This is a genomic window from Pseudomonas sp. BRG-100 (genome assembly GCF_000737955.1).
Lineage (GTDB): Bacteria > Pseudomonadota > Gammaproteobacteria > Pseudomonadales > Pseudomonadaceae > Aquipseudomonas > Aquipseudomonas synxantha_A.
The window spans coordinates 3,684,115-3,739,027 of the sequence record NZ_JPRX01000001.1; the positions used below are offsets into that span (position 1 = coordinate 3,684,115).

The 54,913-nt window shown below is 60.5% G+C and carries 51 protein-coding genes, 2 pseudogenes and 1 riboswitch (1 of these 54 cut by a window edge); of the genes and pseudogenes, 35 read left to right on the forward strand and 18 right to left on the reverse strand.

Annotated features, from left to right (window positions below; translation table 11 throughout):
• From JH25_RS11080 to JH25_RS11065, 4 genes are all read left to right on the forward strand, one after another.
• Positions 1-422: the 3' portion of a chemotaxis protein CheW gene (locus tag JH25_RS11080; protein WP_032878938.1), read on the forward strand. Its footprint begins 103 nt before the window's first position; the window shows 422 of its 525 coding nt (coding positions 104-525); its start codon lies beyond the left edge, outside the window; its stop codon occupies positions 420-422.
• Entirely contained in the window at positions 419-2,470 is a 2,052-nt protein-coding gene (locus JH25_RS11075) for a methyl-accepting chemotaxis protein (protein WP_032878941.1), read from the forward strand. Before JH25_RS11080 ends, JH25_RS11075 begins: the two co-directional genes overlap by 4 nt.
• A gap of 175 nt (positions 2,471-2,645) precedes the next feature.
• On the forward strand, positions 2,646-8,465 hold the full coding sequence (locus tag JH25_RS11070; protein WP_032878943.1) for an Hpt domain-containing protein: 5,820 nt from the start codon (positions 2,646-2,648) through the stop codon (positions 8,463-8,465).
• Positions 8,458-8,913 carry a chemotaxis protein CheW gene (locus JH25_RS11065; protein WP_005792246.1) on the forward strand — a complete coding sequence of 152 codons (456 nt, stop codon included), beginning with the start codon at positions 8,458-8,460 and terminating at the stop codon, positions 8,911-8,913. The genes JH25_RS11070 and JH25_RS11065 overlap by 8 nt, the downstream gene beginning before the upstream one ends.
• 135 nt (positions 8,914-9,048) lie before the next feature.
• On the opposite strand, the gene JH25_RS11060 is transcribed toward JH25_RS11065, so the two are convergent.
• Positions 9,049-9,336: a HigA family addiction module antitoxin gene (locus JH25_RS11060; protein WP_005792245.1), complete on the reverse strand. Its 288-nt coding sequence runs from the start codon at positions 9,334-9,336 to the stop codon at positions 9,049-9,051.
• Between the two features lie 433 nt (positions 9,337-9,769).
• On the opposite strand from JH25_RS11060, the gene JH25_RS11055 reads away from it, so the two are divergent.
• The 12 genes from JH25_RS11055 (at position 9,770) to madM (ending at position 18,503) form a co-directional block, all read left to right on the forward strand.
• Positions 9,770-10,009 (forward strand): DUF6124 family protein, encoded by a 240-nt coding sequence (locus tag JH25_RS11055; protein WP_032878945.1) that lies wholly within the window; start codon positions 9,770-9,772, stop codon positions 10,007-10,009.
• A 61-nt stretch (positions 10,010-10,070) separates the two neighbouring features.
• A complete protein-coding gene (locus tag JH25_RS11050) occupies positions 10,071-10,700 on the forward strand; it encodes a nucleotidyltransferase domain-containing protein (RefSeq protein WP_032878946.1) in 630 nt (209 codons plus the stop codon).
• Positions 10,663-11,097: a hypothetical protein gene (locus tag JH25_RS11045; protein ID WP_032878947.1), complete on the forward strand. Its 435-nt coding sequence runs from the start codon at positions 10,663-10,665 to the stop codon at positions 11,095-11,097. Before JH25_RS11050 ends, JH25_RS11045 begins: the two co-directional genes overlap by 38 nt.
• A gap of 284 nt (positions 11,098-11,381) precedes the next feature.
• A complete protein-coding gene (gene mdcA, locus JH25_RS11040; RefSeq protein WP_032878949.1) occupies positions 11,382-13,052 on the forward strand; it encodes a malonate decarboxylase subunit alpha in 1,671 nt (556 codons plus the stop codon).
• Positions 13,053-13,886 carry a triphosphoribosyl-dephospho-CoA synthase gene (locus tag JH25_RS11035; protein WP_032878950.1) on the forward strand — a complete coding sequence of 278 codons (834 nt, stop codon included), beginning with the start codon at positions 13,053-13,055 and terminating at the stop codon, positions 13,884-13,886.
• Positions 13,886-14,185 (forward strand): malonate decarboxylase subunit delta, encoded by a 300-nt coding sequence (locus tag JH25_RS11030; protein WP_025857695.1) that lies wholly within the window; start codon positions 13,886-13,888, stop codon positions 14,183-14,185. The genes JH25_RS11035 and JH25_RS11030 overlap by 1 nt, the downstream gene beginning before the upstream one ends.
• Positions 14,178-15,020: a biotin-independent malonate decarboxylase subunit beta gene (locus JH25_RS11025; protein WP_032878952.1), complete on the forward strand. Its 843-nt coding sequence runs from the start codon at positions 14,178-14,180 to the stop codon at positions 15,018-15,020. Before JH25_RS11030 ends, JH25_RS11025 begins: the two co-directional genes overlap by 8 nt.
• Complete coding sequence (gene mdcE, locus JH25_RS11020) at positions 15,017-15,787, forward strand: biotin-independent malonate decarboxylase subunit gamma (RefSeq protein ID WP_032878953.1); 771 nt, start codon at positions 15,017-15,019, stop codon at positions 15,785-15,787. Before JH25_RS11025 ends, mdcE begins: the two co-directional genes overlap by 4 nt.
• The gene (locus JH25_RS11015; RefSeq protein ID WP_032878954.1) at positions 15,781-16,377 is read left to right on the forward strand and encodes a malonate decarboxylase holo-ACP synthase; all 597 of its coding nucleotides are present in this window, start codon (positions 15,781-15,783) and stop codon (positions 16,375-16,377) included. Before mdcE ends, JH25_RS11015 begins: the two co-directional genes overlap by 7 nt.
• Complete coding sequence (gene mdcH, locus JH25_RS11010) at positions 16,374-17,273, forward strand: malonate decarboxylase subunit epsilon (RefSeq protein ID WP_032878955.1); 900 nt, start codon at positions 16,374-16,376, stop codon at positions 17,271-17,273. Before JH25_RS11015 ends, mdcH begins: the two co-directional genes overlap by 4 nt.
• Positions 17,274-17,340: 67 nt before the next feature.
• Complete coding sequence (gene madL / locus JH25_RS11005; RefSeq protein ID WP_032878957.1) at positions 17,341-17,733, forward strand: malonate transporter subunit MadL; 393 nt, start codon at positions 17,341-17,343, stop codon at positions 17,731-17,733.
• A gap of 5 nt (positions 17,734-17,738) precedes the next feature.
• Positions 17,739-18,503: a malonate transporter subunit MadM gene (madM, locus tag JH25_RS11000; RefSeq protein ID WP_032881185.1), complete on the forward strand. Its 765-nt coding sequence runs from the start codon at positions 17,739-17,741 to the stop codon at positions 18,501-18,503.
• A gap of 150 nt (positions 18,504-18,653) precedes the next feature.
• Here madM and JH25_RS10995 read toward each other — a convergent pair whose 3' ends face one another.
• Positions 18,654-19,568, reverse strand: coding sequence for a LysR family transcriptional regulator (locus JH25_RS10995; RefSeq protein ID WP_032878959.1), 915 nt, complete (start codon positions 19,566-19,568; stop codon positions 18,654-18,656).
• A gap of 144 nt (positions 19,569-19,712) precedes the next feature.
• On the opposite strand from JH25_RS10995, the gene trhA reads away from it, so the two are divergent.
• On the forward strand, positions 19,713-20,330 hold the full coding sequence (trhA, locus tag JH25_RS10990; protein WP_005792233.1) for a PAQR family membrane homeostasis protein TrhA: 618 nt from the start codon (positions 19,713-19,715) through the stop codon (positions 20,328-20,330).
• Between the two features lie 24 nt (positions 20,331-20,354).
• On the opposite strand, the gene JH25_RS10985 is transcribed toward trhA, so the two are convergent.
• A complete protein-coding gene (locus tag JH25_RS10985; protein WP_032878961.1) occupies positions 20,355-21,257 on the reverse strand; it encodes a LysR family transcriptional regulator in 903 nt (300 codons plus the stop codon).
• Between the two features lie 108 nt (positions 21,258-21,365).
• On the opposite strand from JH25_RS10985, the gene JH25_RS10980 reads away from it, so the two are divergent.
• Genes JH25_RS10980 through JH25_RS10970 form a run of 3 tightly spaced genes read left to right on the forward strand, consistent with a single transcriptional unit; the run spans position 21,366 to position 23,895 of the window.
• On the forward strand, positions 21,366-22,607 hold the full coding sequence (locus tag JH25_RS10980; protein ID WP_032878963.1) for a D-amino acid dehydrogenase: 1,242 nt from the start codon (positions 21,366-21,368) through the stop codon (positions 22,605-22,607).
• A 10-nt stretch (positions 22,608-22,617) separates the two neighbouring features.
• Positions 22,618-22,968, forward strand: coding sequence for a RidA family protein (locus JH25_RS10975; RefSeq protein ID WP_032878965.1), 351 nt, complete (start codon positions 22,618-22,620; stop codon positions 22,966-22,968).
• Positions 22,969-22,992: 24 nt separating this feature from the next.
• Positions 22,993-23,895 carry a transporter substrate-binding domain-containing protein gene (locus tag JH25_RS10970; protein WP_032878967.1) on the forward strand — a complete coding sequence of 301 codons (903 nt, stop codon included), beginning with the start codon at positions 22,993-22,995 and terminating at the stop codon, positions 23,893-23,895.
• 9 nt (positions 23,896-23,904) lie between these two features.
• On the opposite strand, the gene JH25_RS10965 is transcribed toward JH25_RS10970, so the two are convergent.
• Positions 23,905-24,624: a 16S rRNA (uracil(1498)-N(3))-methyltransferase gene (locus tag JH25_RS10965; RefSeq protein ID WP_032878968.1), complete on the reverse strand. Its 720-nt coding sequence runs from the start codon at positions 24,622-24,624 to the stop codon at positions 23,905-23,907.
• A 70-nt stretch (positions 24,625-24,694) separates the two neighbouring features.
• On the reverse strand, positions 24,695-26,101 hold the full coding sequence (locus JH25_RS10960; RefSeq protein ID WP_032878971.1) for an adenosylmethionine--8-amino-7-oxononanoate transaminase: 1,407 nt from the start codon (positions 26,099-26,101) through the stop codon (positions 24,695-24,697).
• A gap of 272 nt (positions 26,102-26,373) precedes the next feature.
• Between JH25_RS10960 and JH25_RS10955 the strand changes: the two genes are divergently transcribed.
• Together JH25_RS10955 and JH25_RS10950 are read left to right on the forward strand one after the other, a co-directional pair.
• Complete coding sequence (locus JH25_RS10955) at positions 26,374-26,925, forward strand: cytochrome b (RefSeq protein WP_032878972.1); 552 nt, start codon at positions 26,374-26,376, stop codon at positions 26,923-26,925.
• 32 nt (positions 26,926-26,957) lie between these two features.
• Positions 26,958-27,557, forward strand: coding sequence for a YceI family protein (locus JH25_RS10950; protein ID WP_014720298.1), 600 nt, complete (start codon positions 26,958-26,960; stop codon positions 27,555-27,557).
• Between the two features lie 186 nt (positions 27,558-27,743).
• Here the strand turns inward: JH25_RS10950 and JH25_RS10945 are convergent, their stop codons facing one another.
• The 5 genes from JH25_RS10945 to ahcY all read right to left on the reverse strand — a co-directional run bounded on the left by JH25_RS10945 (position 27,744) and on the right by ahcY (position 34,309).
• A complete protein-coding gene (locus JH25_RS10945) occupies positions 27,744-29,627 on the reverse strand; it encodes a DEAD/DEAH box helicase (RefSeq protein ID WP_032878973.1) in 1,884 nt (627 codons plus the stop codon).
• 222 nt (positions 29,628-29,849) lie between these two features.
• Positions 29,850-30,653, reverse strand: a complete 804-nt coding sequence (locus JH25_RS10940) for a substrate-binding periplasmic protein (RefSeq protein ID WP_032878974.1) — start codon at positions 30,651-30,653, stop codon at positions 29,850-29,852.
• 63 nt (positions 30,654-30,716) lie between these two features.
• Complete coding sequence (locus JH25_RS10935; RefSeq protein WP_032878976.1) at positions 30,717-31,799, reverse strand: hypothetical protein; 1,083 nt, start codon at positions 31,797-31,799, stop codon at positions 30,717-30,719.
• Between the two features lie 75 nt (positions 31,800-31,874).
• A complete protein-coding gene (metF, locus tag JH25_RS10930; RefSeq protein WP_005792219.1) occupies positions 31,875-32,720 on the reverse strand; it encodes a methylenetetrahydrofolate reductase [NAD(P)H] in 846 nt (281 codons plus the stop codon).
• 179 nt (positions 32,721-32,899) lie between these two features.
• Positions 32,900-34,309 carry an adenosylhomocysteinase gene (gene ahcY / locus JH25_RS10925; RefSeq protein WP_005792218.1) on the reverse strand — a complete coding sequence of 470 codons (1,410 nt, stop codon included), beginning with the start codon at positions 34,307-34,309 and terminating at the stop codon, positions 32,900-32,902.
• Between the two features lie 21 nt (positions 34,310-34,330).
• Positions 34,331-34,437, reverse strand: a riboswitch (S-adenosyl-L-homocysteine riboswitch).
• 198 nt (positions 34,438-34,635) lie between these two features.
• Here ahcY and JH25_RS10920 point away from each other — a divergent pair.
• The 3 genes from JH25_RS10920 to JH25_RS10910 all read left to right on the forward strand — a co-directional run bounded on the left by JH25_RS10920 (position 34,636) and on the right by JH25_RS10910 (position 38,019).
• A complete protein-coding gene (locus tag JH25_RS10920) occupies positions 34,636-35,040 on the forward strand; it encodes an acyl-CoA thioesterase (RefSeq protein ID WP_032878978.1) in 405 nt (134 codons plus the stop codon).
• Positions 35,041-35,140: 100 nt separating this feature from the next.
• Positions 35,141-37,060, forward strand: coding sequence for a patatin-like phospholipase family protein (locus JH25_RS10915; RefSeq protein ID WP_032878980.1), 1,920 nt, complete (start codon positions 35,141-35,143; stop codon positions 37,058-37,060).
• Positions 37,061-37,131: 71 nt separating this feature from the next.
• A complete protein-coding gene (locus tag JH25_RS10910; RefSeq protein ID WP_005792214.1) occupies positions 37,132-38,019 on the forward strand; it encodes a formate/nitrite transporter family protein in 888 nt (295 codons plus the stop codon).
• Here the strand turns inward: JH25_RS10910 and JH25_RS10905 are convergent.
• A complete protein-coding gene (locus JH25_RS10905; RefSeq protein WP_032878983.1) occupies positions 38,013-39,272 on the reverse strand; it encodes a cation:proton antiporter in 1,260 nt (419 codons plus the stop codon). The genes JH25_RS10910 and JH25_RS10905 overlap by 7 nt on opposite strands.
• 125 nt (positions 39,273-39,397) lie before the next feature.
• On the opposite strand from JH25_RS10905, the pseudogene JH25_RS0127220 reads away from it, so the two are divergent.
• Both JH25_RS0127220 and JH25_RS10900 read left to right on the forward strand, forming a co-directional pair.
• Positions 39,398-39,733 (forward strand): annotated as a pseudogene (locus JH25_RS0127220) (EamA family transporter); the annotation flags it as partial.
• A gap of 31 nt (positions 39,734-39,764) precedes the next feature.
• The gene (locus JH25_RS10900; protein ID WP_032878985.1) at positions 39,765-40,151 is read left to right on the forward strand and encodes an MAPEG family protein; all 387 of its coding nucleotides are present in this window, start codon (positions 39,765-39,767) and stop codon (positions 40,149-40,151) included.
• Between the two features lie 79 nt (positions 40,152-40,230).
• Here JH25_RS10900 and mltA read toward each other — a convergent pair whose 3' ends face one another.
• The gene (gene mltA, locus JH25_RS10895; protein WP_032878987.1) at positions 40,231-41,424 is read right to left on the reverse strand and encodes a murein transglycosylase A; all 1,194 of its coding nucleotides are present in this window, start codon (positions 41,422-41,424) and stop codon (positions 40,231-40,233) included.
• 128 nt (positions 41,425-41,552) lie between these two features.
• Here mltA and JH25_RS10890 point away from each other — a divergent pair, with 128 nt between their 5' ends.
• Positions 41,553-42,002 carry a c-type cytochrome gene (locus JH25_RS10890; RefSeq protein ID WP_032878990.1) on the forward strand — a complete coding sequence of 150 codons (450 nt, stop codon included), beginning with the start codon at positions 41,553-41,555 and terminating at the stop codon, positions 42,000-42,002.
• Between the two features lie 6 nt (positions 42,003-42,008).
• Here JH25_RS10890 and JH25_RS10885 read toward each other — a convergent pair whose 3' ends face one another.
• The 4 genes from JH25_RS10885 to JH25_RS10870 all read right to left on the reverse strand — a co-directional run bounded on the left by JH25_RS10885 (position 42,009) and on the right by JH25_RS10870 (position 46,426).
• Positions 42,009-42,404 carry a DUF1090 domain-containing protein gene (locus JH25_RS10885; protein WP_032878992.1) on the reverse strand — a complete coding sequence of 132 codons (396 nt, stop codon included), beginning with the start codon at positions 42,402-42,404 and terminating at the stop codon, positions 42,009-42,011.
• Positions 42,405-42,445: 41 nt separating this feature from the next.
• Positions 42,446-44,110, reverse strand: a complete 1,665-nt coding sequence (ligB, locus tag JH25_RS10880) for an NAD-dependent DNA ligase LigB (RefSeq protein ID WP_032878994.1) — start codon at positions 44,108-44,110, stop codon at positions 42,446-42,448.
• 110 nt (positions 44,111-44,220) lie between these two features.
• Positions 44,221-45,411, reverse strand: a complete 1,191-nt coding sequence (gene metK / locus JH25_RS10875; RefSeq protein ID WP_032878996.1) for a methionine adenosyltransferase — start codon at positions 45,409-45,411, stop codon at positions 44,221-44,223.
• A 19-nt stretch (positions 45,412-45,430) separates the two neighbouring features.
• Positions 45,431-46,426 (reverse strand): ArsR/SmtB family transcription factor, encoded by a 996-nt coding sequence (locus tag JH25_RS10870; protein WP_032878998.1) that lies wholly within the window; start codon positions 46,424-46,426, stop codon positions 45,431-45,433.
• 260 nt (positions 46,427-46,686) lie between these two features.
• Between JH25_RS10870 and tkt the strand changes: the two genes are divergently transcribed.
• The 6 genes from tkt to fba all read left to right on the forward strand — a co-directional run bounded on the left by tkt (position 46,687) and on the right by fba (position 52,903).
• Positions 46,687-48,684, forward strand: a complete 1,998-nt coding sequence (gene tkt / locus JH25_RS10865; RefSeq protein ID WP_032879001.1) for a transketolase — start codon at positions 46,687-46,689, stop codon at positions 48,682-48,684.
• Positions 48,685-48,822: 138 nt separating this feature from the next.
• On the forward strand, positions 48,823-49,878 hold the full coding sequence (gene epd, locus JH25_RS10860; RefSeq protein WP_032879002.1) for an erythrose-4-phosphate dehydrogenase: 1,056 nt from the start codon (positions 48,823-48,825) through the stop codon (positions 49,876-49,878).
• A 17-nt stretch (positions 49,879-49,895) separates the two neighbouring features.
• The gene (locus JH25_RS10855) at positions 49,896-51,059 is read left to right on the forward strand and encodes a phosphoglycerate kinase (RefSeq protein ID WP_032879003.1); all 1,164 of its coding nucleotides are present in this window, start codon (positions 49,896-49,898) and stop codon (positions 51,057-51,059) included.
• Between the two features lie 31 nt (positions 51,060-51,090).
• Complete coding sequence (locus JH25_RS10850; RefSeq protein ID WP_032879005.1) at positions 51,091-51,318, forward strand: hypothetical protein; 228 nt, start codon at positions 51,091-51,093, stop codon at positions 51,316-51,318.
• Positions 51,319-51,378: 60 nt separating this feature from the next.
• Positions 51,379-51,714: an MliC family protein gene (locus tag JH25_RS10845; protein WP_005792196.1), complete on the forward strand. Its 336-nt coding sequence runs from the start codon at positions 51,379-51,381 to the stop codon at positions 51,712-51,714.
• A 124-nt stretch (positions 51,715-51,838) separates the two neighbouring features.
• On the forward strand, positions 51,839-52,903 hold the full coding sequence (gene fba / locus JH25_RS10840) for a class II fructose-bisphosphate aldolase (RefSeq protein ID WP_003177554.1): 1,065 nt from the start codon (positions 51,839-51,841) through the stop codon (positions 52,901-52,903).
• Positions 52,904-53,039: 136 nt separating this feature from the next.
• On the opposite strand, the gene JH25_RS10835 is transcribed toward fba, so the two are convergent.
• Complete coding sequence (locus JH25_RS10835; protein WP_032879006.1) at positions 53,040-53,315, reverse strand: hypothetical protein; 276 nt, start codon at positions 53,313-53,315, stop codon at positions 53,040-53,042.
• A 344-nt stretch (positions 53,316-53,659) separates the two neighbouring features.
• Between JH25_RS10835 and JH25_RS10830 the strand changes: the two genes are divergently transcribed.
• Positions 53,660-54,220, forward strand: a complete 561-nt coding sequence (locus tag JH25_RS10830) for a DUF3757 domain-containing protein (RefSeq protein WP_236648051.1) — start codon at positions 53,660-53,662, stop codon at positions 54,218-54,220.
• 104 nt (positions 54,221-54,324) lie between these two features.
• On the opposite strand, the pseudogene JH25_RS0127225 reads toward JH25_RS10830, so the two are convergent.
• Positions 54,325-54,616, reverse strand: a pseudogene (locus JH25_RS0127225) (fructose-bisphosphate aldolase).
• Positions 54,617-54,913 lie beyond the last annotated feature (297 nt).

Here is a 54,913-nt window from a genome sequence, read left to right on the forward strand (position 1 = left end):
GGAGCGGTATCGGCTTTCGCCTGGGGCCACACTGGTACGTGGCGCCCATGGGCGAGGTCGCCGAGGTGTTGCATGAACCGCGCTGCACCTTGATGCCGGGGGTCAAACCCTGGGTCAAGGGCGTGGCCAACCTGCGCGGGCGCTTGCTGCCGGTGCTGGACCTGGGCGGTTTCCTTGGCCTTGAGTTATCCAAGGCGCGCAAGCAAAGGCGGGTGCTGGTCGTGGAGTTCAATGACGTGTTTGTCGGGCTGCTGGTAGACGAAGTGGTCGGTATGCAGCACTTCCCATTGGATGCCTGGATGGCCAGCACCGCGTCCGGCGCGCCGTTTATCCAGGGCCAGTTCGACGGCGACCCGCAGTGGCAAGTCTTCAGCCCCTTCGCTTTGGCCCAGGCCCCTGGCTTCATGGATGTCGCCGCATGAGCACCGTTACTACGCCCAAACCCCAGGCCGCTTCGCGCAGCCGTTCGCAGATCATTGTGCTGTTTATCGCCTTGATCGTGTTCATCATGTTGCTGTTCGCCAACTTTGCGTACCTCAACACCCAGTCCACCTACGACAAGCAGTACATCGGCCACGCCGGTGAGCTGCGCGTGCTGTCCCAGCGCATTGCCAAGAACGCCACCGAAGCCGCCGCCGGCAAGGCCGCCGCGTTCAAGCTGCTGGGCGAGGCGCGCAACGATTTTGCCCAGCGCTGGGGCTACCTGAAAAAGGGTGATCCGCAAACCGGCTTGCCCGCCGCACCCAGCGCGGTGCGCGCCGAAATGCGTGCCGTGCAGACCGACTGGGAAGCGCTGCTGAAAAACACCGATGCGATCCTCGCCAGCGAGCAGACCGTTCTGTCCCTGCACCAGGTGGCTGCGACCCTGGCCGAAACCGTGCCGCAACTGCAAATGGAGTCGGAAAAAGTCGTCGATATCCTGCTGCAACGCGGCGCCCCGGCCAGCCAGGTGGCGTTGGCCCAGCGCCAGTCGCTGCTGGCCGAACGGATCCTGGGGGCGGTCAACACCGTGCTTGCGGGCGATGAAACCGCCGTGCAGGCCGCCGATGCCTTCGGTCGCGACGCCAACCGTTTTGGCGTGGTGCTCAACGGTATGCTCAACGGCAACCCCGGGCTGCGTATCACTCAGGTCGAAGACCCTGACGCCCGTACGCGGCTGGTGGAGATTGCCGAGCTGTTCGAGTTTGTCTCAGGCTCCGTGGATGAAATCCTCGAAACCTCGCCGCAGTTATTCCAGGTGCGGGCTTCGGCGAGCCATATCTTCAACCTGTCGCAAACCCTGCTCGATGAAGCCTCGCACCTGGCCACCGGTTTTGAAAACCTCGCCGGCGGGCGCAGTTTCGACACCATCGGCGGCTATCTGCTGGGCCTGCTGGCGCTGGCCTCGATCATCCTGATCGGCTTGGTGATGGTGCGCGAGACCAACCGCCAACTGCGTGAAACCGCCGAGAAGAACGAGCGCAATCAGAACGCGATCATGCGCCTGCTGGATGAAATCGAAGACCTGGCCGACGGCGACCTCACTGTCACCGCCTCGGTTACCGAAGACTTCACCGGCACCATCGCCGATTCGATCAACTATTCCGTGGATCAATTGCGTGACCTGGTCGCCACCATCAACCTGACGGCCGGGCAAGTCGCCGGTGCGGTGCAAGACACTCAGGCCACCGCCATGCACCTGGCCCAGGCGTCGGAACATCAAGCGCAGCAGATTGCCGAAGCGTCTACCGCGATCAACCAGATGGCGCAGTCGATCGACCAGGTATCGGCCAACGCCGCCGAGTCCTCAGCGGTGGCAGAGCGCTCGGTTGAGATCGCCAACAAAGGCAACGAGGTGGTGCACAACACCATCCATGGCATGGACAACATTCGCGAACAGATCCAGGACACCGCCAAGCGCATCAAGCGCCTGGGCGAGTCATCCCAGGAAATTGGCGACATCGTCAGCCTGATCGACGACATTGCCGACCAGACCAATATCCTCGCCCTCAACGCCGCGATCCAGGCCAGCATGGCAGGCGATGCCGGGCGCGGTTTTGCGGTGGTGGCCGATGAGGTGCAACGCCTGGCCGAGCGCTCGTCGGCGGCCACCCGGCAGATCGAAACTCTGGTGCGGGCGATCCAGGCCGACACCAACGAAGCAGTGATCTCCATGGAGCAGACCACCACCGAGGTGGTGCGCGGCGCACGCCTGGCCCAGGATGCCGGGGTCGCGCTGGAAGAGATCGAAGGCGTGTCGAAAACCCTGGCGGCGCTGATCCAGAGCATTTCCAATGCGGCGCAGCAGCAGACGTCTTCGGCCGGGCAGATTTCCCTGACCATGAATGTGATCCAGCAGATCACCACACAGACGTCGTCGGGGTCGACCGCGACCGCCGAGAGCATTGGTAACCTGGCGAAGATGGCCAGTCAGTTGCGCAGGTCGGTGTCGGGTTTCACCTTGCCGCCACCCAAGCAGGTGGACGATTGAAATACGACCTGAAGAACGCCACAGTCCAATTGTGGGAGCTGGCTTGCCTGCGATAGCGGTCTGTCAAATACAGATGTATTGCTGACCCACCGCTATCGCAGGCAAGCCAGCTCCCACATTGAATCTCCATTGTTTGTGAGATACCAGCAACCCACGAATTCTAAGCGGAGCAGTTATGGTTGATCGGCACGACTACGTGGCCCTCGAATGGGTCAAGGGCGACATTGCCGAAACCCTGAAACAGGCCCGTTCGGCGCTGGACGCTTACGTTGAAACCGGCAACGGCGACACCCTCGACAATTGCCTGGCCGGGATCCACCAGGTGCATGGCGCGCTGCAAATGGTCGAGTTCTACGGCGCGGCGCTGTTGGCCGAAGAGATCGAGGAACTGGCCCTGGCGCTCCAGACCGGTCGCGTCAGCCAGCGCGAAGAAAGCATCCGCCTGCTGCAACAGGCCCTCGGCCAGTTGCCGCTGTACCTGGATCGCGTACACAGCGCCCGCCGCGACCTGCCGCTGGTGGTACTGCCGCTGCTCAACGACCTGCGCACTGCGCGGGGTGAAAGCCTGTTGTCTGAAACCAGCCTGTTCAGCCCGCAACTGCTGTCGATCGCGCCGCTGCCTGATGAAACACTGGTCCAACGAGCAACGCCGCAGTTGCATGAGCAGTTGCGCCAATGGCACCCCTTGCTGCAACAAGCCCTCGCCGGGTTGCTGCGTGAAGACCACGGCCCGAGCAACCTGGAAGACATGGCGCGGGTGTTCGCACGCCTTGAGGCGTTGTGCCAGGGCGCGCCGTTGTTACCGCTGTGGCAGGTGGCCTCGGCACTGGTCGAGGGCATGTTGACCGGCGTGGTCGCCAACAGCCCGGCGCTGCGCAGCCTGCTCAAGGCCAGCGGCAAACAACTCAAGCGCCTGCTGGCCCAGGGCATTGACGGCATCAATCAGCCTGCGCCGGATGAGCTGCTCAAAAGCCTGTTGTTTTACGTGGCCAAAGTCACCCGACCGACGCCGCGCATGCAAAGCCTTAAAGAGCGCTATGGCCTGGATGAAGCTTTGCCCGACAGCGCCGTGGTCGACGCCGAGCGTGCGCGAATGGCCGGGCCGGACCGCAATGCCATGGGGTCGGTGCTCGGTGCCTTGTGTGAGGAACTGGTGCGGGTCAAGGAGCGCCTCGATCTGTTCGTACGCAGCGACCGCCAGCACATCGACGAACTCGACGCACTGCTGGCGCCCCTGCGGCAGATCGCCGACACCCTCGCCGTACTGGGTTTTGGCCAGCCGCGCAAAGTGATCATCGACCAGTTGGCCGTCGTGCTGAGCCTGGCCCAGGGGCAACGCGAACCCAATGACGCGGTGCTGATGGACGTGGCAGGCGCGTTGCTCTACGTCGAAGCCACGCTGGCGGGCATGATCGGCACGGTGGAGCCGCAAAGCCGCGAAGAAAGCCGGCTGCCCACCACCGACCTGACCCAGATCCATCAGTTGGTGATTGCTGAATCCTGCCAGTGCCTCAAACAAGCCAAGGAACTGGTGATCGACTGCGTCGAAGCCCATTGGGACCGCCAGCGTCTGGAATCCTTGCCGCAATTGCTGAGCCAGGTGCGTGGCGCGCTGGCGATGATCCCTTTGCCGCGTGCGGCGAGCCTGATGCGCGGCTGCACCGATTATGTCGACGAGCAGTTGATGATCAGCGACGTCGCGCCTTCGCCGGTGCAACTGGAGCAGTTCGCCGATGTGATCAGCAGCCTGGAGTATTACCTGGAACGCATGCTCCAAGACCCTGACGCCGCTGGCGAGCGTGTGCTGGAGCGGGCCACCCAAAGCCTGGCGGCGCTGGGTTATCTGCCGGCCGAAAAACCCTGGCGCCAGGCATTGGTCGCGCCCGATGGCGCACTGTCGACCGAACAGGCACCGAGCCAATCCCAATTTGACGCACTGGCAAGCCCCACGTCAGGCCTTAATCCTCCGGCCCTGCAACGCCCCGGCAGCCTGCTGCCACCGCCGGCAGGTGAAGAGCCGATTGACGATGAGCTGCGCGAAGTCTTCCTCGAAGAAACCGACGAAGTTCTCGACGTGCTGCACCGCAACCTGCCCAACAGTGCGGACAAAACCGCCCAGGGCGAAATGCGCCGTGCCTTCCATACGTTGAAGGGCAGCGGTCGCATGGTCCGTGCCCTGGTGCTGGCCGAACTGGCCTGGGCCGTGGAAAACCTGCTCAACCGTGTGTTGGAACGCAGCGTCGCCCTTGGCGCCGAGGTGCAGCAGGTGCTGGATGAGGCCGTGGCTGTGCTGCCGGAATTGATCGCCGATTTTGCCATCGACGACCAACGCCAGCGCGACGAAGTCGACGCCCTGGCCGCCCGCGCCCATGCCTTGGCCAGTGGCGCGGCAACAACCGCTGGCGAGCCCCATGACCCGATGCTGATGGAGATCTTCCGCAACGAAGCCCAGAGCCATCTGGACAGCCTCAACCACTTCCTGCACCACGCCGCCGAACAGGTGCCGTTGCAGGTCAGTGATGAACTGCAACGCGCCCTGCATACGCTCAAGGGCAGTGCCTACATGGCCGGGGTGTTGCCCATCGCGGAACTGGCGCGCCCCCTCGACCACCTGACCCGCGAATACAAGGCCCATCGCTTGCCCCTGGACCTGGACGAAGTAGAGTTGCTGCTGGAAGCCGAAGGGCTGTTCCAGCGTGGCCTGCGCGACCTGGACAGCGATCCCCTGGCACCCATCCAGGGCGCAGCGGATCTGATCAGACGCACCCAAAGCCTGTTGGACCAGCAGCTTGCAGCGCTGCTCGAAGCCCCTGGCAGCGGCCTGCCGATCAAGCGCGATCGGCATCTGATCACCAACTTCCTGGCCCAGGGCATGGACATTCTGCTCGACGCCGACAACCTGTTGCGCCGCTGGCAGCAACATCCCGGCGAACGCCAGGAACTGACCGCCTTGCTGGATGAGCTGACCACCTTGGGGGAGGGCGCGCACATCGCCGACCTGCACGCCATCGACGCGTTGTGCGAGGCCTTGCTCGACCTGTATGGCGCTGTGGAAGAAAGCAGCCTGGCGGTCAGCGAGCGGTTTTTCCATGAGGCGGAACAGGCCCATGAGGCGCTGATCAACATGCTCGACCAACTGGCTGCCGGCCAGGAAATCAGCCCGGCGCCTGCGCGGGTACAAGCCTTGCACGCGTTGCTGGATGACGCGCTGGACCCGTCCGCCACCGGCCTGATCAAAAGCGACGGCAGCCGCGCCCTGAGCATTTCGGAACTGGGCGCTGCCACTGCGCAGTTGGATCAGCAAACAGCCATGGATGATGAGATTGTCGACATCTTTCTTGAGGAGGCCGTCGATATCCTCGACAGTGCCGGGCAGTCCCTCAAGCGCTGGTTGCTGGAGCCCGAAAGCGCCGCGCCGTTGTCCTCACTGCAACGGGACCTGCACACCCTCAAGGGCGGTGCGCGCATGGCCGAAATCGACCCGGTGGGCGACTTGGCCCATGAGCTGGAGTGCCTGTACGAGGGCCTGGTGGACCGCCGCTACAGTTACACCCCCGAGCTGTCCCAGGTGCTGATGGCCAGCCACGAACGGTTGGCTTTGCAACTGGAAGAACTGCAACAGCAGCAGCCTTTGAGCGATGCTGCCGAGCTGATCGCCAAACTGCGCGAGCTGCGCCAGAACAGCGCGCCGGCGACTCCGGCTGCGGCGGCGCCGGCCTCGGGTGCAGACCCTGAATTGCTGGATATCTTCCTCGAAGAGGCCGCCGATATCCTCGACAGTTCAGGCAGCGCGTTGCTGCGTTGGCAGGCCGAGCCGGGCAACCGCCAGGAAGTCGAAACCCTGCTGCGTGACCTGCACACCCTCAAGGGCGGAGCGCGCATGGTAGAGATCGGGCCGATTGGCGATTTGGCCCATGAGCTGGAGTTTCTCTACGAGGGGCTATCCGCCGGGTTGCTGGCGCCGACCCCAGAGCTGTTTGCGCTGCTGCAAGGTTGCCATGATCGTTTGGCACAGATGGTCGACGCCGTAGCGGATGGGCTGCCGGTGGGGGCGGTGGACAAACTTATCGAGCGCATCAAAAGCCTGGTGCACCCCAGTGTAGAGCCGGTGGTGCCCGTGGCGTTGCCTGCGGGCAAGGCTGAAGCGGCGGTCGACCCCGCTGCCGACATGGTGAAAATCTCCGCCGAACTGCTCGACGACCTGGTTAACCTCGCCGGTGAAACCTCGATTTTCCGTGGCCGTATCGAGCAGCAAGTCAACGATGCGCGCATTGCATTGAATGAAGTTCAAACCACCATCGAGCGGATGCGCGATCAATTGCGCCGGCTCGACAGCGAAACCCAGGGGCGCCTGCTCAGTCGTCAGCAGGCCGAGGCCGAACGCCTGGGCTACGAAGAGTTTGACCCACTGGAAATGGATCGCCATTCGCAGTTGCAGCAGCTGTCCCGCGCGCTGTCCGAATCGGCCTCCGACCTGCTCGACCTCAAGGACACCCTGGAGCAGCGCCATCAGGATGCCCACGATTTGCTCCAGCAACAGGCGCGCATCAACACCGAATTGCAGGAGGGCCTGATGCGCACGCGCATGGTGCCTTTCGAGCGGATGCTGCCACGCCTCAAGCGCATCGTGCGCCAAGTGGCGCAAGAGCTGGGCAAGGACGTGGAGTTCATCGTCGGCAATGCCGAAGGCGAGATGGACCGCAACGTGCTCGAACGCATGGCGGCGCCACTGGAACATATGCTGCGCAATGCCGTCGACCACGGCCTGGAATCGCGCGAGGTGCGGTTGCAGGCGGGCAAGCCGGAAAAGGGGCGCATTACCCTGGACCTGACCCACGAAGGCGGCGACATCGTCTTCGACATGCGTGACGACGGCGCCGGCGTGCCCCTTGAAGCGGTGCGGCGCAAGGCGATCAAGCGCGGCCTGCTCGGCCCGGATCAAACCATCAGCGACCGCGACGTGCTGCAGTTCATCCTGCAGCCGGGCTTTTCCACGGCAGAAAAAATCACCCAGATCTCCGGGCGTGGCGTGGGCATGGACGTGGTGCACGAAGAAGTGCGTCAGCTCGGCGGCTCGATGGTGATCGACTCGACCCCAGGCGTGGGCGTGCACTTTCGTATTCGCCTGCCGTTTACCGTGTCGGTCAACCGTGCGTTGATGGTGCAATGCGCAGACGACCAGTACGCGATCCCCCTCAACACCCTCGAAGGCCTGGTGCGCGTACTGCCCCACGAACTGGCCGGGCACTACCAGCAAGATCCGCCGCATTATGAATACGCCGGCCAGCGCTACGAGTTGTTTTACCTGGGGGATCTGCTGCACACCGTCAGCCGCCCGAAACTTCTAGGCCAATACCAACCGCTGCCGGTGTTGCTGGTGCATTGCAATGAACGGCGCGTAGCGGTGCATGTGGACGCCATGGCCGGCACTCGCGAGATCGTGGTCAAGGGCCTGGGGCCGCAGTTTGCCGGGGTACAGGGCGTGCCCGGTGCGACCATCCTCGGTGATGGCCGCGTGGTGTTGATCATTGACCTGCTCGCGCATATCCGCGCCCGCCAACCGGCCTTGCCGGCCCAGGCAGTGGATGTGCCACTGGTCCTCAACGACCCGCTGAAAAAACGCCCGCTGCTGGTACTGGTGGTGGACGACTCGGTCACCGTGCGCAAAGTCACCAGCCGCCTGCTGGAGCGCAATGGAATGAACGTGCTTACCGCCAAGGACGGCATTGATGCCCTCGCGGTGCTTGAAGAACACACCCCGGACCTGATGCTGCTCGACATCGAAATGCCGCGCATGGACGGCTTCGAAGTGGCCATCCAGATACGCAATGACCCGCGCCTGATGCGCCTGCCGATCATCATGATCACCTCGCGCACCGGCCAGAAACACCGCGACCGCGCCATGGCCATTGGCGTCAACGACTACCTCGGCAAGCCGTACCAAGAGTCGGTGCTGCTGGAAAGCATCGCCTACTGGAGCAAGTCCCATGCTTGACCACCGCGCCAGCCAACTCACCGGCCTGCTGCTGCCCCTGGCCGACCGCCACCTGGTGCTGCCCAACGTGGCCATCGCAGAGCTGATCGACTTCCAGCGCGGCGAACCGGCCAGCGATGCACCGCCGTGGTACCTGCGGCAAGTGACCTGGCGTGATCGGCAAATCCCCTTGATCAGCTTTGAAGCCGTGTGCGGTGAAGCCAGCGTGACCGGCGAACGTTCCCGGATCGTAGTGTTGAATGCCTTGGGGGGAAGGCCGACGTTGAAATTCATTGCGCTGGTGATCCAAGGCATTCCCCGCTCTTACAAGCTCGATAGCGAATTGAGCTATGTGGACGTGCCGCTGTGCCCACTGGAACTGGCGGCGGTGCAGGTGGGGGAGCAGGTGGCGAAGGTGCCGGATTTGATGGGGCTTGAAGCGTTGTTGGTAGAGTCCGGTCTGGCCTGATCCTAAGTCTTGTGAAATTCCAATGTGGGAGCTGGCTTGCCTGCGATAGCGGTGGGTCAGCAATACATCTGTATTTGACAGACCGCTATCGCAGGCAAGCCAGCTCCCACACTGAATTGTGCTTGGCCCAAGATCTCAATCAATGCGCGCAAACCGCTCAATTACCGGTTGCTCCCGATGCTCGGCCTGCCATAAGTCGTAGGCACTTTGCATCGACAACCATAACTGGGCTTTACTCACGCCAGCCCGTTCCAACCGAACGGCAAGGTCCGGGCTGACCGGGGCGTGGCCATGCAAGATCCTTGAAAAAGTCTCGCGGGCGAAGCCAAGACGTCGCGCCATCTCGGTAATGGTGATGCCCAGGGCGGGGATCACATCTTCAAGCAATATTTCACCTGGGTGAGGTGGGTTGTGCATCGGCATGTTGGTACGTCCTTCGACTATGGGCATTCAACCGCGAAGGCTAGAAGGACCAGTTCCAAGCAACAACCCCAAAACGCTGTATGAAACTTCCTGCACGCACTTCGACATAAAAGGCTTCGGATTTTTCCTGCAAGATTTTGAGCCGTGCATGAACTTGTGGTGAGAGGTCCGCACGCCTAGTCTTCGTCCCATCATCGCAAAAAACGGTGACACGGACGTGCAAGTCCGACGAAACTGTTTAGGCGTATGAACGCCCAGCCATCCAACGGGCGTTTTTTGTGCTCGCTGCTTTATGGCGGCTGCGCGCAGGAGGTCTTCGGACCTGCTGGGTGTCCTAAACAGGCCCGGTCTTGCACACCTGCGCACGGTCGCCACCCTCATTCGCGTGCAAGCGAACGGTGGCGCTCCTTACTGACTGTTTAGGAGTTTCATCATGATCAAACCTACCCCCAATCCCCCCCTCTTCACCGTAAACCCCCACCAAAACACCGAAACCCTGCTGGTCAACGCCAGCGAAACCCTGTCCTCCCTCAACGCACTCACCTGCAACCTGGCTTTCGACCTGGACACTTCCCAGCGCGCCGTCATGCTCGGGATTCAGCAAATGGCAGAGCTAGGACAGCTATTGGTGGATCAAGCACTGGAACAGATATCCCCCTTCTCAGCGGCTTAAAACTTGATCGTTCCCAAAAAGGGACCTATCGTTCCCTTTTTGGGACTCATTGGCCGCTGCCATGCACACCTTGCCGCTCAGTACTGCGCTCTTCACGGTCACCCAGCAAAAAGTGCTGGGCCTGCTTTTCGGCAAGCCCGACCAAAGCTTTTTCACCAATGAAATTGCCCGGTGGGCCCAGGTGGGTAAGGGTAGCCTCACCCGAGAGTTGGAGCGTTTGCAGTTGGCGGGCATCTTGAACATGACGCGCCAAGGCAACCAGACTCACTACCAAGCCAACCCTCAGTGCCCGATTTACTCGGAACTGTTGGCTATCGTGCGTAAGACGCTGAGCCTGGACGAGCCATTGCGCAATGCACTGGCACCGTTTGCCGAGCAGATCACCTGGGCGTTTATCTACGGTTCCATCGCCAAGGGTGAGGCGCACTCATCCAGTGACATAGATCTGATGCTGATCGGTCAAAGCCTCAACTACAGTGAAGTCATGGAGCAACTCATACCGCTGGAAGAGCAACTGGGTCGCACCATCAACCCGACGCTGTACACCCCTGAAGACTGGATCGGTAAATGGAATGCCGGGAACAGTTTCGTGCAGCGGGTAGTGCAGCAGGACAAGATCAATCTGTTAGGGGGCAACCCTCTGGAATCCACGGATGGACAGCAAGGCAAACCTGGAGAATCTGCAACGTAGTGGTGGCTTGAAGGCTGAGCCGCCGGATCGCAAGGAGTGTGACGGGCTGATGCGTTCAGCTCGTGATCGATTGAAGGACGCCGCAACCCCACAGCTATCATTCGCCAGCCGTTTCGATCTGGCTTACAACGCCGCCCATGCTATCGCCCTCACGGCTTTGCGCTTGCAAGGCTATCGTTCTGACAAACGCTATCTGGTCTTTCAATGTCTGGTTCACACCCTCGACGCGAGCAAGGTGCAGGTGCGGTTGTTGGCGTTGTGTCATGAGCGTCGCAACCTGGCGGAATACGAAGGGTATATGGATGAGGATGAGGCCCTGCTAAGCCAGTTGATCGATAGCGCGACGGTATTGATGCTCAACGTGCAAGATTTGTTGGCTAGCCTTGATCAGAGATAGCGCGGTTCGTTCGGTCCCACACAGGGACTGCTATCTGACAGGCGCTACTGAGCAAATGTGGGAGGGACGGTGCGCCGATTCGACTTGCCGCCGATAGCGTTGTATCAACCAAAATTTAATAGCTGACCCAGCGCAATCGGAAGCAAGTCGAATCGGCGCACCGCCCCTCCCATATTTTGATCTTCATTACTCCAGGCGTAACGGTCTGCCGCTGAGCTTGATTGATAGCACCCAAATTCACTCCTAAGGTACAGCCCCACGACAGCAAACCCCGTGGAGCGACCATGACAACAACCATCACCCCCGACTCGCGCTGGACGCGGCGGCGCGACGAGAAGCAGCGGCGGCTCGGGCTGGTCAAACAGTATGCAGACGGGGCGGTGTTGCCCAGCGACAGGATCGTCGAGGCCCTGGAAGCGCTGATCCTCCCCGGCGACCGCGTGGTGCTGGAGGGCAACAACCAGAAGCAGGCCGACTTTCTCTCGCGCTCCCTGGCCAAGGCTGACCCGGCCAAGCTCCACGATTTGCACATGATCATGCCCAGTGTCGGGCGCGCCGAGCACTTGGACTTGTTCGAGAAAGGCATCGCCCGCAAGCTCGACTTTTCCTTCGCCGGCACTCAATCCCTGCGCATCAGCCAGTTGCTGGAAGACGGCCTGCTGGAAATCGGCGCGATCCATACCTACATCGAACTCTATGCGCGCCTGGTGGTGGACCTGATCCCCAACGTGGTGCTCTCGGCCGGCTTCATGGCCGACCGCGCCGGCAATATCTACACCGGCGCCAGCACCGAAGACACCCCGGCGCTGATCGAACCCGCCGCGTTCAGCGATGGCATCGTCATTGTGCAGGTCAACCAGTTGGTGGACGACGTCACCGACTTGCCCCGTGTGGACATCCCCGCAAGCTGGGTGGATTTCGTGGTGGTGGCCGACAAGCCTTTCTACATCGAACCGCTGTTCACCCGCGACCCGCGCCATATCAAGCCGGTGCATGTGCTGATGGCGATGATGGCGATCCGTGGCATCTACGAAAAACACAATGTGCAGTCGCTCAACCATGGCATCGGCTTCAACACCGCCGCCATCGAATTGATCCTCCCCACCTACGGCGAATCCCTGGGTCTGAAGGGCAAGATCTGCCGCAACTGGACCCTCAACCCACACCCCACGTTGATCCCGGCGATTGAAAGCGGTTGGGTCGAGAGCGTGCATTGCTTCGGCACCGAGCTGGGCATGGAAAACTACATCGCCGCCCGCCCGGATGTGTTCTTCACCGGCCGCGACGGCTCGATGCGCTCCAATCGCATGTTCTGCCAACTGGCCGGCCAGTACGCGGTGGACCTGTTTATCGGCGCCACCCTGCAAGTGGATGGCGATGGGCATTCCAGCACCGTGACCCGTGGCCGCCTTGCCGGTTTCGGTGGTGCGCCGAACATGGGCCACGACCCACGTGGTCGTCGGCACGGCACACCGGCCTGGCTGGATATGCGCCATGACGATGCGCCCGAGGCCTTGCTTGAGCGCGGCAAAAAACTTGTGGTGCAAATGGTCGAGACCTTCCAGGAGGGCGGCAAACCGACCTTTGTCGACACCCTCGACGCGGTGGAAGTGGCACGTAAAAGCGGCATGCCGCTGGCGCCGATCATGATCTACGGCGACGACGTTACCCACTTGCTCACCGAAGAAGGCATCGCCTACCTCTACAAGGCGCGCTCCCTGGAAGAGCGCCAGGCAATGATCGCTGCCGTCGCCGGGGTGACGGCAATCGGTATGCGCCATAACCCCAAGGACACCGCCCGTATGCGTCGCGAAGGCTTGATCGCCTTGCCCGAAGACTTGGGTATCCGCCGCACCGATGCCACCCGCGAATTGTTGGCCGCCAAGAGTGTGGCCGACCTGGTGGAGTGGTCCGGTGGCTTGTACAACCCGCCCGCCAAATTCAGGAGCTGGTAAATGCGCGCTCTAAAACAGCATGAATTGAGCCTGGCCGATCGCCTGGCGGATATGGCCGTCGACGCGCTGATCGATGAAGCGGATTTGTCGCCTAAACCCGCCTTGGTAGACCGGCGCGGCAACGGCGCCCACAGCGATTTGCACCTGGGCCTGATGCACGCCTCGGCGCTGTCGTTGTGGCCGATGTTCAAGGAAATGGCCGAGGCCGCCCTTGAATTTGGTGAAGTCGGTGTACCCCTGCGTGAAGCGCTCGGCCGTATAGGTCGCGAGGGCGAGCAAGCGATGCTCATTACCACTCATGGTGTAAATACTCATCGCGGTGCGATCTGGGCCCTTGGTTTGCTCACCGCAGCAGCGGCCCTGCAACCACGCGCCGTAACCCTGACCGCGGCCAAACTAGCTCTGCTCGAAGACCGCTTCGCGCCGCAACCACTAAGCCACGGCGCACAGGTCGCCCAGCGCTACGGCGCACGCGGTGCCCGTGAAGAAGCGCAACTGGGCTTCCCCGCTGTGATGCAACGCGGCCTGCCGCAACTGCATAAAAGCCGCGGGCAAAACGCCGGTGAGCAGAATGCCCGCCTGGATGCCTTGCTCGCGATCATGACCGAGCTGGCCGACACCTGCGTGCTCTACCGCGCCGGCACTGAAGGCCTCCAAGCCATGCAGCAAGGCGCCCAGGCCGTGCTCGACGCTGGCGGTAGCGCAACCCTCGCGGGCCGTCGCCAACTGCACGCACTGGACCAGCAACTCCTGGCCCTGAATGCCTCCCCTGGCGGCGCTGCCGACTTGCTCGCCGCCTGCCTGTTTATCGACCGCCTCGACGGAGCGTTGTGATGGAAACCTTATCCTTTGAATTCCCCGCGGGCCAGCCGCCAAAAGGCCGCGCGCTGGTGGGTTGCGTCGGTTCGGGCGACCTCGAAGTGCTGCTGGAGCCGGGCACTCCCGGCACGCTGACCATCCAAGTGCAGACCTCGGTCAACGGCGCCGAGCAACGTTGGCAGCACCTGTTCGAACGCATCTTCCAGGAGCAGACGCCACCTGCCTTGAACATCGATATCCACGATTTCGGCGCCACCCCCGGCGTGGTGCGTTTGCGCCTGGAGCAAGGTTTCGAGGAGGTCGGCCATGACTGATTTGCTCAACAAACACAGCTTCGTCGAACTCGGTGCGCGGCAGCGCGCCAAGGCGTTGTTGGATGCTGGCACTTATCGTGAACTGATCGACCCGTTCCAACGGGTCATGTCGCCGTGGCTCAGCCGCCAGGGCGTAGTGCCCCAGGCGGATGACGGTGTGGTGATTGCCAAGGGCAGCATCGGCGGTTTGCCGGTAGTGGTCGCCGCTATCGAGGGCAATTTCCAAGGCGGCAGCCTCGGTGAAGTCGGTGGCGCAAAAATCGCGGGGGCACTGGAACTGGCTGCCGAAGACAACCGCAACGGCATCCCGACCCGCGCCGTGCTGCTGCTGGAGACCGGTGGGGTGCGCTTGCAGGAAGCCAATCTGGGGCTGGCCGCGATTGCTGATATCCATGCTGCGATTGTCGACCTGCGCCAGTACCAGCCGGTGGTCGGTGTGGTGGCGGGCAGTGTCGGTTGTTTTGGCGGTATGTCCATCGCTGCCGGACTGTGCAGTTACCTGGTGGTCACCCGCGAAGCGCGCCTGGGTTTGAATGGCCCGCAAGTGATCGAGCAGGAGGCCGGCCTGGAAGAATACGACTCCCGCGACCGGCCTTTCATCTGGAGCCTTACGGGCGGCGAACAACGTTTTAACAGTGGCTTGGCCGACCGTTACGTGGCGGACGATGTGGTGCAGATCCAGCAGACCGTGAGCGCGCTGTTGCAACACGGGGCGCCCGAACAACCCCGCAGCCGGCGCGCTGATTTCTACCTGGCGCGCCTGGCCGAACTCGACACAGCGGCGCAAATCGAGCCCGCGACGGTTCGCGCTCTGTATCAGGGAGAACGCCCATGAGAGGGTTACAGTGGTTCAATGCATTGAGCGCTGGCGCAGCACCCGTAGAGGGCTTGCCGGACTCATTGAAAGTCGCAGACGGCGTCTTGGGTGAACAGGCGGTGCGCTTTATCGCGGTGGTCACTGACCCGAATAACCGCTTCCCGCGTGCGCGCAATGGCGAAGTCGGGTTGCTGGAAGGTTGGGGGCTGGCCAAGGCCGTCGATGAAGCCATCGAAAGGGGTGACAAACGCCCGCTGATCGCCATCGTCGATGTGCCCAGCCAAGCCTATGGCCGTCGTGAAGAAGCCCTCGGCATTCACCAGGCCCTGGCCGCCGCTGCCGACAGCTACGCTCGCGCACGCCTGGCCGGCCACCCGGTGATTGCACTGCTGGTGGGCAAGGCCATGTCTGGCGCATTCCTGGCCCACGGTTACCAGGCCAATCGCTTGATCGCCCTGCGCGACCCTGGGGTGATGGTGCATGCCATGGGCAAGGCTTCGGCTGCGCGGGTGACCCTGCGTAGCGTCGAAGAATTGGAAGCCCTGGCCGCCAGTGTGCCGCCGATGGCCTATGACATCGACAGTTATGCCAGCCTGGGTTTGCTCTGGGAGACCTTGTCGGTGAGCCAGATTGAACAGCCGACAACGGACGATGTGGCGCGGGTCAGCGATTGCCTGGTGCAGGCGATCAAAGATGTCGTGCAACCCGATTTAAAAGGACGTCTCGGTGCGACTAATCGCACCGCCTCAAGCCATGTACGCCAACTGCTGCGGGAACAATGGTGAACGCCCATGACTTGCTCTGGGGCATGACCCCGGCGCACCTGCCTGCGGATGCTCCGGCCTGGGCGCGGGACGCGCTGAGCGCCGGCCATCCAGTAGTGGTGCGGCGCGCCATTACCGAAGCAGGTCAAGTGGCGGTTGGCGTACGTGGGCGTCTGCGTGAGCAGCGTTATGGGGCGGTGATGCCTGTTGCTGCGGTGCAACGGCGCGTGGCGCCCGAAGACTTGCGCCAGGTGATCTCGCCACGGGATTTACCGGCGCTGCGGGCGCTCGATCAACTGCGGCCAGTGTTGGCGCAGTATCACTGGGGCGTCAGCGGCAGCGCCGGATTTGAATTGGCGAGCGGCGTCGAAGCGTTGCATGCCATGAGTGATCTGGATTTGATCCTGCGCACCCCCGAACCGCTTGATCGCAACGCGGCGCGTGCATTGCTGGCGAAATTCGACACCGCACCGTGCGCCGTGGACCTGCAACTGCAAACCCCGTTTGGCGCTGTTGCCTTGCGCGAATGGGCCACAGGCTCACGCCGCGTACTGCTCAAAACCACTGGCGGCGCGCACCTTGTACTTGACCCCTGGCAGGCCGTGGCATGAGCAGCTTGTTGGTGTTTCCGGGGCAGGGTGCCCAGCGCGTGGGCATGCTCCAGGCGCTATCGGCCCAGGTTCTGGAAGAAGCCAGTGATGCCTTGGGTGAAGATGTTCGTCGGCTCGATTCGGCGCAAGCCTTGGCGAGCACGCGTGCGGTGCAACTGTGCCTGCTGATCGTCGGCGTTGCCCATGCCCAGCAGTTGCACCATACGCCTGACTACGTGGCGGGCCTGTCGATCGGCGCCTACCCGGCCGCCGTCATCGCCGGCGCCCTGGACTTCGCCGATGCGCTGAAACTGGTCAGTCTGCGTGGCGAGCTGATGCAACAGGCTTATCCACAAGGCTACGGCATGACCGCCCTGATCGGCCCCGATTTATCCACGGTTGAAGCCTTGCTGGCAGATATCCACAGCGCTGCAACTCCGGTGTATCTGGCCAATATCAACGCCGACAACCAGACCGTGATCGCCGGCAGCAATGAAGCGATGCAGCGTGTCGCCGAGCGCATCAAAGGCAACGGCGTCGCCAAGCGTCTGGCAGTGAGCGTGCCGTCCCACTGTGCGCTGCTGGAAGCGCCGGCCAAGGTGCTTGCCCAAGCGTTCGTCCCACTCAAGGCGCCGCGCATCACCTACCTGAGCAGCACCCGCGCGCGACCTATCCACAACCCTGAGCAACTGCGCGATGACCTGGCCTTCAACATGTGCCGCGTCGTCGACTGGCGCGGCACCGTGCAAGGCGCCTACGAGCGTGGCGTACGCCTGCAAATCGAACTGCCCCCGGGCGCGGTGCTCACTGGTCTGTCACGCCGCGTGTTCGAACAAGGCACGGTGATCGCCTGCGAAGGCGCACGCCTGGACACCTTGCAGGCCCTGCTGCAAGAGGAGGAGCGCCGCCACCGATAAAGCAACACCCAAGGCTTTCGAAGCACAACAACAACAATTTCGAACGAGCACTTTGAGGACAACAATCATGATTATCTACGGTGTGGCGTTTCTGGCGCTGTGCACGTTGGCCGGCCTGTTTGTCGGTGAACTGCTGGGCAAATGGATGGGTATCCCGGCTAACGTCGGCGGGGTGGGTATCGCCATGTTGCTGCTGATTGGCCTGGGCAGTTACCTCGGCAAGCGTGGCTTGTTTACCGGCAAGTCGGAGCAGGGCGTGAGCTTCTGGGCTGCGATTTATATCCCGATTGTGGTGGCGATGGCCGCCCAGCAAAACGTGTATGGCGCCATCAGTGGCGGGCCCATGGCGATTCTGGCCGGGACCCTCGCCGTGGTGCTCGGCTTTGCCCTGGTACCGGTGCTGGTGCGTATCGGTAACCGCGAGCCGGTTGCAGCTGTTCCGACCAAAGAAGCCGGGTGATCGCCATGTACGAATCGATGATGAAAGTGATCACCGGGTACGGATTGATCAGTGGTTTTGCCGTGATCGGCCTGACCATGTGGGTTTCCTACTGGATCTCTGACACTTTTACCAAAGGCCGCCTGCATGGCTCGGCCATTGCCATTCTGTTGGGCCTGGTGTTGTCGTATGTGGGAGGCGCTTTTACTGGCGGCTCCAAGGGCGTGGTGGATATTCCACTGTTGTCAGGCATTGGCCTGTTGGGCGGCGCGATGCTGCGGGACTTCGCTATTGTAGCCACGGCGTTTGGCGTGAGTGTCGATGAGTTGAAGCGCGCCGGATACGTCGGCGTGCTGGCTCTGTTTGTCGGTGTGGGCTCGTCGTTTGTTGCCGGGGTAGGGGTGGCAATGGCGTTTGGTTATACCGATGCGGTGAGCCTCACCACCATCGGCGCCGGTGCCGTGACCTATATCGTTGGCCCGGTTACCGGGGCGGCGATTGGGGCCAGTTCCGAGGTGATGGCGCTGTCGATTGCCGCAGGGTTGATCAAGGCTATTTTGGTGATGGTAATGACACCGTTCGTGGCCCCGCTGATCGGGCTGAACAATCCACGTAGTGCGGTGATCTTCGGTGGCTTGATGGGCACTTCCAGCGGCGTGGCGGGCGGGTTGGCGGCGACTGATCCGAAGTTGGTGCCTTATGGGTGTTTGACCGCGGCGTTCTATACAGCGCTGGGGTGTTTGTTGGGGCCGTCGTTGTTGTTTTTGGTGATGAGGGGGTTGGTGGGCTGACTGGGGATTTTCGCTGTCTGGTCTGGCGCAATCGGGGGCAAGTCGAATCGTCGCACCGCCCCTCCCACATTTTGACCGCATTCTCAGGTTGGAATGCGGTCAAGTGTGGGAGGGGCGGTGCGACGATTCGACTTGCCCCCGATGGCATTCTCAAGCCTGGCGATTGGCATACATCCGACACTCCGCCAACAACGCCAGCAGGTTCGGGTCACGCTCCTTGGCCTTCAAGAACACCACGCCGATCTGCTGCTGCAACCGATACCTGGGTTGCAGCGGTATCAGCTTCACGCGGTTCTCATACACCGCCGCAATCCGCCCAGGCAGCAGCGCATAACCCACCCCCGAGCTGACCATGCTCAGCAAGGTAAATATATCGTTCACCTGCATCGCCACCTTCGGTTCGAACCCCGCCTGCTTGAACACCCGGTTGCCGTCCTGGTGCGTGGCGAAGCCCTGAGTGAGGGTGATAAAGGTGGCGTCACGCACGTCGGCCAGGTCGATTTCCTGATGGCGGTCCAGGGGGGAATCGGCCGGTGTGGCAAGGAAGATGTCATCGCTGAACAGCGCGATCTGCTCACAGTCCGGATCGGTGGCGTGATCGTCCAGAGAGATGAGGATCGCATCCACCTCCATGTTCTTGAGCTTGTAGAACAGGTCGAAATTGGAGCCCAGGATCAGGTCGATATTGAGTTCGCTGCGGCGGATCTTCAGGCCCATGATCAGTTGCGGCACGGTCTTGACCGTCAGCGAGTACAGCGAGCCGAGCTTGAAGCGTTCGGCGCAGAAGCCGGCGGCTTCGCGGGTCAGGCGCACTCCCTCGACCACATCGGCTATCAGCTTTTGCGCACGCTCTTCGAGCACGTAGGCGCTTTCCAGCGGGGTGAGGTTGCGCCCTTCATGCTTGAACAGCGGGCAGCGCAAGGCACTTTCCAGGGAGTGGATGGCGCGGTGCACGCTGACGTTGCTGGTTTGCAGTTCGGCGGCGGCGCGGGCCAGGTTGCCGGTGCGCATGAACGCCAGGAAGATTTCCAGCTTCTTGAGGGTGAACTCTTCGTCGATCAGCATGGCCGTGGGCTCTTGTTCGATTGCGCTCGATTGTGCCTGCAAACGCAGCCCTCGTCGCTGGAACGTCACACGCTGCTTGCACTCTTATGCGCAAGGCTGGAGGCTTGCCGCCAGTCGTCAACGATGAGGGGAGGTTAACGATAGATGTATCACGGGGAACGGTTCAACGCCTGGAGCCATTTGCTCGGTGCAGTCGCGGCGTGTATTGGCGCCGTGTGGATGTTGGTGGTGGCGAGCCTGGACGGCAGCCCCTGGAAGATCGTCAGCGTGGCGATTTATGGCTTTACCCTGATGGTGCTGTACAGCGCGTCGACCGTCTACCACAGCGTGCGGGGGCGGCGAAAAGAGATCATGCAAAAGGTCGATCACTTTTCGATCTACCTGTTGATCGCCGGCAGCTACACACCGTTCTGCCTGGTGACTCTGCGCGGGCCCTGGGGCTGGACGCTGTTCGGGATTGTGTGGGGGCTGGCGGTGATCGGCATCCTGCAAGAGATCAAGCCGCGCTCGGAGGCGCGGATTCTGTCCATCGTGATCTACGCGGTGATGGGCTGGATCGTACTCGTGGCAGTCAAGCCGCTGATAGCGGCGCTGGGCACGGCAGGGTTTATCTGGTTGGCGTCGGGCGGCGTGTTGTACACCGTGGGCATCATCTTTTTTGCCCTGGAAGATCGCCTGCGCCATTCCCATGGGATCTGGCATTTGTTTGTGATTGGCGGCAGCCTCCTGCATTTTGTGGCGATCATGCATTACGTGCTCTGAATGTGGGAGGGGGCTTCGGTGGTATTAGAGACGTGCCAGTAGCTCACAGGCACGAATGCCGAAGATCTGCAGCAGCTTGGCGAGCATATGCGGCGGTGGTTCATCGCCACGGGTCAGGGCGTAGAGGGTGATCGGCAGGGGTGGCGTGAGGGTGCGGATGCAGGTGGTTGCCGTCGATGCGCCGAGGGCGGTAAAGGGGTCAATGACCGTCAAACCGGCGCCGGACTCCACCATCGCCCGGGCCAGGGAATAGGTTTGTACCGAGATGGTCACGCGTGGCGGTGGATCGACGTTCTCCAGGTAGCTGTCCAGCTTGGTCGCCAGCGGATCAGCACTGGAAAGCCCGATCAATGGCGCGCCCGCCAGTTCGCTCAGCGGCAATGGCTGGTTGATTTCAGCCGCCGACCAATAGCCCTTGGACGCCAATGCAACCAGCACGCCATTGGCCAGCACCTGGGTGGTCAACCCAGGATGGCCGGAAAAGTTGAGGGTCAGCGCCAGGTCGATTTCGCGCATCAGCAGCTTCTGGACCAGCTCACGGCTATGGTCGCTGGACAGCTCGCAAGCCATGTCGGGGTATTCGCGCTTCCATTCCAGAATCGCCGGAGGCAGCAGCGACAAGGCCAACGCCGGAATCGCACCAATGCGCACGCTTTGCCCTGGGGCGCGGCGCAGGCTCTTGGCTAGACGCCTTACACCTTGCAAGCTCTCGGTGACTTTCTCGACTTCGCTTTCCAGTGCCAGGGCTTCCGGCGTGGGCTGCAATTTGCCGCGCACCCGCAGAAACAGCGCAAAGCCCAGCTGCAATTCGGCGTGCTGCAACACTTTGGTCACCGCTGGTTGCGAGACGTGCAGCAACTGCGCGGCAGCACTGATCGAGCCAGTCTGGCGAATGGCCTGGAAGATTTCGATATGACGCAAGCGCATGGCAAGTCCATAACCTTTGTTTATAGGTGACCCATCTTTATTCATTGTCGGTGGCCTGTCACCTGCGCCTACGCTTGGTCTTCAGTTAATCAACGGTCGGGGGCTGGGATGGCCAGGCAGGTTTGCATCATCGGTGGTGGGGTTATCGGCTTGGCCAGTGCTTATGCTTTGGTACGGGCTGGCCATGAGGTAACGGTGATCGACGCCCGCGATACCTTGGGCAGCGAAACCAGTTTCGCCAACGGTGGGCAGCTGTCCTATCGCTATGTTGCGCCATTGGCCGACGCGGGCGTGCCGCTGCAGGCGATTGGGTGGCTGTTGCGCGGCGACTCGCCGCTGAAGCTGCGCCCACGGCTTGACCTCCAGCAATGGCGCTGGATGGCAGCGTTCATCGGTGCCTGCCGGGGATCGGTGAACAAGCGCAACGCTGCCCACTTGCTGCGGCTGGCGAGCCTGAGCCAAGGCACCTTGCAGCAATGGCGTGTCGATGATCGCTTGGACGGCTTTGACTGGCGGCGCAACGGCAAGCTGGTGACCTTTCGCAATGCCGAGACGTTTGAGCGTGCACGCAGCAAGGTCACCGACGTCCTGCAGCAGCAGGTGCTGTCTGCGGTGGATTGTACGCACCTGGAACCGGCGTTGGCGGCAGGTGGGTTTGTCGGCGGCATCTATACCCCGAATGAGGAAGTGGCGGACTGTCATGCTTTTTGCCAACGGCTGGCAGCTCGGTTAAAGGCTTCAGGGCGCTGTACATTTTTGCTGGGTCGCAAGGTTACCGGGATTCGTCACGCCGACGGTGCGGTGCAGGCCATCGAAATGGGCCATGACGTGATGCCGGTCGAACAGTTGGTGCTGGCTGCCGGGCATCGCAGCGCCGAGTTGGCGTTGCCCCGCTTGTCGCTGCCGCTGTACCCGCTCAAGGGCTACAGCCTGAGCGTGCCGATCGGCGCGCAGCACAAGGCGCCGAACGTGAGCATCACCGACTATGACCGCAAGATCGTCTACGCGCGCATTGGTGAGCAACTGCGGATCGCGGCCATGGTGGATATTGTCGGCTTTGATGCGCGTCTTGAGCCCAAGCGCCTGGCCTTGATAAAGCGCCAGGCGCTGGAGACGTTTCCCTTGGCCGGTGACTACGCCCACGCGGTCGAGTGGGCCGGTATGCGCCCGGCAACACCGACGGGCGTACCATTGATCGGTGCCAGCGCCTACCGCAATTTGTGGTTGAACCTGGGGCATGGCGCGCTTGGTTTTACCCTGGCCTGTGGCAGTGGCCAGCTATTGGCTGAGTTGATCAGCCAGCATGTTCCTTCCATTGATATGCAGGGCCTGGCGCCCCGCGCCGCTTGAGGATGCAGCCATGACTATCACCCGAATCAACAGCAACGAGCGTCTTAGCGCTGCCGTGACCTTCAAGGATTTGGTGTTTCTCTCGGGCCAGGTACCGGGCGATGGCCAGGACGTAGGCAGCCAAACCCGAGAAGTGTTGGCCAGGATCGACGCGCTGTTGGCCGAGGCGGGCAGTGACAAGGATCACCTGCTCAACGCGACGATTTACCTGAAGGACATCAGTACCGGTTTTACGCCGATGAATGAAGCCTGGTCTGCATGGCTTTCGCCAGGCATGGCGCCCACGCGTACCACCCTGCAAGCAGAGCTGGCGCGACCGAGTGTCCTGGTGGAAATCAGCGTGATTGCAGTACGTAAATAACCGATCTACCAACGGAGAATAACAATGAAAAAAATCCTGTTGACCGGCTGCGCTCTTGGACTTTTTTTGAGCGCAAACGCCCATGCGACCGAAGCGCCTCTGGAGGGCACCTTGAGCAAGATCGCCAGCGCCAAGGCCATCACCCTGGGGTATCGCGATGCGTCGGTGCCGTTTTCCTACATTGGGGATAACAGTGGCAAACCGATGGGCTACTCGGTGGACCTGGCGAGCAAGATTGTCGAGCGCATCCAGCAGAAAATCGGGGTGAGTGAGCTCAAGGTGAAGTACAACCTGGTGACTTCTCAAACCCGTATTCCGCTGGTGCAGAACGGCACCGTCGACCTGGAGTGCGGCTCCACCGGCGTGACCGCCGAGCGGCAGAAGCAGGTAGCATTTTCCTACGGGTTCATTTACGTGAAGGGGCAGTTGCTAACGGCCAAGGACAGCGGGATCAAAGGCTTTGCCGACCTCAAGGGCAAGAACGTGGTGACCACTGCCGGCACCACCAATGAACGCTTTCTCAAAAGTTACAACGCTGAACACAAAGCCAATATGTTCGTGATCAGCGCCAAAGACCATGGCGAGGCTTTCAAGATGCTCGAGACCGGCCGTGCGGTAGCGTTCTATATGGATGATGCGTTGCTCTACGGCGAGCGCGCCAAGGCCAGGGACCCGCACCACTGGGTGGTGGTGGGCGAGGAGCAGTCGCGGGAGATCTACAGCTGCATGGTGCGCAAGGACGACCCGCAGTTTCTCGCCGTGGTCAACGAGACTTTGGGTGATCTGTACCGTTCGGGAGAGATCAACGGGATTTACCAGCGCTGGTTTGAGCAGTCGATCCCGCCGAAGGGCCTGAACCTGGAATTCCCAATGACCAGCGAGTTGAAGGCGATCATTGCCAAGCCGGTGAGTGATCCGGTGGAGTGATCGCTCCGTTTAGAAATCACCCCAGAGTTGCTGGGCGACCGACAGCGCCACCACGGGCGCGGTTTCGGTACGTAATACCCGTGGCCCCAACCGCGCAGCATGGAAGCCAGCGCCTTGGGCGGTGTCGACTTCGCCGTCGGTCAAGCCACCTTCCGGCCCGATCAGAAACGCCAGGCTCGAAGGCTTCGCGTGACTGATCATCGGCTCGGCGACTGGGTGCAGCACCAGTTTCAGGTCGGCCTCGGTTTGCTTCAGCCAGTCGGCCAGCAACACCGGTGCGTGAATCACCGGCACCGTTGAACGCCCACACTGCTCGCACGCGCTGATGGCAACCTGACGCCAGTGCAGCAGGCGTTTGTCGGCGCGTTCGTCCTTGAGGCGCACCTCGCAGCGCTCGCTGAAGATCGGTGTGATCGCATTGACGCCCAGTTCAGTGGCCTTCTGGATCGCCCAATCCATGCGCTCACCCCGGGACAGGCCCTGGCCGAGGTGGATATGCAGCGGCGATTCATCTTGGCCGGCAAAGCTTTGCGTCAGTTGCACGGTGACGCGTTTTTTACCGACTTCCAGCAGCGTGCCACTAAACTCCTGGCCAGAGCCGTCGAACAGCTGCACGGCATCGCCTTCACCCATGCGCAACACACGGCTGATGTAATGCGCCTGGGCTTCAGGAAGTTCGTGATCGCCGAGGCTCAGCGGGGTGTCGGTGAAAAAGCGGGACAGTCTCATTTCTGTTCTCTGAAGAGGTGTATGTAGGAGCGAGCTTGCTGTGGCAAGTCGGTTCTTACAGGGGTTGGTATCAACCCGGGTCACGGAAGCCTGGATGGAAATCTTTGGGCACCGCCACACTGACTTTGCTGTTAGTGGCGATATCAATCCCCTCGCTGGCCACTTCGGCCAGGAAGTCGATCTGCTCCGGTGTAATCACATAGGGCGGCAGGAAATACACCACGCTGCCCAGTGGCCGCAACAGCGCGCCGCGCTCCAGTGCGTGTTCGAATACCTTCAAGCCACGGCGTTCCTGCCACGGGTAGGCGGCCTTGGTGGCTTTGTCCTGCACCATCTCGATCGCCAGCACCATGCCCGTCTGACGCACTTCCGAAACGTGAGGATGGTCCACCAGGTGCGCGGTGGCGGTCGCCATGCGCTGGGCCAGGGCCTTGTTGTTTTCGATGACGTTGTCTTCTTCAAAGATATCCAGCGTCGCCAAGGCTGCCGCGCACGCCAGCGGGTTGCCGGTGTAGCTGTGGGAGTGCAGGAAGGCGCGCAGGGTAGGGTAGTCGTCGTAGAAGGCACTGTAGACATCTTCGGTGGTGACCACGGCGGCCAGCGGCAAGTAGCCGCCGGTGAGGGCCTTGGACAGGCACAGGAAGTCCGGGCGGATGCCGGCTTGTTCACAGGCGAACATGCTGCCGGTGCGGCCGAAGCCGACGGCGATTTCGTCGTGGATCAAGTGCACGCCGTAGCGGTCGCAGGCTTCGCGCAGCAGCTTGAGGTACACCGGGTGGTACATCCTCATGCCGCCGGCGCCCTGGATCAGTGGCTCGACGATCACCGCGGCAACGGTATCGTGGTGGTCAGCCAGGGTCTGTTCCATGGCCAGGAACATGGTGCGCGAGTGTTCTTCCCAGCTCATGCCGTCGGGGCGCAGGTAGCAATCGGGGCTTGGCACTTTGATGGTGTCGAGCAGCAGCGCCTTGTAGGTCTCGGTAAACAACGGCACGTCGCCTACCGACATCGCGGCGATGGTTTCGCCGTGGTAGCTGTTGGTTAGGGTGACGAAGCGCTTCTTGTTCGGCAGGCCGCGGTTGAGCCAGTAGTGAAAGCTCATCTTCAATGCGACTTCGATACAGGATGAACCGTTATCGGCGTAGAAGCAGCGCGTCAGGCCTTCAGGCGTCATCTGCACGAGGCGCTCGGACAACTCGATCACTGGCTGGTGGCTGAAACCGGCGAGGATCACATGCTCCAACTGATCGACCTGGTCCTTGATGCGCTGGTTGATGCGCGGGTTGGCGTGGCCGAACACGTTGACCCACCAGGAGCTGACGGCGTCGAGGTAGCGTTTGCCTTCGAAGTCTTCCAGCCATACGCCTTCACCGCGCTTGATCGGGACCAGCGGAAGTTGCTGGTGGTCTTTCATCTGGGTGCAGGGATGCCACAGCACCGCGAGGTCGCGTTGCATCCACTGGTTGTTCAAGCCCATCGGTGATCTCCTCGAAGCGATCCTGCGGCGCGCGCAGGCGAAACAATCGCGCAAGCCTATGCAATGGTGGCGCGTGTCACAAGCCATTGTGGGGCAATTGGCGGTAAATGCAGGACGGTCTGTCGCGTTTCTTGGGAATAGTCTTAATCCCTTGTTAATTTATGATACCTAGCCTCTTCATCGTATTTCTCGATATTTCAAAGCGAAATTTTCCGCTTTAATTCGATAGGTAAAACGCTAGTCTTGGGCACAGTTCTTACGGGATTAAGTACATGCAGCTACGCAATTCTCCCGCCCGGTACGGCTGGGTCAGCATGGTTCTACACTGGGGCGTCGCCTTGGTGGTGTTTGGTTTATTCGCATTGGGCCTGTGGATGGTCGGCCTCGACTACTACAGTGCCTGGCGCAAAGATGCGCCCGACTTGCACAAGAGCATTGGCATCACGCTGTTTGCCATCATGCTGGTGCGTATCGTCTGGCGTCTGGTCAGCCCGCCGCCACCGCCGCTGGCCAGCTATAGCCGTATGACGCGGATCGGTGCTGCATTTGGCCATGCGTTCCTGTATCTGGGGCTGTTTGCCGTGATGATTGCCGGTTACCTGATTTCCACCGCCGACGGTGTCGGTATTCCGGTGTTTGGCCTGTTTGAAATTCCTGCCGTGGTTTCCGGTCTACCGGACCAGGCAGACACAGCCGGTTGGGTGCATCTGTACCTGGCCTGGGTGTTGGTGGTCTTCGCCGGTTTGCATGGCGTGGCTGCATTGAAACACCACTTTATCGATCGTGATGCGACCCTGACACGAATGCTGGGGCGCAAAGCCTGATGTTCAACCTCGACTCACAAGGAATAGAAAGCATGTTGAAAAAAACACTCGCTGCGCTGGCAATCGGTTCTGCTCTGCTGTCCGCAGGTTCGGCGATGGCCGCTGACTACGTGATCGACAAGGAAGGCCAGCACGCCTTCGTCGATTTCAAGATCAGCCACCTGGGCTACAGCTACATTACCGGTACCTTCAAGGACCTGGACGGCAAGTTCAGCTTTGACGCCGCCAAGCCGGAAGACGCCAAGATTGAAGTTAACGTGCGTACTGCCAGCGTGTTCTCCAACCACGCCGAGCGCGACAAGCACGTCAACAGCAAGGACTTCCTGGAGTCGGGCAAATTCCCTGATGCCAAGTTCGTCTCCACCAGCGTCAAGCCAACTGGCAAAAATGCTGATGGCAAGCTGACTGCTGATGTGACCGGCGACCTGACCTTCCACGGTGTGACCAAGCCGATCCTGGTCAAAGCCACGTTCCTGGGCGAAGGCAAGGATCCATGGGGCGGCTACCGTGCCGGCTTTGAAGGCACCACCAACATCAGCCGCAAGGAATTCAACAAAGACGGTATGGACGTAGGTCCACAGTCTGACAACGTTCAGCTGTACATCACGTTTGAAGGTGTGAAAGCGAAGTAATTTTCGCCGCGCATACAAAAATGCCCCGCATCTTTCGATGCGGGGCATTTTTTTGGCTGGGGATTCGTGTTGCCTAGCCGGGCCTCATCGCAGGCAAGCCAGCTCCCACACTTGAAATGCATTCCCTTGTGGGAGTGGGCTTGCCCGCGATGGCGATGTAGCGGTCAACGCCTATGGCTTTGGAGCTCAGCGGTTGCGGGTCAGCAGCGCCGGTTTCTCACCACGAGGACGGCCTGGCAGTTGGTCCAACTGCTCGGGTGTCGGGAAGCGATCAGCTTTCGACTCCTTGTGGATGATCTTCGGCGCCGGGCCACCACGCGGGTTTTGCACCGCTGGCTCGGACAGACGCGGCTGGTCGTCACGGGCCGGGCGGCGGTTGTTGCTGCGCGAATCTTCGCGACGCGCCTGGCCGTCACGCGGTGCACCATTACGCGGGCCGCTGCGCTTGGCAGGCGGAGTACCGGTGCTGCCGCCGCTGCTGTTGCGCGGGCCGTTCTGACGGCCACCCTGTGGCTGGCCGCCACGGGGAGCACCCGCACCGGCGCCTTGTGCCGGGGCACCTGGACGACGGCCACGGCCCTGGGCCGGCTTGGCCTGGGGCACGTAGTCGACGCGGTTACCGAAGTTATCCACATCGTCGTCGAGGAACTCGTCCGGGGCACGGTCAGCGGCGGCGCGTGGCGGCTGGCTCGGCTGGCGCTGTTCGCGGGCCGGGGTGCCTTCACGTGGCTTTTGCTCACGGGCCGGGCGTTCACCTCGGCTGCTGGTGGCGGACTTTTCCTTGCCCTTGTCCTTGCCTTTGTCGCGACGACCACCGCCACCACCGCCGCCGTTCGGGCCATCGCCCTTCGGACCGCGTGGGTTGCGCGGGTTACGCACATCCGGACGCTCGCGGGCTTCAGGTTTCTCGGCCTCCACGGCGCTGGCATCGAAGCCCATCAGGTCGCCGTCGGCGATTTTCTGCTTGGTCATACGTTCGATACTTTTCAGCAGTTTTTCTTCGTCCGGTGCGACCAGGGAAATGGCCTCACCCGAACGACCGGCACGGCCAGTACGGCCGATACGGTGCACATAGTCTTCATCGACGTTCGGCAGCTCGAAGTTGACCACGTGTGGCAACTGGTCGATATCCAGGCCGCGGGCGGCGATATCGGTGGCGACCAGGATGCGCACAGTGCCGGCCTTGAAGTCGGCCAGGGCTTTGGTGCGAGCGTTCTGGCTCTTGTTACCGTGGATGGCAACAGCGGTGAGGCCGTGTTTGTCCAGGTACTCGGCCAGGCGGTTGGCGCCGTGCTTGGTGCGGGTGAAGACCAGCACCTGTTCCCACGCGCCGTGGGTGATCAAGTGCGCCAGCAGCGAGCGCTTGTGGCTGGCGGCGAGGCGGAATACGCGTTGCTCGATACGCTCGACCGTGGTGTTCGGTGGCGTGACTTCGATGCGCTCCGGGTTGTGCAGCAGCTTGCCGGCCAGGGCCGTGATGTCCTGGGAGAACGTTGCCGAAAACAGCAGGTTCTGACGTTTGGCCGGCAGGCGTGCGAGGACCTTTTTCACGTCATGGACAAAGCCCATGTCGAGCATACGGTCGGCTTCGTCCAGCACGAGGATTTCCACGTGGGACAAATCGACGCTGCCCTGGCCGCACAGGTCGAGCAAACGACCCGGGCAAGCGACCAGTACGTCAACGCCACGGGACATGGCCTGAACCTGTGGGTTCATGCCGACGCCGCCGAAGATGCAGGCGCTGACGAACTTCAGGTCGCGGGCGTACAGCTTGAAGCTGTCGTGGACCTGGGCTGCGAGTTCGCGGGTAGGGGTCAGGACCAGTACACGCGGTTGGCGCGGGCCGTGACGCTGGGATTTGTCCGGGTGACCGTTGGGAAACAACCGCTCCAGAATCGGGAGGGCGAAACCACCGGTTTTACCGGTACCTGTCTGAGCCGCGACCATCAGGTCGCGACCTTGCAACACGGCGGGAATGGCCCGCTGTTGCACCGGAGTAGGCTCGGTATAGCCCGCTGCCTCGATGGCGCGGACTAAAGCCTCGGAGAGACCGAGGGAAGCAAAGGACATGAGTAATCCTGTTTTAGTTAGGGCTTGGCCCAAAGGGATAATCTTGCCGGGCGTGAATGGCGCTTAGGGGAGCGCAATCCCGTCCGGTCCTGCTGTGTCTGGCGGGCACTCCACCGGCTCGCGCGGGCTGCAAAGCTGCGCAGTAGCTGGGTTGGGTGCCTTTTTCAAGACCCGAGCGGCCGGGCGTAAGCCTGGCGGAAAGGCCGGAGTATAACAGAGCAATCACGGCGCGCTGCTTTCCTGCTGCTCAACGGCGTGTTCGGAGGCTGATATCGGGGAGGTTTGCGCCTGCATCCCACCATATTTGGCGCTCAAGGCGGCATAGGCCGGCTCTTGCTTGAAGCGCTTGAGCTCGGCGGCAAAGCGCTGTACCAACAGGTCCATGCCGGCTCCACGGCGCACCGCGAGAAATTGTTGTTGGCGGCTGACCACCACTGCCGCCTGGCTGACTTTGCCCTCAAGGCCCAGCGTCTTGATGATGTGCTGCCCCACTCGCCGGTCAGTCACGACCATGTCGATGCGTCCGAGCATCAGCTTGCCGAAATTGGCTTCATGGCTGGGGGCAGGCTCGCGCTCGAATGCGCTGGACCCACTGAACGTCTCGCCATAGAGGTAGCCGGGTGAGATGCCGACAGTCAGGCCACGCAGCTCATCGAGGGTTGTGGCGGGGTGAGGGCGATCATTGGCGTAGAACAGGACGAATTCGACTTCCGACAAGGGTTCACTGGGGTAGAGCAACTGGGCGTCGCGTTCATGGCTGTGGAAAATATCCAGCGCGCCATCGGCGTGACCCTGCTCGAGCATCGCCAGGCAGCGCTTCCAGGGCAGGAATTGCCATTGCACTTCCACGCCCAGACGTTGGAACACGGCCACTGTGGTTTCGTAATCCAGGCCGGCCCTGGTGCCGTTATCGTCGTAGACATAGGGCGCCCAGGGCTCGGTGACAATGCGCAGTTTCTCGCCATGAGCGACCAGGCTCAGGCAAGAAAAAAGCACGGCGGTCAGTAGCTTGAAAATGGCGGGCATACCTTGAGGTTACGACGCTCCCGACAGAAAGAGAAGCTCTACCACGCGCATTGGCGGGCGGTGTTATTTCGCCGGAGCGTCCAGCAAGTGTTCGTGGATCGCGGCGCGACGCTCGCCCAGTATCAGCCGCACCACGGGGTTGGCGAACCAGTGTTCCAGTTGGTGGGCATCCAGTGGGCGCTTCTGGCGTTCTTCCTGGTTTTGTCGTGCCTTGTCCCACCAAACCGGGCCGCAGGCCTGATCGAATTCGTTTTCGTGCTCGTAGCAACCATAGAGGATTTCACGAATGAACTGTTGCTGGTGCTTGGGCAGCAGCAGGGTGATCAGCTTGTACATCAAGCGCTGCAAGCGCGGCGGGCGCGGCAGGTGCGAGGAGACCTGGCGGGTATCGGCCAGGGCCTGCGCACTGGTTGGGGCACTGGCGTGTTTGGCGATCCACGCCTTGACCTTGGCCCGGAACAGCTGTTTGCGGCTCCAGTAATGGTGGATCAGGTCCGGGCATTCGCGCACGTTGACGGTGCGGTAGGCGGCGATGGACAGGCAGAACTCTTCCAGGGTGTAGGCGCCCTGGGCGTGGGGGAACAGTTCATCCATCAATTCGATGGAGCGGTCGAGGATGTGTGCATCCTGTTGGGTCAGGCCCATGACCCCGGAATTGAGGGTCATCATGTCATCGTCGGCCACGCCCATCTCCAGCAGGCGCTGGTGCAGGGCGGTGTAGAGGATGCTTTCGTGGTTGTCGCCGTACTTGGTGTAGAAGGCGTTGCACAGCAGGGTGCCGGGCTGCACGCGCTCGAACAGGGCCATGGGCGAATGGTGGAAGAACGTGTCGGTGTCGATCAGCAGCGCCACCTCCGACTCTTCCAGTACCTGGCGCAGTACCACGTGTTTGGTGCGGAAATGATAACCGTGGGGCTCGCTCCAGCGTTTGCGAGTGGCCTCGTCCAGTGGGCGCACGCGTACCGGCAGCAAGTGATAAGGCTCTGGATTGTCGGTGAACACCTGAATGTCCACGTTCGCGTCCGGGGTGTCCTGCAGGAACGCCAGTGCGCTGGCGATGCTGAATACCGCTTCCTGGTGGTAGGTCTGGGCACCGAAGACCAGATAGACCAGTTGCGGGCGGGAAGTCGGGGACACTGTATTCATGGACTGCGGGGTTCCGTGGGTCACGTAAAACGACAAAGGCCCTCGTCTGAGGGCCTTGGTACAACCGAACAGACCTCAGCGTGGCAGCTTGAGGTTGTTCCAGACAGCAAGACTGGGTTCAGATTGGTTCAGGGTATAGAAATGCAACCCTGGCGCACCACCCTGCAACAATTGCTCACACATCTCGGTGATGACCTGCTCGCCGAAGGCCTGGATGCTTTTGACGTCGTCGCCATAGGCTTCCAGTTGCTTGCGCACCCAGCGGGGGATTTCGGCACCGCAGGCGTCGGAGAAACGTGCCAGCTTGCTGTAGTTGGTGATCGGCATGATGCCCGGCACGATCGGGATATTCACACCCATCGCTTGTACACGCTCGACGAAGTAGAAGTAGCTGTCGGCGTTGAAGAAGTACTGGGTGATCGCACTGTTGGCGCCGGCATTGGCCTTGCGTACGAAGTTCTGCAAATCGTCTTCGAAATTGCGCGCCTGGGGGTGCATCTCCGGGTAAGCGGCCACTTCGATATGGAAGTGATCGCCGCTTTCTTCGCGGATGAAACTCACCAGGTCATTGGCGTAGCGCAGCTCACCGCTGGCCATGCCCATGCCGGACGGCAGGTCGCCACGCAAGGCGACGATACGCTTGATGCCGGCAGCTTTGTATTGGGTCAGCAGACCACGCAGGTCGGCCTTGCTGTCGCCCACGCACGACAAGTGCGGAGCGGCGGGAATTTTGACTTCGCTTTCCAGCTGCAACACGGTGTTGATCGTGCGGTCGCGGGTCGAACCGCCGGCGCCGTAGGTGCAGGAGAAGAAGTCGGGGTTGTAGCTGGCCAGCACCTTGGCAGTGGCCATCAGCTTTTCATGCCCAGCATCGGTCTTGGTCGGGAAAAACTCGAAGCTGTAGCGACGGTCTTGGGACATGGTCATACCCTTTGAAACCCAGAATTGCGGAGTGTGTACACCGTCGATGTGGGAGGGGGCTTGCTCCCGATGGCGGAGTGTCAGTTAATAAATATATTGACTGACCCACCGCCATCGGGAGCAAGCCCCCTCCCACATTAAAGCCCGTTCCCCCACAGGGAGAGTGGGCAGCAGGTGTATCAGTAGCGGTAAGCGTGCGGCTTGAACGGGCCTTCAACCGTCACACCGATGTAGTCGGCCTGGGTCTTGGTCAGTTGAGTCACGACGCCGCCGAAGCCGCGGACCATTTCCAGGGCCACTTCTTCGTCGAGTTTCTTGGGCAGTACTTCAACGGTCAGGCGCTCGGCTTTCTGGGCTGGCGACAGGTCGGCGTACTTCTGTTCGAACAGGAAGATCTGCGCCAGTACCTGGTTGGCGAACGAGCCGTCCATGATGCGGCTTGGGTGACCGGTGGCGTTGCCCAGGTTAACCAGGCGGCCTTCGGCCAGCAGGATCAGGTAGTCATCGTTCTGCGGGTCGAAATTGCCGGCGCCGGTACGGTGAACCTTGTGCACCTGCGGTTTCACTTCTTCCCATGCCCAGTTCTTGCGCATGAATGCGGTGTCGATCTCGTTGTCGAAGTGGCCGATGTTGCAGACAACGGCGCGCTTCTTCAGGGCCTTGAGCATGTTCGCATCGCACACATTCACGTTACCGGTGGTGGTGACGATCAGGTCGATCTTGCCCAGCAGGGCCTTGTCGATGCTTGCTTCGGTACCGTCGTTGATACCGTCGATGAACGGCGAAACCACTTCGAAACCGTCCATGCAGGCTTGCATGGCACAGATCGGGTCAACTTCGGAGACCTTGACGATCATGCCTTCCTGACGCAGGGACTGGGACGAACCCTTGCCCACGTCACCGTAGCCGATCACCAGGGCTTGCTTGCCCGACAGCAGGTGGTCTGTGCCACGCTTGATCGCATCGTTCAGGCTGTGACGGCAGCCGTACTTGTTGTCGTTCTTGCTCTTGGTCACCGAGTCGTTGACGTTGATGGCCGGGATCTTCAGCTCGCCCTTGGCCAGCATATCCAGCAGGCGGTGCACGCCAGTGGTGGTTTCTTCGGTCACGCCATGGACGCGGTCGAGGATCTGCGGGTACTTCTTGTGCAGCAGTTCGGTCAGGTCGCCGCCGTCGTCGAGGATCATGTTGGCATCCCATGGCGCGCCATCCTTGAGGATGGTTTGCTCCAGGCACCACTCGTACTCTTCTTCGGTTTCGCCCTTCCAGGCAAATACCGGGATACCGGCGGCAGCGATAGCGGCGGCGGCCTGGTCCTGAGTCGAGAAGATGTTGCACGAGGACCAACGCACTTCGGCACCCAGGGCAACCAGGGTTTCGATCAGTACGGCGGTCTGGATGGTCATGTGGATGCAGCCCAGAATCTTCGCGCCCTTGAGCGGCTGTTCAGCGGCGTACTTGCGACGCAGGCCCATCAGGGCCGGCATTTCGGATTCGGCGATAAAGGTTTCGCGACGGCCCCAGGCAGCGAGGGACATGTCGGCGACTTTGTAGTCGTTGAAATCTGCAGGCGTCATTACAGCGCTCATAGAGAGCCTCCATTCGTAGTGTGCGAATGGGCGCCGTTGTGCGTTTAGTATCAGGCCAGGGCAACCAGGCCGGACAACGCCCCATCCGAGCCTGACAGGTTGAACCTGCTGCAGCGCCCCTCGGACAGGTGGCGGGAGAACGGTATCAATCGAAGATGACCGTTTTGAAACGGAGGCGATTATAGCCGTGTATGTGGCACTTCCCAAGCCTTTCTGTCGGCGGCATGAAGATCGCGCATGGGGGCGATAGGCAATGGCTCATAGAGCTTGGGCCCTGGCTCTGCCATGATGTTGCCCATCATTTGGCAAGACGCTTTGGAGTGATCATGAACTTCCACACCCGCAAATGGGTAAAACCCGAAGACCTCAACCCCAACGGCACCCTGTTCGGTGGCAGCCTGCTGCGCTGGATCGATGAAGAAGCAGCCATTTACGCGATTGTCCAATTGGGCAACCAGCGCGTGGTGACCAAATACATCTCCGAAATCAACTTTGTCAGCGCCTCGCGCCAGGGCGACATCATTGAACTGGGTATCACCGCCACTGAGTTCGGCCGCACCTCCATCACTCTGACCTGTGAAGTGCGCAACAAGATCACCCGCAAAAGTATCCTGACGGTGGAAAAAATGGTCTTCGTCAACCTGGGCGAAGACGGTTTGCCGGCGCCCCATGGCCGTACCGAAATCAAGTATGTGAAGGACCAGTTCCAGGACGACGGTCTTTCTGAGTAACACCTGCGCGACGTGATTTGCGTTACCAAATCATTCCGTGTGGATCCTTCCGAGGCTCTCTCATCACTCAGGCCTACACCCTGTAGAGAGAGCCTCATGTATGAAAGTCTCCAGTTCTGTTGTAGAAAATAAGCCTCTTTCGTCTCAAACCTTCAGCCAGGACGTGAAGACGCCTTTGGTCAAGGGCGTGGGCGAGCGCAACCTGAGTATTTATCGGCATAGCGATGGCCGCGTCGAGGTGGTGCTGTCACCGCCGCCGCCCGCTCACTTGGTGCTCAGTGGCGGTGGCGCCAAGGGCATTGCCTTTCCCGGGATGGTGCAGGCGCTTGAAGACGCCGACAAACTCAAAGGCGTCAAGGTGGTGTCGGGCTCGTCTGCCGGTGCGATTTCTGCAGCGTTACTCGCCAGTGGCATGGACGCGAAGGCGTTCACGCAGTTGTCGAACAGCCTCGACTTGCCCAGCCTGCTCAATAGCAAAGATCCGATCCTGGCCTGGCTGCAGGATGCCAGTTCCAAACTTGGCAAGCTTGCGGGCAATCTACCTGGCCCGGGCGGCAATATTTCGCAACTGCTGCTGACCCTGCTGCCGCGCCTGCAAACCGAGGGGCAGCCCCTGGAAGAATTGATTCGCAACCAGTCACGTCAATCGATTCTTGCCCATATCGAGCGTATGCCCAAAGCGGACCGCCCGCCTGAAGTCACGCAAATCGCCGACCGGCTCAAAGCCGGAGCCGGGCCCACCTTTCGCGACCTGGAGGTGTTGAGCCGCCATATTCCGGCGATCAAGCAACTGAACATCACGGGCACAGGCATGTTCGACGGTCGTCCACAGTTGGTGGTGTTCAATGCCAGCCTGACGCCAGATATGGACATCGCCCGTGCTGCGCTTATTTCGGGGGCGTTGCCGGGCCTGTTCAAGAGCCCGTCCGAACAGGGCCATGGGTTTCAGGCGGATGCAGAGGTTACGGCGTTTCAAGACGGAGGGCTGCTCCTCAATACCCCCGCCCCCGGTGTCATTGAACGTTCGTTTCCGGAGAGCCCTTTGGGCAAGGACGAATCGCTGATCGTCAAGTTCGAATCCGAGCAGAGTTCACCACCGCGCCAGAGCGGTGGCTTCTTCAGCCATTTGGCTGACAAGTTCACAGGCACGCCGCATACCGCGGCTGAAACCTACCAAGATGACCGGCTCAAGGCGTTTTCGGATCAAACGGTGACATTGCCGTTGAACTCGAACAAAGGCGATTTTCGCGGCCTGCTCAACGGCACCGTCAACTTCACCATGACGCTTGAACAGAAACAGCATTTGCAGGCCCAGGCTCGCCAATCGGTGTCGAGCCACCTGCAAAAGCGTGAACTGACACGTGAGCGCCATGAGTTCGCCTCCCTGGACGATGCTGTGTTGGCGATGGATGATCAAATGCTTGCCAGCGTGCAGGGTGAATTGCGCAAGGACCCCGCCAGCGCAGACGCACTGCGGTTTCGCGATGAGGCGAAACAGGCGTTGGAGGCGTTGGACAGTGCAATTACCGAAGCCAACCAATCCGACACGTCCCTGAAGATTACTCCGAAGATTGCTGCGGCCTTACGCAACCTGGACTCTCTCGCCAGCAGGCCCGAGCACATCGAGTGGTTGGGCAAACGTCTGAATACGCCGGGCCAGCGTAATTTCCAGCAGCTTTTACAGGTGGGCGCCAAGCAAAAATCGGGCAGTGTGCCAAGTATGTCCAAGGTATTGAGCAGTGCGGTCGCCGAGATGCAAAGTCGGGATATCGGGGCGAAAGCTGAAAACTTTACGCGGGAGGTCATCTACCCATCGCTGTACCGTCCTGGCCAGCCGGCATCCAACGTTGAGCTGCTGCAACGTGCGGTGCGTGACTTAAAAGAGGCGAAGACGCCACAAGACTTCAATAGCGTGCTCGATGGCATCATCAAATACTATCAAGCGCGCAATAAACCCTGGAGCAAACCCGTGAGTTCCACCACCGTGGAACAGGCCAAGGCGTGGCGCATTCCGGTTTAATTGCCGGGCCATTGAACAGCCATCGTCGCGGCATGTCGTAGCTTCAGGCACCCCTCGGACTTTGGTACATCATGGCCACTCAAGCAGACGGCAAGACCCCCAACCTGTCGCAGGAAGAGCAGCAGGACGTCGACAAGAACCAGCCGCCCCGTGCGGCGGTTCTTCACGAAATCATCCGTACCCAGGGCGACCAGGAGCTGGAGCGCAGTGTCGCCGCCTTATGGTGGTCGGCACTGGCCGCCGGACTCACCATGGGCCTGTCGTTGATGGCGATGGGTTTGCTCAATTCACGCCTGCCGGACGCCGAGGGCTTCAAGGTGATAGCCAGTTTTGGCTATTGCGCGGGGTTTCTGGCGGTGATCCTCGCACGCCAGCAACTGTTCACCGAAAACACCCTGACCGCGGTGCTGCCGGTCATGAGCAAGCCCACTCTGGGCAATGCTGCACGTCTGCTACGACTATGGACAGTCGTGCTGGTAGGCAATCTGTGCGGCACTTTGTTGGTGGCTTATGTGATGTTGCATTTACCGATTTTCGATACCAAGACCGACCTGGCCTTTCTTGAAATCGGACGCAAGATCATGGAGAACGATTCTGGCCAGATGTTTGCCAAGGGCATCGTTTCCGGCTGGATGATCGCCACCATGGTGTGGATGATCCCATCAATGGAAAGCGCAAAGATGTGGATCATTATCCTGATCACATACCTGATGGCCCTGGGTGACTTCACGCATATCGTCGTCGGTTCGGCGGAAGTGTCATACCTGGTGTTTGCCGGCGAGCTGCCGTGGAAGGATTTCTGGCTGGTGTTTGCCGGACCGACCCTGGCGGGCAATATCATCGGCGGCAGTTTTATCTTCGCCCTGATCAGCCATGCGCAGATTCGCAGTGAGAGCAGCCTGCCAGGCAAAGCTGCTGCGGACCCTCGGCATCCGCAGCCGACTAGAAAAGATCAGTGATGTTCAGGCGTGGCCTGGGGTTCGCCCCGGGTCACGTGTTTGACCAGCTTGCCGATGCTCAACCCCTGCAACAGGATTGATGACAGCACCACGATGTAGGTGATGCTCAGCAACAAGTCGCGCTCCGGACCCAAGGGCAGCGCCAAGGCCAAGGCCACCGAGACACCGCCACGCAAACCACCCCAGGTCAGGATGCGGATAGTGCCGCGCGGCACCGTGCGCCAGCGCCGCAGCAGCAAGATCGCCGGGGCCACCGTCAACAGGCGCGAGAGCAGGATCGCCACGGCGAGCAAACTGGCCGCGAATACGTGCAGCCAGTTGAATGGCAACAGCAGCAATTCCATGCCGATCAGCGCAAACAGCAAGGCGTTGAGCATGTCATCAAGCAGTTCCCAGAAACCATCCAAGTAGCGACGCGTCATGTCGTTCATCGCCAGGTTGCGTCCCAGGTTGCCGATGATCAGCCCCGCGACCACCATTGCAATCGGTGCGGACACGTGCAGTTGCGAAGCCATGGCCGAACCGCCGATCACCAGGGCAAGGGTCAGCATCACTTCGATCTGGTGCTGTTCGATACTCTTGATCATCAGGTACACGAGGTAGCCGATCAGCCCGCCGAATACCACGCCGCCTATGGCCTCGTGGGCAAACAGCAGGGCAGTGGCGCCCACGGTGGGCGTCTCGCCCAACTGCGCGATACCCAACAGCACGGTAAACACCACCACGGCGGTGCCATCATTGAACAGCGACTCGCCGACAATGGTGGTCTTCAGTGGTTTCGACGCATTGGCGGTACGCAGCACGCCGAGCACCGCAATCGGGTCTGTAGGCGAAATCAGCGCGCCGAACAGCAGGCAGTAGAGGAAGCTCACGTGCCAGCCGAACAGGGCGAAGATGTAATAGGCCAGGCTGCCGATCACCACGGTGGCGATCAACACCCCAAAGGTGGCCAGCAGGCCGATGGGCCAGCGGTAACTGCGCAAGTCGTTCAAGTTGACGTGCAAGGCGCCAGCGAACAGCAGGAACGAGAGCATCCAGTTCATCAGCAAATCGCCGAAGTCGATCTGGCCTATCAGTTGCTGGATGCGCTCCTCCAGGCCGGGATAGCCGATAAAGCTCAGGCCCTGCAGGATCAGGGAAAAAAGCAGCGCAGTGACCATTACACCGATGGTCGGCGGCAGGCCGATAAAGCGGTAGTTCACATAGGTGAGCAGGGTGGTGAGGCAAATGAAGGCGGCGACAAGTTCGAGCATCCGGGGTCCTTGGAGCAGGGAAATGTAGGCGCATGGGGGGCGCCGAGGTGGTGTTTAGTATAAACAGGTGAAGTTACATCACGAATCAATTGAGGAGGTTCTGGTGGTAGCGACAGCCCTGGTGCTGGTCGCACCCGCTGGATTACCTGGTGTGGCTGACATTGATCAGTGCCTGGCCATTTCCGTTGCTGGCGCTGGTGCGCAAGCGTGCGGCCTTCAGCCTGTTCTGGCGCACTCAATGGCGGTTGGGCCTGAGCGTGGGATTGTGCGTGTTGTTGAGCTACGCTTTGGTGCTTTGGGCCATGCAGTTGGGCTCGATTGCCGAGGCGGCGGCGTCGCGGGAAGTCAGCGTGATCCTGGTGGTGCTGTTCGGCATGCGTTACTTGAAAGAACCTTTTGGCCGTCCACGGCTCATAGCTTGTGGGTTGGTGCTGATCGGCATGTTCGTGATGAAACTCTAACCGTCGGATAAATCCAAAAAAGGAATGAGTGATGACAGTCGCTTTCTGGTGTGTGTTGATCGCAATTTTTCTGCCCTATCTATGCACGGGTGTCGCCAAGTTCAGCACGGGCAAGTTCGGAGCTCGGCACAACCACGACCCGCGTGCTTTCCTCGATACCGTTGAGGGCGTCGCCAAGCGCGCCAACAATGCGCAACTCAACAGCTTTGAAGTGACCCCGGCGTTTGCCGCGGCGGTGGTCATTGCGCACATGGCCGGCAACGCCGAACTGGTGACGATCAATGTGCTGGCGGTGCTGTTTATCACCAGCCGCCTGCTGTACATCATTTGCTACCTGGCCGATTGGGCGATTTTGCGTTCGCTGGTGTGGGCCGTGGGAATGGCGTTGATTGCGAGTTTTTTCTTTGTCTCGATCTAACGCCTGATGCAAATCCTTTGTGGCAGGGGGCAAGGCGAATCGTCGCACCGCCCCTCCCACATTTCATTATCAGCGTCTGTCAGGTGCCGGCGGGGGCATCCGGTACTTGCGGCAGCGCCGCGCCTTTGGGCCACAGCATCCAGATTTGCCCTTGTTGTTTCATATTTCCTGCCAGCTCTCCCGCCGCATCACCTGTGCCCCAGAACAAGTCTGCCCGTACTTCGCCGGTGATTGCGCCGCCGGTGTCCTGGGCCGCGACAGGTCTGGTGATCGGTGAACCATCGGGTTTGGTGGTCGACAACCACAATAGGCTACCCAGCGGGATGACCTTGCGGTCCACCGCCACGCTGTAGCCGGCGGTCAATGGCACGTTCAGCGAACCGCGTGGGCCTTCGTTACTGTCGGGGCGTGCGCTGAAGAATACGTAGCTGGGGTTGCTCGCCAGCAGTTCGGGAATGCGCTGCGGATGTGCCTTGGCCCAGGCGCTGATGGCGCCCATGGTCACCTCTTCTTTTTTCAGCTCGCCTTGCTCTACCAGCCAACGGCCGATTGGGCGGTACGGGTAGCCGTTCTGGTCGCCGTAACCTACGCGCAGTTGGCGCCCTCCCGCCAGTTGGATACGCCCTGAGCCCTGGATTTGCAGGAATTGCAGGTCCATTGGGTCGGTCAGCCAGGCGATCGGCTTGGCAGTGGAGCCCTGGCTGTTGACCGTGCTGGCGTCGTCATAAGGCTTGAGTACCCGACCTTCCAGGCGTCCACGCAGGCGCTTGCCTTTAAGCTCCGGGTAGATGCTTTCGAGGTTGACGATAATCAAGTCATCCGGCACGCCGTAGACCGGCACATGGGCGGTAGCGGTTTTGGTCAGGCTGCCGGGGTAGACCGGCTCGTAATAACCGGTGATCAAACCATTGGGTGTGTTGTTGGCCGAACGCAAGCCGAAGACATCGAGGTGTTCCTTGAGAAAGCCGCGAACCGCCACGGCATCGCCCGGTACGCTGGCCGCTGCCGCGCAGGTGGTGCCCCATACCGGGTCGGCTTTGAGGCGCTGGCAGGCGCTGCGCCAGGATTCAAAACCGGCCAGCAAATCGCTGTCGGAGACCACCGGCAAGGCTTCCCAGGGTGCACTCACATAGGTGGCGACCGCATGGGGTTTGGCTTCTTCTTTGGCGACCTCTTTGCCGGAATCTTTACCTGCATCGCAGCCGGCCAGCAGTGCGATCATTGGCAGAGCCCACGCGAGTCGGCGGCTCCAGGGTTTCGCGGTGATATTCATGTAAGCATTTCCTGAAGCGATTACCCATGCTTCATTGCATTCGGGCAACCCTTATTATTAATAGGGCTATTGGTCTTTGCGGGCGGGGCGAGGATACTGGCCGCCGTTTCCCGTGACCTGAAGCCATCATGATTCTAAAAAAACTGACCGTTGTACTGCTGGCCTGCCTGGCCTTGTCCGCCTGTGGCGGTGTTGACCCCAATTCCCCACTGGGCCAACGCAAGGCGATCTTCAAGCAGATGCTCAAGACCGGCGAAGACCTGGGCGGGATGTTGCGCGGGCGTATCCCGTTCGACGGTGCCAGGTTTGCAGAAGGCGCGGTCAAGCTGGATGCGTTGTCCCATGAGCCGTGGAAGCACTTCCCAAGCGTGCGCGAAGAAGATCACACGAGCGCCAGGGACGACGTGTGGCAGAAACAGGCGCAGTTCCAGCAACTGGCCCGCGACCTTGAGGCGGCCACCGGTGAATTGGTGATCGCCAGCCAAGTGCAACCCTACAAGGCCAGTAACCTTCAGCCGGCGGTGCAAAAAGTCGAAGACGCCTGTAGCGCCTGCCATAAACAGTTCCGCGATCACTGATCGTTTTTACTGGTCGAGTTCTTCCACCGCGTCCTGTAGTTCTTTGCGCGACTCGGCCAGTTTGTCCTTACGCTTGTTGATCTTGTCCGGATCGCCTTTTTTCATGGCCTTGTCGAGGTCGGCCTGACGGCGGGAGACTTCGTGCTTGGCGTCGAGCACTTTGTTTTCACGGTCTTTTTTCAAGGTGGCGTCGGTGCAGTTGGCGGTGACTTCGCTCAGGGCTTTTTCCAGGCCGGCCTGTTGGGCGCTGTTACCGTGGGCCTTGGCTTGTTCGATCTGGCTGCTGATGGCCTGGCGCTTGGCGGCGCAGCCGGTGAGCGGTTGCGCTTCTTCGGCGGCCAGCAGTGGCATGGTTGTGAAACTTGCGAGGGTCAGCAAGGCAAAGGGGGCGAGAAATTTCATCTATAAAGCTCCAAGGTCGCAATCAGGTGGCCGGGTGGCGTTCAAAACCCATCTATCCCGGCCTCGCGTAATGTTTCAGCCAAGGCTTGCACCTGCGGGTCGCGAAAAAACGCGCTCAGTTGCGCTGCACGACCCGGGCCGATGCCGTCTGAGGCCAGCCAGGCTTGGGTGTCTTTGGCGGCCAGCGTCTGCCAGTCGCCCTCCAGGTTGTTGCGCGCCGCTGGCGGTACGCCCAAGGCCTTGAGCCATTGTGAAAAAGGGCGTTGCCGGGCGTTGTTAAAACTGTCGAGCACTCGCTCACGAGTGCGATCACCGAAGCCCTCAATGGTAGCAAGCTGCGCCGCATCCAGGGTTAACCAATCGAGAAAGCCTGCGATTAGACCGGCCTGGATCAATATGTTCCAGGTTTCACGGCCCATATGTGGCAAGGCCAGGCCCTGTTTGCCGCTCAGCCAGGTGAGGCGGGCGAGTAATTGATCTTCGCAGCCGGGCTCCATTTGCCAGCAACTCAGGGCGTGAAAATCGCGAGGGTTGGGTAGCTGCATGTCCACACGGGTTTCGTTGCGCAGGATCACCTCGTCCAGTCGGGGAATGACCTGGCCTGCCAGGCTGATCGACACATGGTCGCCGGGGCGGATATCCAGGGCTTGCCAGCGTTTCAGGGAGCCGGCGCTGACCCGGCTGATCTGCCGATCATCCAGCCACACGGGTTCCAGTTCGAGGATGGGGGTGATGCGCCCGGTGCGACCGATCCTGAATTGCACCTTGCGCACCAGTGCCAGGGCTTTGATGGCTGGGTACTTCCAGGCGACCATCCAATAAGGCGCACTGGCTTGCCAGCGCTCGGCGGGTGCCCGTGCAGCCTGGTGCAGCACCACGCCATCGCTGGCGAAGGGCAGCGGTGCGTTGTACCAATGCGTGCGCCAATGAGTGGCTTCGCTGATGTGCGCAATGGGGTGGCTATAACGCTGTGTATCGCTGAAGCCCCAGCGCGTCAGGGTGGCCAGGCGCTCGGTGAAGTCCGCCGGACCGTCAGGCCAGGCCCAGACGAACAAGCCGATGCCTGCCGCCTCAGCGTCGCTCAATTGTCGCCGGTTCATCAGGCCGGCCACTTTGCTGCGCGCATTGAGCCCACCGTTTATCGCTTGCACATGGTGATCAAGGCGCCAGTAAAGTTCGCCTTGCAGCACCACATCAATCGCGTCTGGCAGCTGTTGGACGATACCGGGGATCCTGGCGGCCGAGGCCGACCAATCGTGGCCCAGCACGCCATCGCCTCGGCTGATGAGTTGCTGCAAGCGGCCCTCGCGATAGACGAGCGTCACCGCCACCCCATCGACCTTGGGTTGGATCCATACGTCCTGGCGGGTGCTGAGCCACTTCTTGACTGCCGGTTCGTCCGGCAGCTTTTCCAGGCCGGTGTGCGCGACTGGGTGCCGTAACGTGCCGCGTGAACTGGCCAGCGGGTTGTCCGCTTTCGGCGTGGCTTGGCGTGTGCATTCACGCCATTGCGCCAGGCGCTGGCGGGCCTGGTCGTAGAGTTCGTCACTGATGGGGGATTGGCCCTGGCGGTGGTAACTGTCGTCCCACTGGCTGATCTGCCTGGCCAAGCTGTCGAGTTGCAGGTGAGCGTGATCGGGGCACGTTTCTGCCCACGTCCAGCTGGATAAAACACTGAGAAAAAAAGCCATGAACTTATGCATCATGAGCATCCTTGCTCGAAAAGGGAGCCCAGCCTAAGTCATCCAGGCGCCCACAAAAAAGCCCCGATTGCTCGGGGCTTTTTACCGGGTGTTTCTGTATACAGCGCGAACGCTTACAGGCCGGCAGCGATACGCAGGTCGTTGGCTCGGTCGGTTTTTTCCCAGGTGAAGGTGCTGAAGGTGTCATCGCCAACAGTCTTCTGCGCAGGGGTACGGCCGAAGTGGCCGTAGGCTGCGGTTTCCTGATACATCGGGTGCAGCAGGTCGAGCATGGTGGTGATTGCGTAGGGGCGCAGGTCGAAGATTTCACGCACCAGCTTGACGATTTTCTCGTCGCTGATCTTGCCGGTGCCGAAGGTGTTCAGCGAGATCGACGTAGGCTGCGCCACGCCAATAGCGTAGGAAACCTGAATTTCGCAGCGCTCGGCCAGGCCGGCAGCCACGATGTTCTTGGCCACATAACGACCGGCATAAGCGGCCGAACGGTCAACCTTGGACGGGTCTTTACCCGAGAACGCGCCACCGCCGTGACGGGCCATGCCGCCGTAACTGTCGACGATGATCTTGCGACCAGTCAGGCCGCAGTCGCCCACGGGGCCGCCGATGATGAACTGTCCGGTCGGGTTGATGTGGAACTGGGTGTCCTTGGTCAGCAACTCGGCAGGCAGCACGTGCTTGACGATCAGCTCCATCACGCCTTCGCGCAGGTCGGCGTAGGACACGTCCGGGTTGTGCTGTGTCGACAGCACAACGGCGTCGATACCCACGACTTTGCCGCCTTCGTAACGGCAGGTCACCTGGGACTTGGCGTCCGGGCGCAGCCAAGGCAATACCCCGGATTTACGTGCTTCGGCCTGGCGTTGCACCAACTGGTGCGAGAAGGTGATCGGCGCCGGCATCAGCACGTCGGTTTCATTGCTGGCGTAGCCGAACATCAGGCCCTGGTCGCCGGCGCCCTGATCTTCAGGCTTGGCACGGTCTACACCCTGGTTGATGTCAGGCGATTGCTTGCCGATGATGTTCATCACGCCGCAGGTCGCGCCGTCGAAGCCGACGTCGGAGCTGTTGTAGCCAATGTCGGTGATCACGTCACGAACGATCTGCTCCAGGTCGACCCAGGCGGTGGTGGTGACTTCGCCGGCGATGATCGCCACGCCCGTTTTCACCAGCGTCTCGCACGCCACACGGGCGAACTTGTCTTCAGCGATGATAGCGTCCAGCACCGCGTCAGAAATCTGGTCGGCGATTTTGTCCGGATGCCCTTCAGACACGGACTCGGAGGTGAAAAGGGAGTATTCGCTCATCTCGATGTTTTCCTGATATTTACCGATGGTGAGTGTCGCCAGCCGGCCGCTGAAAATGGCGGACCTGAATCTGGAAACCATTACGTAAACCTACATAGAGGCTTTCCCCGGGAACGAGTCCCGCAGCGGTGGCCCAACGGGCCAGATCGTCCTGTTCAAAACCCAGCCAGAGATCACCGCAGGCCTCCTTGGCCCAATTCTGGTTGTGGCTGCATAAATCCGTAACCAGCAGGCTACCGCCGGGGTGCAGTAACCCGGCCATTTGCTTGAGGGCGTCGGCGGGGGCGGCGAAATGGTGCAAGACCATGTTCAGCACCACGCAATCGGCCCGCAGGCTGGTGTCATTCAAGGCGTCAGCCAACTGCAGGCGCACATTGCCCAGGGCTTCGCGTTCACAGAGTTGGCGCGCCAGTTCAAGCATTGCCGGGCTGTTGTCCAGCGCCGTCACCTGCCCGAAACGCCGTGCCAGGTCCGGCAGAAAGCCGCCATCGCCAGGGCCGACTTCCACGGCCGTTGCCTCAGTACTGAAGCTCAGCTTGTCCAACAGCGCCAGTACGCTTTCGCGGTATTGGGGCAAGCCGGCGATCAGGTCCTGCTGGGCGCGAAACTTGTCGGCAACCCGGGAGAAAAAGTCCTGGCTGGCGGCGGCGCGTTGCCCGTGGACCTGGCCGATGCGCGACTGTACGTCGCTCGGCAGGCCCAGGTTATCCACTTCCTCAAGCAAGGCGGCGTGCAGTTTGCCGCCCAGCTGTTCGGTATGGGGCAGGGCGCGGCGGTAAAAAATCGCATTACCTTCGCGGCGCGTGGCGACCAGGTCGGCCTGGGCCAGCACCTTCAAGTGGTGGCTCATGCCGGATTGGCCGATGGCGAAGATCTGCGCCAGTTCCAGCACCCCGAACGAATCGTTGGCCAGTGCGCGCAATACGTTCAGGCGCAACGGATCACCTGCAGCCTTGCAAAGGGCTGCCAGTTCATCGCCGTCGTCAGGACGCAGGGAGGGCACGGGTAGGTTCATAAGGCCAGCAGTCTAGTGACGGGTGTAAATCCCTGCAAGGTCAATATCAAAAAGTTTTGATATTGATTGATAAGTGGCGGTTATAAGCCGCCGCTATAACCTTTAGACGAACCAGTTAAAGGTTTCTGCAACCTATTGCCGTCCAAACCACAGGAAAAACACCCTCAAGTGACTATCTGTCATTGCCCGCAGGCGGTGGCTGAGGGAAAATGCCGGTCCTTTTTTCCGTTTCTTTAAAAGTAAACTCCAGGAGATCAGCGATGCCCAGCCGTCGTGAGCGTGCCAACGCCATTCGTGCCCTCAGCATGGATGCCGTGCAAAAAGCCAACAGCGGCCATCCCGGTGCCCCGATGGGCATGGCGGATATCGCCGAGGTACTTTGGCGTGACTACCTGAAACACAACCCGAGCAACCCGTCGTTCGCCGACCGTGACCGCTTCGTGCTGTCCAACGGCCACGGCTCGATGCTGATCTACTCGCTGCTGCATCTGACCGGCTACGACGTCACCATCGACGACCTCAAGAGCTTCCGCCAGCTGCACAGCCGCACCCCGGGCCACCCGGAATTCGGCTACACCCCAGGCGTGGAGACCACTACCGGTCCCCTGGGTCAGGGCCTGGCCAACGCTGTCGGCTTCGCGCTGGCTGAAAAAGTTCTGGGCGCGCAATTCAACCGCCCTGGCCACGACATCGTCGACCACCACACCTATGTGTTCCTGGGTGATGGCTGCATGATGGAAGGCATCTCCCACGAAGTCGCCTCCCTGGCCGGCACCCTTGGCCTGGGCAAGCTGATTGCCTTCTACGATGACAACGGCATTTCCATCGACGGCGAAGTCGAAGGCTGGTTCACCGACGACACCCCCAAGCGTTTCGAAGCCTACAACTGGCAGGTGATCCGCAACGTCGACGGCCACGATCCGGAAGAAATCAAGATCGCCATCGACACCGCTCGCAAGAGCGCGCAGCCAACCCTGATCTGCTGCAAGACCACCATCGGTTTCGGCTCGCCGAACAAGCAAGGTAAAGAAGACTGCCACGGCGCCCCACTGGGTGACGCGGAAATCGCCCTGACCCGTGAAGCGCTGAAGTGGAACCACGGCCCGTTTGAAATCCCGGCCGACATCTATGCCGAATGGGACGCCAAGGAAAAAGGCCTGGCCACCGAATCCGAATGGGACCAGCGTTTCGCTGCCTACTCCGCCGAATTCCCGGAGCTTGCCAACGAGCTGGTTCGTCGCCTGGCCGGTGACCTGCCTGCCGACTTCTCGGCAAAAGCCTCGGCCTACATCGCCGAAGTCGCGGCCAAGGGCGAGACCATCGCCAGCCGTAAAGCCAGCCAGAACACCCTGAACGCCTTTGGCCCGCTGCTGCCTGAGATCCTCGGCGGTTCGGCTGACCTGGCCGGTTCCAACCTGACCCTGTGGAAAGGCTGCAAAGGTGTCTCGGCCGAAGACGCCAGCGGCAACTACATGTACTACGGCGTGCGCGAGTTCGGCATGAGCGCCATCATGAACGGCGTGTCCTTGCACGGCGGCCTGGTGCCTTACGGCGCGACCTTCCTGATGTTCATGGAGTACGCACGTAACGCCGTACGTATGGCTGCGCTGATGAAGAAGCGTGTGATCCATGTGTACACCCACGACTCCATCGGCCTGGGTGAAGACGGCCCGACGCACCAGCCGGTCGAGCAACTGACCAGCCTGCGTACCACGCCGAACCTGGACTGCTGGCGCCCAGCCGACGCGGTCGAATCCGCCGTGGCCTGGAAGCACGCCATCGAGCGCAAGGACGGCCCTTCGGCGCTGATCTTCTCGCGTCAGAACCTGCAACACCAGGTGCGTACCGACGCGCAGATCGCCGACATCAGCCGTGGTGGTTATGTGCTCAAGGACTGCATCGGCGAGCCGGAGCTGATCCTGATCTCCACCGGTTCCGAAGTGGGCCTGACCGTTCAGGCCTACGACAAGCTGACCGCGCAGGGCCGCAACGTTCGCGTTGTATCCATGCCATGCACCAGCGTGTTCGAAGCCCAGGACGCCGGCTACAAGCAATCGGTGTTGCCGTTGCAGGTCAGCGCGCGTATCGCCATCGAAGCGGCTCACGCTGACTACTGGTACAAGTACGTGGGCCTGGAAGGCCGCGTGATCGGCATGACCACCTATGGTGAGTCGGCGCCGGCACCAGCGTTGTTCGAAGAGTTCGGTTTCACCCTGGAAAACATCCTGGGTCAGGCTGAAGAGTTGCTGGAAGACTAAGTCAGTCTGCGTTGTCTGCACTGGCGCTATCGCGGGCAAGCCCGCTCCCACATTTGGATCGCGGTCTAATGTGGGAGTGGGCTTGCCCGCGATGGCGTCAGAACATTCAACACCGAACTAACCTTGATCGAGAACCCCATGCCCCAACCGCGTCCCTACAAAGTTGCACTCAACGGCTACGGCCGCATTGGTCGTTGCGTCTTGCGTGCTCTGTTCGAGCGAGGGGCGGCAGCCGGGTTTGAAATTGTTGCAATCAACGATCTGGCCGACATGGCCAGCATCGAATACCTGACACGCTTTGACTCCACCCACGGGCGCTTTCCCGGCGAAGTGCGAGTCGACGGCGATTGTCTGCATATCAATGGCAACTGCGTACAAGTGTTGCGCAGTGCCACCCCCGAAGGCATCGACTGGAAAGCACTGGGCGTCGACCTGGTGCTGGAATGCTCCGGTGTCTATCACACCCGTGCCGATGGCCAGCGTTTTCTCGACGCCGGTGCGCCGCGTGTGCTGTTTTCCCAACCGATGGCCAGCGAGGCGGATGTCGACGCCACCATTGTCTATGGCATCAACCAGGATTGCCTGACCGGTGATGAGCTGCTGGTGTCCAACGCTTCGTGTACCACCAACTGCAGCGTGCCATTGTTGCGCCTGCTGGATCAGGCGATCGGCCTGGATTATGTGTCGATCACCACGATTCACTCGGCGATGAACGACCAGCCGGTGATCGACGCCTATCACCACGAAGACCTGCGCCGCACGCGTTCGGCGTTCCAGTCAGTGATTCCGGTGTCCACAGGCTTAGCTCGCGGCATCGAGCGACTGTTGCCGGAACTTGCCGGGCGAATCCAGGCCAAAGCCGTACGGGTGCCGACGGTAAACGTGTCTTGCCTGGATATCACCATGCAAACCGTCAGCGACACCGATGCGACGGAGGTCAACCGGATACTGCGTGACGCCGCCACCAGCGGCCCGCTCAAAGGCCTGCTGGCCTACACCGAGTTGCCCCACGCCAGTTGCGATTTCAACCATGACCCGCATTCGGCGATTGTCGATGCCAGCCAGACTCGCGTTTCCGGCCCCAGGCTGGTGAACATTCTGGCCTGGTTCGACAACGAATGGGGTTTTGCCAACCGAATGCTGGATGTTGCGGAACATTATCTGCACATCGCCTCTAAACAACCTCAACAGTAATTCAGGAACTGCGACCCATGACCGTGTTGAAGATGACCGACCTCGATCTGCAAGGTAAACGCGTACTGATCCGCGAAGACCTCAACGTCCCAGTCAAGGACGGTGTTGTCACCAGCGATGCGCGAATCCTGGCCTCGCTGCCGACCATCAAGCTGGCCCTGGAAAAAGGCGCGGCCGTGATGGTCTGCTCCCACCTGGGTCGCCCGACCGAAGGTGAGTTCTCTGCCGAAAACAGCCTCAAGCCTGTCGCCGAGTACCTGAGCAAGGCCCTGGGCCGTGACGTTCCGTTGGTCGCGGATTACCTGGGCGGCGTAGATGTGAAGGCCGGCGACATCGTGCTGTTCGAAAACGTGCGCTTCAACAAGGGCGAGAAAAAGAACAGCGACGAACTGGCCCAGCAATATGCTGCCTTGTGCGATGTGTTCGTGATGGACGCTTTCGGCACTGCTCACCGCGCTGAAGGTTCGACCCACGGTGTGGCCAAGTTCGCCAAGGTTGCCGCTGCCGGCCCACTGCTGGCTGCTGAGCTGGATGCGTTGGGCAAGGCCCTGGGCGCTCCGGCCCAGCCAATGGCGGCCATCGTTGCCGGTTCCAAGGTTTCCACCAAGCTGGACGTGCTCAACAGTCTCAGCCAGATCTGTAACCAGTTGATCGTCGGCGGCGGCATCGCCAACACCTTCCTGGCCGCAGCCGGCCACCCGGTGGGCAAATCCCTGTATGAGCCGGACCTGCTGGATACCGCGCGCGCCATCGCCGCCAAAGTCAGCGTGCCATTGCCGGTGGACGTGGTCGTTGCCAAAGAGTTCGCTGAAAGCGCCGAAGCCACCGTCAAGCTCATCGCTGACGTGGCCGCTGACGACATGATCCTGGACATCGGCCCGCAAACTGCGGCCAACTTCGCCGAACTGCTCAAGGCATCCCAGACTATCCTGTGGAATGGCCCGGTAGGCGTGTTCGAGTTCGACCAGTTCGGCAACGGCACCAAAGTGCTGGCCAAAGCTATTGCTGAAAGCTCGGCCTTCTCCATCGCCGGCGGCGGTGACACCTTGGCGGCCATCGATAAATATGGCGTTGCTGATCAGATCTCCTACATTTCTACCGGTGGCGGCGCCTTCCTCGAATTCGTCGAGGGCAAGGTTTTGCCAGCCGTGGAAGTGCTGGAAACCCGAGCCAAGGGCTAAGGCTCGCGTGATCAGGAAAAGGAGTGTTCCCATGATCAAGTCGTTGGCACTGGTGATCGCAGCGGGCTTGTTGGCCGGCTGCAGCGGCAAACCCAGCGCGGCGCCGGAGGCGGACAACGCCAAGGCTCCGTTGAACAAAAGCTGTTACCAGGCTGACTGGCAAGCCGAGACCATGCCGGTGATCAACAAGCGCATCGGCAACGAACGGCTGGAGAAATACGACTCCGCGCCCAACGGTCAGGAACAGGGTTGCCCTTGACGGGTCTGATCCACTAACCAACAGCAACGGCGGCCCCAGGTCGCCCTGCGAGGATTGGCAATGAAAGGCGTTTTCGCCCTGGCAGCCCTGGCCCTGTTGGCCGGTTGCAGCAGCATGAACATGTTCAGCAAGGCCGCAGAGCCTGCCGACAAGTGGACCACCTGGACCTGCGACAGCAAGGCCGAGCTCAACTGGCGCTTCGCCAACCAGGCCCGTTCCGAAGTGGATGTACGCCTCGGCGGCTCGGACCAGGTTTACCGTCTCAAGCAAGAGGTAGCCGCCTCCGGCGTGCTGTATAGCGACGGCCAGTTGGCGTTTCACACCAAAGGTGAGGAAGGTCTGGTGTACTGGGTTGCCACCGATGATTTGATTGGGCGCGGCTGCAAAGCCAACTGAACCCAACAGCAATAACGATTCAGCAGTACAAGGCTCAACCCCTTGATCTGCAATAACTTGAATAGCAGCCGCCGCTACGGCAGGCTTGCACGATTAACGACCCTCGACCGGGAGAGACAACACAATGGCACTTATCAGCATGCGTCAAATGCTGGACCACGCAGCCGAGTTCGGCTACGGCGTCCCAGCCTTTAACGTCAACAACCTTGAGCAGATGCGCGCCATCATGGAAGCCGCTGACAAGACCGACTCCCCTGTGATCGTCCAGGCTTCGGCCGGTGCGCGCAAATACGCCGGTGCCCCGTTCCTGCGTCACCTGATCCTTGCGGCCATCGAAGAATTCCCACATATCCCGGTGTGCATGCACCAGGACCACGGCACCAGCCCTGACGTGTGCCAGCGCTCCATCCAGCTGGGCTTCAGCTCGGTGATGATGGATGGCTCCCTCGGCGAAGACGGCAAGACCCCAACCGACTACGAGTACAACGTACGCGTCACCCAACAAACTGTGGCCATGGCTCATGCCTGCGGCGTGTCGGTCGAAGGCGAGCTGGGCTGCCTGGGCTCGCTTGAAACCGGCATGGCCGGCGAAGAAGACGGCATCGGCGCCGAAGGCGTGCTGGATCACAGCCAGATGCTGACCGACCCGGAAGAAGCGGCCGACTTCGTCAAGAAGACCCAGGTCGACGCCTTGGCCATCGCCATCGGCACCAGCCACGGCGCCTACAAGTTCACCAAGCCACCTACCGGCGACGTGCTGGCCATCGACCGCATCAAGGAAATCCACAAGCGTATCCCCAACACCCACCTGGTGATGCACGGCTCTTCCTCGGTCCCGCAAGAGTGGCTGGCGATCATCAACCAGTACGGCGGCGACATCAAAGAAACCTACGGCGTACCGGTTGAAGAAATCGTCGAAGGCATCAAGTACGGCGTGCGCAAGGTCAACATCGACACCGACCTGCGCCTGGCCTCCACTGGCGCAATGCGTCGCCTGATGGCCACCAACCCGAGCGAGTTCGACCCACGTAAATTCTTCGGTGCCACCGTGACCGCAATGCGCGACGTGTGTATTGCTCGCTACGAAGCGTTTGGTACTGCGGGTAATGCTTCGAAGATCAAGCCGATCTCGTTGGAAGCGATGTACCAGCGGTATTTGAAGGGTGAGTTGAACGCTAAGGTCAATTAAGTCCGGGCGTTTATAAAAAACCCGCAGCAATGCGGGTTTTTTATTTATATTTATTGTCTTAATAATTCAACATGACCTTAAAAGGTTAACTGTATCCAGCATCTATGCCGATAACTTCTAATTTGAGTTTGGCGAGTTAAGAGATCGTCACGGGACTGGTGAGGCTCCAGTCCGAATAGGTGCTATTGACCTTGGTCTCTCTTACTTGTACGTTAATGGTTTGTTTGCTGTAGTTTTTCAGAATCGCTTCTTGGGTGATAAAGGAGTACGTGCCGTTTGAGCCAACAAGCCCGCTTCCTAGAAGCGCTCCCGTGCCGGCTTGATGCAAGTAAACCCGATAACCAGGCGTGCCCCTCCCTGAAACTGCAATTTGAGCGGCTCCGCCTTTGGCGCTATCAATATAGGCAGCCATGATAAATATCCTTCTTAAGTGGTCGTCGGGAATCGACGACGTGATGAAACTCTAGTGATGCATCAGGTATGTGGCTACCTCTTAGAAATCACAGTTCCGACGAATGGCTGTAGGTAAAGACGGCGCATTTAGCTGGATACTCACTAAGTGCGCACTTATGTGTGTATGTCTGAGCGGGACTGGATTTGTAACAACTCCCCCCCCCACAACCTTGGGTTTGGTTAAGGCCATGATTTTCACCATTCTGTGGAAATATTTAAAGTAGGCTGGACATGTGTCTTCGGCCAATCTCGATTGTTTATTTGGTGCTCTGAGAGAATAATCATTTAGCTATTGAAATTGCTGTGCTTATTCCTAATGTTTATTTAAAACTGTCAATGTTGACAGTATTTTTCGTTAATGAATTTGCGCATGCTGCAGAGGATTACTCCAATAAGGGAATACAGGCTATGTCACAGGTGCATTTATTAAAAACGCTTCAATGCTTTACTGCTATTGGGGGATTAGCGCTGATGGGTAATGCCTATGCAGCCCCGCTGTCTTGTCCAGACGTCTCAAGTATTAAGGCAGTGAGTATTCACTTCTCAGGCGGGGTGCAGGAGTGGAGTGGTGAGCAGCTTGTCGAGGATAGCTCGATGGTTGAGGGGTTCAGCTTTTCAGGCGCGGCGATCAAGCAGGGAACAGACAGCGAGACGAAGTTGCCTTATAACTATGTGACCTGCGATTACGTGGGAAAAGGCAAGAGCGACTATTTAAGGCTGTCCAAGCGTTTTACCTTGCCTCCAGTGGCTAAAGGCAGTGCTTGGAACGAGCACAAGGAATGTAAAAATAATACTGTCACAGACTGTACTTTTGAGCTAATGAACTCAAAGGGCCCTGCGAAATTGACATTGCCTCCTCAGTAGAAAGGCGAAGCCATCAGGTGCTGGGGCTGACCTGACGGCACAAATCTAATTAAGTCCACTTTATGAAAAACCCGCAGGAGTGCGGGTTTTTTGCTGGAGTTTGATTAGACGGCGCTGGGTGTATCGAACCCTTGCTGTTCAATCACCCGGAACACGTCGCTCACGTCCTGAACCAAAATGCGTGCGGTATTGGCGATGTTGTTCAGGTCACGTTTTGTGAAATCCGGCAGGCTGGAACAGGCCATCAGGTTGAGGTGTTCAAGGGCCGTTGAGGCGTTCGCGCAGGCAGGCGTGGAGGTCGAGCAGTGGGGCGTCGCTGTCGATCAGGAGCACGGGGTAGTCTGTGGCGGTTTCGGTGCAGGGGGTGAAGCGGCGGGGTGGTAGTTGTTGGGTCATGACAAATATTCCTCGTATCTGAAAAGGACTACCGCCATTCGCTGCGAAACGAATTGGGTGGTAGCTGTGTGCGGGTTCGCAGACCGAGGATACGAGGAACCCGGCAGACCCGGAGGTCTCCCACACACAGCCACCATAAAACAGACGACGGGCGCCGAAGCGCTCATCGTTGTATTCATGATGCTTGGTTAGACACGTATCGTTAGGGCTGCGAAACCCTATCGCTGTTCAGCCAGCGACGGGGCGAACTATAAGCGGCGAATTGACTGGCCGCAACGGTCCTGTAGGACGGACACT

What these genes read in the sequence shown, in the direction of transcription:
- JH25_RS10975 (WP_032878965.1), top strand. Translation starts at nt 22,618, where the DNA reads ATGACTATCACCCGAATCAACAGCAACGAGCGTCTTAGCGCTGCCGTG.
- JH25_RS11025 (WP_032878952.1), top strand. Translation starts at nt 14,178, where the DNA reads ATGACTGATTTGCTCAACAAACACAGCTTCGTCGAACTCGGTGCGCGG.
- JH25_RS10985 (WP_032878961.1), bottom strand. Translation starts at nt 21,257, where the DNA reads ATGCGCTTGCGTCATATCGAAATCTTCCAGGCCATTCGCCAGACTGGC.
- JH25_RS11015 (WP_032878954.1), top strand. Translation starts at nt 15,781, where the DNA reads ATGGTGAACGCCCATGACTTGCTCTGGGGCATGACCCCGGCGCACCTG.
- JH25_RS10855 (WP_032879003.1), top strand. Translation starts at nt 49,896, where the DNA reads ATGACCGTGTTGAAGATGACCGACCTCGATCTGCAAGGTAAACGCGTA.
- JH25_RS10850 (WP_032879005.1), top strand. Translation starts at nt 51,091, where the DNA reads ATGATCAAGTCGTTGGCACTGGTGATCGCAGCGGGCTTGTTGGCCGGC.
- JH25_RS10980 (WP_032878963.1), top strand. Translation starts at nt 21,366, where the DNA reads ATGGCCAGGCAGGTTTGCATCATCGGTGGTGGGGTTATCGGCTTGGCC.
- madM (WP_032881185.1), top strand. Translation starts at nt 17,739, where the DNA reads ATGTACGAATCGATGATGAAAGTGATCACCGGGTACGGATTGATCAGT.
- epd (WP_032879002.1), top strand. Translation starts at nt 48,823, where the DNA reads ATGCCCCAACCGCGTCCCTACAAAGTTGCACTCAACGGCTACGGCCGC.
- JH25_RS10940 (WP_032878974.1), bottom strand. Translation starts at nt 30,653, where the DNA reads ATGCCCGCCATTTTCAAGCTACTGACCGCCGTGCTTTTTTCTTGCCTG.
- JH25_RS10915 (WP_032878980.1), top strand. Translation starts at nt 35,141, where the DNA reads ATGAAAGTCTCCAGTTCTGTTGTAGAAAATAAGCCTCTTTCGTCTCAA.
- JH25_RS11075 (WP_032878941.1), top strand. Translation starts at nt 419, where the DNA reads ATGAGCACCGTTACTACGCCCAAACCCCAGGCCGCTTCGCGCAGCCGT.
- madL (WP_032878957.1), top strand. Translation starts at nt 17,341, where the DNA reads ATGATTATCTACGGTGTGGCGTTTCTGGCGCTGTGCACGTTGGCCGGC.
- JH25_RS10945 (WP_032878973.1), bottom strand. Translation starts at nt 29,627, where the DNA reads ATGTCCTTTGCTTCCCTCGGTCTCTCCGAGGCTTTAGTCCGCGCCATC.
- metK (WP_032878996.1), bottom strand. Translation starts at nt 45,411, where the DNA reads ATGAGCGAATACTCCCTTTTCACCTCCGAGTCCGTGTCTGAAGGGCAT.
- JH25_RS10950 (WP_014720298.1), top strand. Translation starts at nt 26,958, where the DNA reads ATGTTGAAAAAAACACTCGCTGCGCTGGCAATCGGTTCTGCTCTGCTG.
- JH25_RS11050 (WP_032878946.1), top strand. Translation starts at nt 10,071, where the DNA reads ATGCACACCTTGCCGCTCAGTACTGCGCTCTTCACGGTCACCCAGCAA.
- tkt (WP_032879001.1), top strand. Translation starts at nt 46,687, where the DNA reads ATGCCCAGCCGTCGTGAGCGTGCCAACGCCATTCGTGCCCTCAGCATG.
- JH25_RS10960 (WP_032878971.1), bottom strand. Translation starts at nt 26,101, where the DNA reads ATGGGCTTGAACAACCAGTGGATGCAACGCGACCTCGCGGTGCTGTGG.
- JH25_RS10965 (WP_032878968.1), bottom strand. Translation starts at nt 24,624, where the DNA reads ATGAGACTGTCCCGCTTTTTCACCGACACCCCGCTGAGCCTCGGCGAT.
- JH25_RS10890 (WP_032878990.1), top strand. Translation starts at nt 41,553, where the DNA reads ATGATTCTAAAAAAACTGACCGTTGTACTGCTGGCCTGCCTGGCCTTG.
- JH25_RS10900 (WP_032878985.1), top strand. Translation starts at nt 39,765, where the DNA reads ATGACAGTCGCTTTCTGGTGTGTGTTGATCGCAATTTTTCTGCCCTAT.
- JH25_RS11035 (WP_032878950.1), top strand. Translation starts at nt 13,053, where the DNA reads ATGCGCGCTCTAAAACAGCATGAATTGAGCCTGGCCGATCGCCTGGCG.
- JH25_RS11045 (WP_032878947.1), top strand. Translation starts at nt 10,663, where the DNA reads ATGGACAGCAAGGCAAACCTGGAGAATCTGCAACGTAGTGGTGGCTTG.
- JH25_RS11070 (WP_032878943.1), top strand. Translation starts at nt 2,646, where the DNA reads ATGGTTGATCGGCACGACTACGTGGCCCTCGAATGGGTCAAGGGCGAC.
- JH25_RS11065 (WP_005792246.1), top strand. Translation starts at nt 8,458, where the DNA reads ATGCTTGACCACCGCGCCAGCCAACTCACCGGCCTGCTGCTGCCCCTG.
- ahcY (WP_005792218.1), bottom strand. Translation starts at nt 34,309, where the DNA reads ATGAGCGCTGTAATGACGCCTGCAGATTTCAACGACTACAAAGTCGCC.
- JH25_RS10910 (WP_005792214.1), top strand. Translation starts at nt 37,132, where the DNA reads ATGGCCACTCAAGCAGACGGCAAGACCCCCAACCTGTCGCAGGAAGAG.
- trhA (WP_005792233.1), top strand. Translation starts at nt 19,713, where the DNA reads ATGTATCACGGGGAACGGTTCAACGCCTGGAGCCATTTGCTCGGTGCA.
- JH25_RS11030 (WP_025857695.1), top strand. Translation starts at nt 13,886, where the DNA reads ATGGAAACCTTATCCTTTGAATTCCCCGCGGGCCAGCCGCCAAAAGGC.
- JH25_RS11055 (WP_032878945.1), top strand. Translation starts at nt 9,770, where the DNA reads ATGATCAAACCTACCCCCAATCCCCCCCTCTTCACCGTAAACCCCCAC.
- JH25_RS10920 (WP_032878978.1), top strand. Translation starts at nt 34,636, where the DNA reads ATGAACTTCCACACCCGCAAATGGGTAAAACCCGAAGACCTCAACCCC.
- JH25_RS10970 (WP_032878967.1), top strand. Translation starts at nt 22,993, where the DNA reads ATGAAAAAAATCCTGTTGACCGGCTGCGCTCTTGGACTTTTTTTGAGC.
- mltA (WP_032878987.1), bottom strand. Translation starts at nt 41,424, where the DNA reads ATGAATATCACCGCGAAACCCTGGAGCCGCCGACTCGCGTGGGCTCTG.
- fba (WP_003177554.1), top strand. Translation starts at nt 51,839, where the DNA reads ATGGCACTTATCAGCATGCGTCAAATGCTGGACCACGCAGCCGAGTTC.
- JH25_RS11060 (WP_005792245.1), bottom strand. Translation starts at nt 9,336, where the DNA reads ATGCCGATGCACAACCCACCTCACCCAGGTGAAATATTGCTTGAAGAT.
- JH25_RS10905 (WP_032878983.1), bottom strand. Translation starts at nt 39,272, where the DNA reads ATGCTCGAACTTGTCGCCGCCTTCATTTGCCTCACCACCCTGCTCACC.
- JH25_RS10885 (WP_032878992.1), bottom strand. Translation starts at nt 42,404, where the DNA reads ATGAAATTTCTCGCCCCCTTTGCCTTGCTGACCCTCGCAAGTTTCACA.
- mdcE (WP_032878953.1), top strand. Translation starts at nt 15,017, where the DNA reads ATGAGAGGGTTACAGTGGTTCAATGCATTGAGCGCTGGCGCAGCACCC.
- JH25_RS10955 (WP_032878972.1), top strand. Translation starts at nt 26,374, where the DNA reads ATGCAGCTACGCAATTCTCCCGCCCGGTACGGCTGGGTCAGCATGGTT.
- JH25_RS10935 (WP_032878976.1), bottom strand. Translation starts at nt 31,799, where the DNA reads ATGAATACAGTGTCCCCGACTTCCCGCCCGCAACTGGTCTATCTGGTC.
- JH25_RS10870 (WP_032878998.1), bottom strand. Translation starts at nt 46,426, where the DNA reads ATGAACCTACCCGTGCCCTCCCTGCGTCCTGACGACGGCGATGAACTG.
- metF (WP_005792219.1), bottom strand. Translation starts at nt 32,720, where the DNA reads ATGTCCCAAGACCGTCGCTACAGCTTCGAGTTTTTCCCGACCAAGACC.
- JH25_RS10995 (WP_032878959.1), bottom strand. Translation starts at nt 19,568, where the DNA reads ATGCTGATCGACGAAGAGTTCACCCTCAAGAAGCTGGAAATCTTCCTG.
- mdcA (WP_032878949.1), top strand. Translation starts at nt 11,382, where the DNA reads ATGACAACAACCATCACCCCCGACTCGCGCTGGACGCGGCGGCGCGAC.
- JH25_RS10835 (WP_032879006.1), bottom strand. Translation starts at nt 53,315, where the DNA reads ATGGCTGCCTATATTGATAGCGCCAAAGGCGGAGCCGCTCAAATTGCA.
- ligB (WP_032878994.1), bottom strand. Translation starts at nt 44,110, where the DNA reads ATGATGCATAAGTTCATGGCTTTTTTTCTCAGTGTTTTATCCAGCTGG.
- JH25_RS10845 (WP_005792196.1), top strand. Translation starts at nt 51,379, where the DNA reads ATGAAAGGCGTTTTCGCCCTGGCAGCCCTGGCCCTGTTGGCCGGTTGC.
- mdcH (WP_032878955.1), top strand. Translation starts at nt 16,374, where the DNA reads ATGAGCAGCTTGTTGGTGTTTCCGGGGCAGGGTGCCCAGCGCGTGGGC.